The sequence below is a fragment of the Sagittula sp. genome (assembly GCF_052825245.1).
In genome coordinates, this window is sequence record NZ_JBRBWD010000032.1 from 54,106 (window position 1) to 111,055 (window position 56,950).

A 56,950-nucleotide genomic window follows, 5' to 3' on the forward strand; every position below is an offset into this window, starting at 1 on the left:
GTCGCGTTGTCCATGGCCGACATACGGGCACCCTGTTCGGAGGCACCGTTTTCCAGCAGGGCAGCGAAGATCTGCGTTGCCACGCCACGCGGCAGCAGGTCAGCGAGGATCGATTCTTCGTCCGGCTCGTAATCGTAGAGCGTCGTCGCGTCGTTCTGCTCCTCTTCCACGGTCTCGTAGGAGGCCGGGATGATCTGCAGGGCCGTGGGGTCCTGGGAGATCACGGAGTTGAACTTGGCGTAGAAGATCGTCGCCACGTCGAACTCACCATTGTCGAAGCGGCCAAGCACGTCGCGCGCGATGTCCTGCGCGTTGCCGTAGCCGAGACGCTTGACCTGGGAGAGGTCGACATGACCGACGAACAGATCGGCGTAGTCACGCTTCAGCTGTTCCCGGCCCTTCTTGCCGACGGTCAGGATCTTGACCGTTTTTCCCTTGCCACGCAGCTCGGCAATCCGTGCCTTCGCCAGCTTGACGATGTTGGTGTTGAAGCCGCCGCACAGCCCGCGTTCGGCGGTCATGACCACCAGCAGATGTACGTCGTCCTTGCCGGTCCCCGCCAGAAGGCGGGGAGCGCTGTCACTGTCTCCGACCGAAGCGGCCAGCGACGCCATCACCGCGTTGAAGCGTTCCGCATAGGGGCGGGCCGCCTCGGCCGCTTCCTGGGCGCGGCGCAGTTTTGCTGCCGCGACCATCTGCATGGCCTTGGTGATCTTGCGGGTCGATTTGACCGACGCGATCCTGTTTTTGAGATCCTTGAGATTGGGCATCGGATGATCCTCTTACGAGAAGTCCGCTGCGTATTCGTCGAGAACCGCCTTGATTCTGGCTTCTGCGTCACCCTTGATCTTCGGATCTTCGTTGGTGATCCAGTCCAGCAGGTCGGAGTGCTTGCCCCGGACGTGCTGCAGCAGACCCTTCTCGAAGCGGCCCACGTCGGACACGGCAACCTTGTCGAGGTAGCCCAGCGTACCGGCGCAGATGACGACGACGATTTCGGCGTTGGTCAGCGGCGAGTATTGCGGTTGCTTCATCAGTTCGGTCAGACGCGCACCACGGTTCAGCAGGCGCTGGGTCGCGGCGTCGAGGTCGGAACCGAACTGGGCGAAGGCGGCCATTTCACGGTACTGCGCAAGCGACAGCTTGATCGGGCCCGCGACGGACTTCATCGAGTTGGTCTGCGCGGAGGAGCCCACACGCGAAACCGACAGACCGGTGTTCACGGCCGGGCGGATGCCCTGGTAGAACAGTTCGGTCTCGAGGAAGATCTGGCCGTCGGTGATCGAGATCACGTTGGTCGGAATGAAGGCCGACACGTCGCCGCCCTGGGTTTCGATGATCGGCAGCGCAGTCAGCGAGCCGGCACCGTTGTCCTCGTTCAGCTTTGCCGAACGCTCCAGCAGGCGCGAGTGGAGGTAGAAAACGTCGCCCGGGTAAGCTTCGCGGCCCGGCGGGCGGCGCAGCAGCAGGGACATCTGGCGGTAGGACACGGCCTGCTTGGACAGGTCATCGTAGATGATGAGTGCGTGCTTGCCGTTGTCGCGGAAGTATTCGGCCATCGCGGTGGCGGAGTACGGTGCGAGGAACTGCATCGGCGCCGGGTCGGACGCGGTGGCGGCCACGACGATCGTGTAGTCGATCGCGCCGGTTTCCTCGAGCTTCTTCACCAGCTGCGCCACGGTGGAGCGCTTCTGACCGATGGCGACGTAGATGCAGTACAGCTTGTCGGAGTCGTCCTTGGCCGCGTCGTTGTACGACTTCTGGTTCAGGATGGCGTCCAGTGCCACGGCGGTCTTGCCGGTCTGACGGTCGCCGATGATCAGCTCGCGCTGGCCGCGGCCGATCGGGATCATGGCGTCGACGGCCTTCAGGCCGGTCGCCATGGGCTCGTGCACGGATTTGCGCGGGATGATGCCCGGCGCCTTCACGTCGGCGATGCGACGCTCTTCGAACTGGACGGCGCCCTTGCCGTCGAGCGGGTTGCCGAGGCCGTCGACAACGCGGCCCAGCAGGCCTTCACCGGCGGGAACGTCCACAATGGAGTTCGTGCGCTTGACGGTGTCGCCTTCCTTGATGTCCCGGTCGGAGCCGAAGATCACGATACCGACGTTGTCGGTTTCGAGGTTCAGGGCCATGCCCATGATGCCACCCGGGAACTCGACCATCTCGCCGGCCTGCACGTTGTCGAGGCCGTGGACACGGGCGATACCGTCCCCAACGCTCAGCACGCGACCCACTTCGGCAACTTCGGCATCCTGGCCGAAGTTCTTGATCTGGTCCTTCAGGATCGCAGAAATCTCTGCTGCTTGGATACCCATTTATCCGACCTCTTTCATTGCATTCTGGAGGGAGTTGAGCTTCGAGCGGATCGAGGTGTCGATCATCTTCGAGCCCACCTTGACGATAAGACCGCCGATGAGGCTTTCATCCACGGTGGTACTGATCTTGACGTCCTTGCCGACCTTTTCCTTCAGCGTGGCGGCGAGGTTTGCGGACTGCTCGTCGGTCAGCGCCACGGCAGAGGTCACCTCTGCGGTGACTTCGCCTTTGTGCTCCGCGATCATCTCGCGCAGGCGCCTGATCATGGCGGGCACGACGAACAGGCGGCGTTTCCGGGCCATCAGGCCCAAAACGTTCTTCATCGCCGGGATCATGCCCATGGCTTCGGCCACGGCAGAAATCGCATTCTCCTGCTCCTGGCGCGAATACACCGGATTGACCAGCAGTTCACGCAGGTCGGCGCTGTCGTCCAGCGCAGCGGTCAGGTCGTTGAGGTTCTCTTCGAGACGCGGGAGATTGTTGTTCTCCTTCACGATCTCGAAGACGGCGGTGGCATAGCGCTCGGCGATGCCGGAGGAAATCGAGCTGTCAGACACGTCCACCCTTCCGATTTTCGGCCTCCGTCACGCGCCCGCCGTCTGGCGGGGCGTCCGGAGGCTCCTGGAACCCTGATTTTTCGTCAAGGCAAGTAAATCGCGGCGGATGTAGCAGAGCCTCCCCCACCTCGCAACATCCTTAGAGAGATTTAACGTGGGCGCTAAACCCATACTTTTCAGTCGGTTGCCCGAAGTGCGACCTTTCGTGCCCAAACTTCGTGCAGGAAAAGCGCACTTTTTCGTGCATTTGGCGACGATTCCCGGCACTGGCAACAGCTTGGCACGGGACAGGTGCCGTTGCGAACCCTGTTTCTCGGTGACCGATGTTTACGCAATCAGTCGCACGCCGAATGCGTTTTGGGTATCACGCACACCCGATCATGAGACTTTCCGGTATCTGACGCCGCTCCTGTCGAGCACAGCCCACCCCGGCCCGACCGCCCTTTCCCCGGTCAGGACACTCAAACCTCAGACCGGCCCGGCGACCTTGCCCGGCTTCGGCGAAAGGACCTCCAGCGGGTTCGGCACCCGCTTCTTCTGCCCAAGTCCGGCGCGCGTCGGCGGGTGCCGCTTGGAGGCTTCGACGATCATGACGCCCCCGGCGGTGAACGGGATCAGCCGCCCCAGCCGCTCCCAGAACGGGCCGGTCTTCATCCAGAAGCGGCGCGCCGACGGCGGCTGGTACAGCACGGAAACATGCCGCTCGGGAACGAAGTCATGCCGCTTGAGCTGCGTTTCGAGCTGGCCGATGGAATAGGGCCGCCCGTAGCCGAACGGCGTCCAGTCCGCCCGTGCCCAGAGACCGGAGCGGTTGGGCAGGATGAACAGGGCGCGACCGCCGGGGCCGAGCACGCGGTACGCCTCGTCCAGCAGGTCGGACGGCCGTTCCGAGGTCTCGAGCCCGTGCATCAGGATCAGGCGGTCCACATGCCCTGTCTCCAGCGGCCAGGACACCTCTTCCGACAGCACAGACACGTTGGGCAGACCGGCAGGCCAGGGCATCACGCCCTGTGGCGCGGGCATCAGCGCCACGACCCGTCGCGCCTCCTTCAGGTAGGGGCGCAGCATCGGCACGGCAAAACCGTAGCCCGCGACCGTCTGGCCGTGCACGTCCTCGGGGGACCAGCCGCGCAGCACTTCCGCCCGCAGGATCTTCTGCGCCGCGCGCCCCAGCGCACTTCGGTAGTAGAAATCGCGCAACGCCTGCACGTCCAGGTGCATGGTGTCTCCAGTTGAGAAGTCGGGCCGGATGGGTCACTCTGAGGGCATCTTACAAAGCATTCAAGGAAACGCCATGCCACTGGACATTGTGACCGTCCCCTGCCTCAAGGACAATTACGCCTACATCGTCAAGGGTCCGGACGGGATCGCGCTGATCGACGCGCCCGAAGCCAAGCCGCTGATCAATGTCTTGGAGCATCGCGGCTGGAAGCCCGACGTCATCATGATCACGCACCACCACCACGACCATGTCGGCGGCGTGGACGAGTTGCGCGAGAAGTACGGCTGCAAGGTCATGGGCCCCGCGGCAGAGAAGGACAAGCTCCCCGAGCTCGACATGGCGCTGGAGCCGGGGTTTTCCGGCGGCACCGACGACGGACTGTGCGAGGTGATCCCGGTTCCCGGCCATACGCTGGGGCATGTGGCCTACCACTATCCGGAGGCAAAGTGCCTGTTCAGCGCCGACAGCCTCATGGTGATGGGCTGCGGACGGATCTTCGAAGGCACGCCCGAGATGATGTGGGACAGCCTCTCGACGCTTGCCGCGCTCGACCCGCAGACCATCGTCTGTTCCGGCCACGAGTACGGAGAGAGCAACGCCGCCTTCGCCAAGACCATTGAACCGGACAACCCGGGACTTATATCACGAGCACAGATGATCACCGTGGCCCGCGGTCGGGGACAGCCAACCGCTCAGGTGCCGCTTTATGTTGAACTCCAGACAAACCCGTTCCTGCGGGCCGGCCAGGCGTCGGTCAAGAAGGCACTCGGCATGGAGGACGCCTCCGACCTGGAGGTCTTCACCGAGATCCGCGCACGCAAGGACAAGTTCTGACGCGATTTTCGCGGACCCACACCCGTTAACCGGGTTCGCGACGATGAAGGGTTCGGCAGACCTGTTGTCAAGCGTGCCATGTGACAGATGCGTGAAAAGAAAAAACTTGAAGACAGTCACTAATCGACCAAACTTTAACTTAACGGGGCAATGCTGGACCCGAGTACGGACAGCGCAGACAAGAGGAGCACCAAGTGCCTTCATTCTCGAACACCCTTGAGCAGGCCATACACTCCGCGCTGGCGCTGGCGAACTCGCGAAGCCACGAATTCGCCACGCTGGAGCATCTGCTGCTGGCGCTGATCGACGAACCTGACGCATCGCGGGTGATGAAAGCCTGCTCCGTCGATACGGAGGAGTTGCGCACCACTCTGGTGGAGTTCATCGACGACGATCTTTCCAACCTCGTGACCGACATCGAGGGGTCGGAGGCCGTTCCCACGGCCGCCTTCCAGCGCGTCATCCAGCGCGCCGCGATCCACGTCCAGTCGTCCGGCCGGACGGAGGTGACGGGTGCCAACGTGCTGGTCGCGATCTTCGCGGAACGTGAGTCGAATGCCGCCTATTTCCTGCAGGAGCAAGACATGACGCGCTACGACGCGGTGAACTTCATCGCGCATGGCGTGGCGAAGAACCCCGCCTACGGCGAATCGCGTCCCGTGCAGGGCGCAACCGAGGCAGAGGAAGAGGCCGCCCAGACCGAAAGCGCAGCACCCGCCAACGACAAGGAGTCGGCGCTCGGCAAATATTGCGTCGACCTGAACGCCAAGGCGGAGATCGGTGACATCGACCCGCTGATCGGACGCGACCAAGAGGTGGAGCGCTGCATCCAGGTGCTGTGCCGCCGCCGCAAGAACAACCCGCTTCTGGTGGGCGACCCGGGCGTCGGCAAGACCGCCATCGCCGAGGGTCTCGCCCGCAAGATCGTCGCGGGCGAAGTGCCGGAGGTCCTGTCCGAGGCCACGATCTACTCGCTCGACATGGGCGCGTTGCTGGCGGGCACCCGCTACCGAGGCGACTTCGAGGAGCGGCTGAAAGCGGTCGTCCAGGAACTCGAGGATCACCCCGACGCCGTGCTCTTCATCGACGAGATCCACACCGTGATCGGCGCCGGCGCAACGTCCGGCGGCGCCATGGACGCATCTAACCTGCTGAAGCCTGCGCTTCAGGGCGGCAAGCTGCGCACCATGGGATCGACCACCTACAAGGAGTTCCGTCAGCACTTCGAAAAGGACCGCGCCCTGTCGCGCCGGTTCCAGAAGATCGACGTGAACGAACCTTCGGTCGAAGACACGATCAAGATCCTCAAGGGCCTGAAGCCCTACTTCGAGGAGCACCATGCCATCAGGTACACCGGCGACGCGATCAAGACCGCCGTCGAGCTTTCGGCGCGCTATATCAACGACCGCAAGCTGCCGGACAAGGCCATCGACGTGATCGACGAAGCGGGCGCGGCCCAGCACCTCGTCGCCGCGTCGAAGCGCCGGAAGTCCATTGGAACCAAGGAGATCGAGGAAGTCGTGGCAAAGATCGCCCGCATCCCTCCCAAGAACGTGTCGAAGGACGACGCAGAGGTGCTGAAGGATCTCGAAGCGACGCTGAAGCGGGTCGTCTTCGGTCAGGATGCGGCGATTGCCGCCCTGTCCTCCGCGATCAAGCTGGCCCGGGCGGGTCTGCGCGAACCGGAGAAGCCGATCGGCAACTACCTCTTCGCGGGTCCGACCGGCGTCGGCAAGACCGAAGTGGCAAAGCAACTGGCGTCCACGCTGGGTGTCGAACTGCTGCGCTTCGACATGTCGGAGTACATGGAGAAGCACGCGGTCTCCCGCCTGATCGGCGCGCCTCCTGGCTATGTCGGTTTCGATCAGGGTGGCCAGCTGACGGATGGCGTGGACCAGCACCCGCACTGCGTGCTGCTGCTCGACGAGATCGAGAAGGCGCACCCGGATGTGTTCAACATCCTGCTGCAGGTGATGGACCACGGCACGCTGACCGACCACAACGGCCGGTCGGTGGATTTCCGGAACGTGATCCTGATCATGACCTCCAACGCGGGCGCCGCGGAACAGGCCAAGGCGGCCATCGGCTTCGGTCGCGACCGCCGTGAGGGCGAGGACACCGCCGCGATCGAGCGGACTTTCACACCGGAGTTCCGCAACCGTCTGGACGCGGTCATCAGCTTCGCGCCGCTGCCGAAGGAAACCATCCTCGCCGTGGTCGAGAAGTTCGTGCTGCAGCTCGAAGCGCAGCTCATGGACCGCAACGTGACCATCGAACTGACCCGCCCCGCCGCCGAATGGCTGGCGGACAAGGGCTACGACGACAAGATGGGCGCGCGTCCTCTGGGCCGCGTCATCCAGGAGCACATCAAGAAACCGCTGGCCGAGGAGCTGCTGTTCGGCAAGCTCACCAAGGGCGGCATCGTGAAGGTGTCGGTCAAGGACGGCGAACTGGTGCTGAAACTGGACGGGCCGGACAAGCCGCGCCTCGGCTCCAAGAAGCCACCGCTGCTGACCGCGGACTGATCGCAAAGAGGGCGCCTTCGGGCGCCCTTTTCACATGCGCCTGCCAAGCGGCCTCACGGGACGGCGGGCGGGGCGATGTTGCCGAAGGCGACGAGCGCCCGACCCGCCGCACGGACCGACATGCGCTTGTTTTCCCTGATCTTCCTCGCCTGCCACGCCTTCGCCCAGACTGCGGGCGCCCAGACGCAGCTCGCCCTGCCGCTCGACTGCGAGATCGGCACGACCTGCTTCATCGAGGACTACGTCGACAACGCCCCCGAACCGGGCCGGCAGCAGGACTACGCCTGCGGCATCAACAGCCGTGACGGGCACAAGGGCACCGACATCGCCCTGCTCGACTTCGGCGCCATAGACAGCGGTGTCACGGTGCGCGCCGCGGCGCCGGGCACGGTCCTGCGCGTCCGCGACGGCATGGCCGACGACCGGCTGATGCGCGGCGTGACATCCCAGAATGCCTGCGGCAACGCCGTTCTGGTGGATCACGGCGACGACTTCCAGACGATGTACTGCCACCTCAGGGAAGGCTCCGTGCATATCCAGCCGGGAACCCCCGTCGAGACCGGCACAGCCCTGGGCATGGTCGGCCTGTCCGGCCAGACCAACCACCCGCACCTGCATTTCCAGGTCCTGCGCGCGGGCAATGTGATCGACCCCTTCCGCCCAGATGGGACAGGCACCTGCGGCGCGACGGAGGGCAGCCTCTGGGCCGTCGATCTGCCCTACACGAAGACCGGGCTGATCACGGCGGGCTTTTCCGACCGTGTGCCGGAGTTCGACGCCGTGCGCGACGGAAGCGCCCGGCTGGCCCAAGGCACGCCCGGCACACCTCTGGTGGTCTACGCCCACGCCGGTCATGCAGAGCATGGCGACCTTCTCACGCTCTTCGCCACGGGCCCTGACGGCAGAGAGATCTTTCGCCGCGAGAGCGTGCTGAAGGCGCCGCAGGTCAGCATCATGCGCGCTGCCGGCAAGCAGGCCCCGCCCGAAGGCTGGCCGCCGGGCGAATACCTCGGCGAGGCGCTGCTGACCCGCGCAGGCAAGGTCATCGCCCATCGCTTTGCCCATGTGACGGTGCGCTGAGCCTTACTTCTCAGTCAGTTTCAGCTCGATCCGGCGGTTCTGCGCGCGGGCCTCTGCCGTGTCCGCGGGATTGACCGGCTGGTATTCCCCGAAACCGTTCGCGGCAAGGCGGTTGGGCGGGATGCCGTAATTGTCGATCATGTCCTTAACCACGGCGCGCGCCCGGGCCTGGCTCAGGTCCCAGTTGTCCTCGAACTCGGCGCTGCCGCGCACAGGCACGTTGTCGGTGTGTCCGTCGACCCGGATGATCCAGTCGATCTCCTCGGGGATGTCCCGCGCCAGTGTACGCAGGATGTTCGACACCTTGGCGATCTCGCGGCGGCCCAGCGGGGACAGGTCGGCAGAGCCCTGCTCGAACAGCACCTCCGACGAGAAGACAAAGCGGTCGCCTTCGATGCGGATGTCGTCCCGATCCGCCACGACCTGCCGAAGGCGCCCGAAGAACTCGGAGCGGTATGCTTCCAGATCCTTCTTCTCGGCCTCCAGCCGCTTGCGCTCTTCCTCTTCCAGGACCCGCCGCCTTCGTTCTTCCTGCGCGACCCGGGCCAGAGCCGCGTTCAGCTCGGACCCGAGGTTCTGCAGCTGCACCTCCGAGGCCGCGTCACGTGCCTTCGCATCGTCCAGCAGCGCCTGCAGTTCGCCCAGTTGCTTGCGCAGCTCGGCGACGTTGCGGTTCAGCGCCTCGACCTTCAGTTGCGACTGGCTGGCGCGCTCGCGGGTCTGTGCCAGTTCGTCCCGCGCCTGGCTGAGCAGCAACTGACGCTCCTCTGCCTCGTCGAGCTGCGCATCAAGCGCCTGTTCAGCCTCGCGTTGGCGGGCCAGCGCGGCGGCAAGGCGATCCCGGGTTTCCTCGGCGGTGGTCTGGGCCGTCATCCGTTCGGCAAGCGCCGCCGCCAGCTTTTCCTCGAGCGAGCGGGCATCGTCACCCTGCTGGGCGGCGCGGGCCTCGGCCTCTGCCAGCGACTGGCGCAGTTCGGAAATCTCCAGATCGCGCGCTTCGGCACGCGCCAACGCCACCTGCAGATCGTTCTCCAGCCGGGTGCGGCTGGCGCGCAGCGACTCGACTTCCGCGTCGCGTTCCTCGGCCGTGCCGCCGACTTCCGCCAGCCGGGCGACGAGGCTGCGGTTCTCCGCTTCCAGCCCTTCGATCCGCCTTCCGCGGTCTTCGACGCGTTGCAGCGCAGCGTCTAGTTGTGCCTGCGTCTGGGCGACCCGCCCGCGCAGATCCTCGATCCGCGACGTCTGCGTCGTATCCTGCGACTGCATGGCCGCGATGCGGGCATTCAGCCCCTCGGCCTCTGCCCGCAGGCGTTCTAGATCGTCATGCGCCGCCACAAGTTCGCGCCGCACCTCTTCAAGACTGCGGTCCAGTTCGGCGCGCTGCGCCTCTGCCGCGTCGCGTTCGGCGGCACGGTCAGCGGCGGCCCCCTGTGCGGTCGACAGCTGGGACACAAGCGCCGCGTTGCGGTCGCGCAGCGTTGCGATCTCGGCCTCCCGCGCTTCCGCTTCTGACAGCCGGGCCAGCGCCGCAGCGAGTTTCGCCGACAGGTCCGACATCTGCGTCGCGCGCGTGTCGGCATCGGCCTGCAGCCCGGCCAAGTCGCGCTCAGTCTCGTTGCGGCGGCGCTGTTCCTCGGCAAGGCTCTCCTCTGCCGCGCGGCGGGCCTCCTGTTCCGAGATCAGGTCGTCGCGCAGCCGGGCCAGCCGCTCGTCGGTCTGTTCTCCGGCGCTGCGGGCGTCGTCCAGCCGGGCCTCCAGCTCTTCGATCCGGGTCTGAAGCGCGCTTGCCGATTCCTCGCCATCCAGCAGCGCGGCGGCAAGGCGGGCGTTCAGGTCGGCCTCTGCCGAACGGGCGGCAGCCAGCAGGGTCAGCGTCTCTTCCGCCTCGGACCGCGCCTTTTCCAGCGCCAGCGTCATCGAGGTCAGCTCTGCATCGGCGTTCTCGAGCCGGGCGCGCAGGGCCTTGGCGGCCTCCGCCTCCGCAAGCCTCTCGGCCTCTTCCTCTGTCAGCGCCTGCTCAAGGTCTCCGACTTGCGCCGTCAGACTGCCCACCTTGGCTTCCGCCTCGGTATTCCTCGCCCGAAGGTCGGCAATCAGCGCCTCGAGTGCCTCGCGGCGGCGGGCGGCGAGGGCCGCGGCCTCCTGCTGGGCATCCAGTTGCGTGCGGGCGGAGCCAAGCGCGGCGGACAGTTCGTCGCGTTCGCCCGACAGCGCGTCCCGTTCGGCCGTCAGGGCATCCCGCTCCTCCACCAGCGCATCGCGGGCGGCGGTCAGGGCGTTGCGCTCGGCCGTCAGGTCGTCACGCGCCTGAGTCAGGTCGATCACGCGGGACTGGGCGTTGTCGCGTTCCAGGATCAGCGCGGCAACCTGCGCCTCGAAATCGGAAATACGGCTGGAGGCGGTCTCAAGCTGCTCCGCCTGACGGTCCCGCGTTGCGGTCAGCGCGGTGATGATGCTCTGGGCCTCGTCGAGCTGGGTGTCACGACTGGACAGCGTCGCCTCGAGGTCGCCGAGGTTGCTGGTCAGTTCGGCATTCCTGCGTTCTGCCACGCCAAGCGCCTGCGCCAGCGCGGAGAGTTCGGTGGAAAGGTTGTCGAGTTCGCTTTCCTGTCCGCTGATCGTTTCGTTCAGCACGAACTGGATGACCATGAAGATCGACAGGACGAAGGTCAGCACCAGCAGGAGCCCGGTCATGGCATCCACGAAACCGGGCCAGATGTTCGCCTGAAAGCGTGCGCCTGTCCGTCGTGACAGCGACATCTATCCGCTCCTGCTAGGGGCCGGGGACATGGCTATTCCCCCCGGGGCCGGGTGTTGCGCGATGTTCCCATGGCGCGGCCGAGCGCCGCAATGTCGGTGCGCAGTTCGGCCATGCTTTCCTGCCGTCCGGCGCTGATTTCTTCGAGGATGCGCAGCATCTGCACGTCGATCGACCGCAGCCGCATCCGGCTTTCGGCATCCAGACCTTCGCTGCTTTCCTTTGCGCGGATCGCCTCTGCCAGCAGTTCCTGCCCTTCCGCGATACGCGCGAGCGAGGTGGCCGAAGGGGCTGTCGCCTCGATCCGTTCGGTCAGGCGCTCGATGGAATCCGCCAGTTGCGATAGCCGGGTGTCGACCTCCGACCGGCCCCGCTCGGACTCCGCAAAGAGATCCTGCAACTGGCCCATCTGTTCAGCCATGCGGTCCAGCACGATCCCGGCGGCGCCAAGGTCCGGGCCTTCGGTGTCGGAGGAGAAGCCGAGTTTGGTGATGGAGGACAGCCATTCCTCCAGCTCTCGGTAGAAGCGGTTCTGCCCGTGGCCGGCGAAGAGTTCGAGCAGGCCCACGATCAGCGAACAGGCCAGACCCAGGAGCGACGAGGCAAAGGCCACGCCCATGCCGCCCAGCTGCGATTCAAGGCCGCTCATCAGGCGAGAGAAGACGGCGACGCCCTCCTCCCCTTCCTGCGGGGCGAGGCTTCGGATGGTATCGACCAGCGCGGGAACGGTGGTGGCCAGACCGTAGAAGGTACCGAGGAGGCCCAGGAAGATCAGCAGGGAGACGATGTAGCGGGTGATCTCCCGCAGTTCGTCGATCCGTGTGGCGACGGAGTCGAGGATCGACCGTGTCGAAGTGGTGTTGATCTGCATCCGCCGGTCGCGGCGCCCGCCCAGCAGCGCGGCCAGCGGCGCCAGCAGGGTCGGCGGACGGCTTTCCGTGGTGCCGGAGGCGGTGAATTCCTCGATCCAGCGGACAGAGACCATCAGGCTCCAGACCTGCCAGAAGCAGGCGAAGACACCCACGACAAAGACGATCAGGATGAAGCCGTTCAGGTAGGGGTTCGACTCGAAGACCGGCAGCACGCTCGGCGCGGCAAGGACGGCACCTACGCCAGACAAGCCGAGTGCGGCCAGCATGAGGATCACCTGGCGGATTGGCTGGCTGAAATGCGGCTCTGCCTCGCGGTCGGAAATGTCCATCTGGACTGTCGTCACCTTGTGTTACTGCTTCATACTTAAGGGTTTACGCAGGTTTCGCCAAGAAGTCATGAAGCGGGGTATACCGCTGCGCTCCCGACAGCGGGAAAATGTTGCATCCTGACACACCCCTGCGCGGCATCAGCCCGCGGTGAGCGCCTTCACCTGCTCGGTCAGCCAGTGCAGGTCGGCATCGGGCACGCCGATTTCGTCCAGATGCTGCGCGGTGTTGTAAAGGTATTCGGTGTTCGGCCCCCGGCCGCCTGTGGCCCGCGCGATGATGCGGGCCTGCTCCTCGAGCGGCAGGCGGCAGTACTGCACGTGGTGCGGGTCGATGACGTAGGACACCGCCTCGACCCTGCGCCCGTCAGACAGCGCCACCGGCAGGCGTTTTTCCAGGTAGGCGGAGGAGATCAGTTCGCGTTCGCGCAGGTAATCGAGGGTCGCCTCTTCGGTCCCGGGGGCCGCACGCAGGCACATGCCGTCGCAAAACGCGCCCTCCTGCGCGTCCAGCGCAAGGACCAGCCCGGGGTTCTCCTCGGTGCCGCGGTGGTGGATCGAGTACATGCAGAAGCTGCGGGCGTAGCCGTGCAGACGGCCCTGCACCTGCTCGGCGACCTCGAAGCCGGGGTTCCAGAGCAGCGAAGCATAGCCGAAGACCCAGAGCGTCATTGTCCTTCCCTTCCGCCGCGGATGTTCGCGGCCCTTTGCGCGACAGGTCACAGCCTGTAAACGGTGTCTCTGTAAACACGGCTCTCGGGCAATGAAAAGGGGGGCGCGGTGAAACGCTACCTGTTGGTTCTGATCGGCGCGGCTGTCCTTTGGGGCGCGTACTGGGGCGTGCAGGCGCATGGTCTGCGCGGCGAGATACGGGACTGGTTCGACGCCCGCCGCGCCGAAGGCTGGGTGGCGGAGTACGACGCGCTTCGGGTGCGCGGCTTCCCCAGCCGGCTCGACGTGACGATCACGCAGCCGCGCCTCGCCGACCCGGAAAGCGGCCTGTCGTGGGAGGCGCCGTTCCTCCAGATCCTCGGGCTCAGCTACAAGCCCGGCCACGTGATCGTGGCTTTCCCGGACCGGCAGGTTTTCGGCAGCGGCGGCACCACGCACGAGGTGACCTCGGACGGGCTGCGGGCGTCGCTGGTGACGGAAGCGGACGGCACGCTCCTGCGTCTCAACGCCGAGGCGGAGACGTTGAACATCACCCGCGACGGTGCCGACATCGCGCTGGCCGCCGTGCTTGCGAACTTCCACCGGATCGCGGGGCAGGACACCGGCTACAGGCTCGCCCTCGGGGCAGGCGCGGTCGCCACGCCGCAGGGCGCGCTGAGCCGCGGCCGATCCAACGGCCTAGACATCGAGGGGCGGTTTGTCTTCGACCGCCCGTGGACGCTGGGGTCGTTGGCCGGGCCGCGCCCGCAACCCGCATCCATCGACCTCGCGAAGGCCGAGTACCGCCTGAACGATCTCGATCTTCAGCTGGCCGGGCGGGTCGAGATCGACAGCCTCGGGCGGCCGGACGGCAGGATGACGCTCCGGGCGGAGAACTGGCGCAGCCTGCTCGACAGCGCGCGCGACAGCGGCGACCTGCCTGAGGCGCTGGCCGAGACGCTGATCCGCGGCCTGACGCTGGCGGCCGGGCTGAACGGACGACAGGACACCATCGACCTGCCTCTGACACTCTCCGGCGGCGAGGTGTCGCTGGGGATCATTCCGCTGGGAGAGGCACCGCGCATCCGCCTGCCCTGACGCCGATAAGGTGCGGCCTGCGGGACGGTGGGCGGGGCGCCTTTGCCCGGCACGGGCAAACAGCGTCCGCCCCCGTCCCGTCACACCTCGATATTGTCGATCAGGCGGACCCCGTCGAGCCAGGCGGCAGCAAACAGCCGGGCGGGTCCCACTGCGCGCTCCAGCAGTTCGAGGTCCTCGGCCCCGCGCAGTTCGAGGTATTCCACCTTTTCGAACCCTGCGCCTTCCAGACGTTCCACCGCCGCGCCCCGCAGCGCGTCCAGCGGTTCGCCGCGCCGCAGTTGCAGGGCCATTGCCCGCATTTCCCGCGCCAGCGCAGGTGCGGCTGCCCGACCTTCGTCCGTCAGCTTCAGGTTCCGCGACGACATCGCCAGCCCGTCGGTTTCCCGAACCGTCGGGCAACCCACGATCGTCACTTCGAGGTCGAGATCCGTCGCCATGCGGCGCACGACCTGCAACTGCTGGTAGTCTTTCTGCCCGAAGTAGGCGCGGTCCGCCTTCGTCTGCGTGAAGAGCTTTGTCACCACCGTCGCGACGCCGTCGAAGTGTCCGGGCCGGTGCGCGCCGCACAGCACGTCCGTCAGGCCGGTCACCGAAACGGTCGTGCAGAACCCCGCCGGATAGATCTCGTTCACCGACGGGGCATAAAGGGCGTCCACCCCGAACGGTGCCAGTTTCGTCGCGTCGCTTTCTTCCGTGCGCGGGTAGGTCGCAAGGTCCGAGGCGCTGTTGAACTGCCTCGGGTTCACGAACAGCGTGACGATCACCCGGTCGCAGTCGCGCTTTGCCGCCTCGACCAGCGACAGGTGGCCGTCGTGCAGCGCGCCCATGGTCGGCAGGACGCCGACAACGGCGCCGTCCGCGTGCCATGCGTCGACCCGCGCGCGCAGGTCGTCGCGCGCCCTGACGATCTCCGGCCCGTTGACCATGAAGCTCAAGCCGCGGGTTCCACGTCGGAGAAGACGTGCTCTGCCGCCGGAAAGCGACGGGCGCGCACGTCTTCGGCGTAGGCCGCAATCGCCTCGGACCCGTCGGCGCCAAGGGTGGCGTACCGTTTCACGAACTTCGGCTTGAAGGCGGTGAAAAGGCCCAGCATGTCGTCGACCACGAGGATCTGACCGTCGCATCCCGCCGACGCGCCGATGCCAATGGTGGGGATCGACACCTGCGCCGTCACCGCGTCCGCCAGCCGCTGCGGCACCTTTTCGAGCACCACGGCAAACGCACCGGCGTTTTCGACTGCCCGGGCGTCCGCCAGCAGCTTGCCCGCCGCAGCACCCCGGCCCTGCACCTTGTAGCCGCCCAGCGTGTGGATCGACTGCGGCGTCAGGCCGATGTGCGCCATCACCGGGATGCCGCGCGCGGTCAGGAAAGAGATCGTCTCGGCCATGTCCACGCCGCCTTCCAGCTTGACCGCCGGGGCGCCCGTCTCGCGCATGATGCGCGCGGCGTTGCGGAAGGCCTGTTCCTTCGATTCCTCGTAGGATCCGAAGGGCATGTCCACCACCATCATCGCCTTCGACAACCCGCGCCGCACCGCCTGGCCGTGCAGGATCATCATTTCCATGGTCACGCCCAGCGTCGATTCCAGACCGTGCAGGACCATGCCGACGGAATCGCCGACCAGCACGAAATCCACGTGCTCGTCCATCAACTGTGCCATTGGCGTGGTATAGGCCGTGAGGCTCACCAGCGGCGTACCACCTTTCGCCATGCGAATGTCCTCGGGCGTTCTGGCCCGCATGTGTCCCGTCGTGCTCATGGTCCACTCCTCCTTCATGGCCTGACGCTTGGGTCAGGAAATGTCGCAAACACCGCTGATACCGTCACAAAGTTGCGCGCTCGTATCACATGCCGCGCTGCGGCGCTACCTATCACGTAGGGCGAGCCCATACTTATCATTTAGGCATCAGTGCTTGAAGATTTACGGGGAAAATTCCATCAAGAGCGTACTTGCCCCATGGGAGACAGCATGAAACGCCTTGTCCTCGCCGCGCTGCTGGCCGGTACTGCCTCGTTTGCGCAGGCCCAGCAGACCGATCTCACCATCGCCCTGCAACTGGAGCCGCCGCACCTCGATCCGACCTCCGCGGCCGCCGGGGCGATCGATAGCGTGCTGTATACCAACGTCTTCGAAGGATTGACGAAATTCACGGAAACCGGCGCGGTTGTCCCCGGCCTCGCCCGCGAATGGGAGATCTCCGACGACGGGCTGACCTACACCTTTCACCTGGTCGAGGGGGCGACGTTCCATGACGGCACCACCTTCGATGCGGAGGACGTGGTCTTCAGCCTCGACCGCGCGCGCGCAAAGGACTCCACCAATGCGCAGAAGCAGCTTTTCGCCGGCATCGCCTCGGTCGAGGCCGTTGACCCTGCGACGGTGAAGGTCACTCTGTCGCAGCCGGACGGCAACCTTCTGTTCAACCTCGCGTGGGGCGATGCGGTGATCGTCGCGCCCGAATCGATTGACGACATCAAGGCGCGTCCCGTGGGCACCGGGCCCTTCCGGTTCCAGGACTGGCGGCAGGGCGACTCGATTACGCTGGTCCGCAACGATGACTACTGGGGCGACGCACCGGCGCTGACGCAGGCGACCTTCAAGTTCATCTCCGATCCGACGGCGGCCTTCGCCGCGATGATGGCGCAGGACATCGACGCCTTCGCGGGCTTCCCCGCGCCGGAGAACCTGCCGCAGTTCGAGGCCGATCCGCGATTCAAGGTGCTCAGGGGCTCGACCGAGGGCGAGACGATCCTTGCCATGAACAATGCCGTGGCGCCCTTCGACGATGTGCGCGTGCGCGAGGCGGTGGCCCATGCCATCGACCGGCAGGCGGTGATCGACGGCGCGATGTTCGGGCTGGGCACGCCCATCGGAACGCATTTCGCCCCGCACAACCCCGACTACGAGGACCTGACCGCGCTTTCGAATTTCGACCCCGAGAAGTCAAAGGCGCTTCTGGCCGAGGCCGGGCTGGCCGACGGATTCTCCACCACGCTGAAGCTGCCGCCGCCGTCCTACGCCCGCCGCGGCGGCGAGATCATTGCCGCCCAGTTGCGCGAGGTCGGGATCGAGACCGAGATCACCAACCTCGAATGGGCTCAGTGGCTGGAGCAGGTCTTCAATGGCAAGGACTTCGGGCTGACCATCGTGTCCCACACCGAACCCTTCGACATCGGCATCTACGCGCGGCCCGACTACTACTTCCAGTACGGCAAGCCGGAGTTCGTGGCGCTGATGGACAAGCTGACCGCCACGTCCGAGCCCGAGGCACGCACCGAGCTACTGCATCAGGCGCAGGAGATGATCGCGCGGGATTACGTGAACGGCTACCTCTTCCAGCTTGCCTTCCCGACCATCGCGGATGCGCGGCTCGAGGGGATCTGGACCAATGCCCCGACACAGGCCACCGACCTGACCGAGGTGCACTGGACGGAATAGGCCGGGCGGTCTCAGCCCGTCCAGGCGCCGTCGGCTTCTGCCAACTCGATCGCCTGACGCTCCAGCACGGCGCAGGCCTCGTCTTCCGAGGGCTGCAGCCGGAAATCGGTCTTGCGGAAACCGCCGTCCCGTTCGGCACGATAGGTGTAATAGCGGCCCCGGCGCAGTTCGATCCCCGGCACGCCGTCGCCCAACCCGCCGAATGTGAAATGCCGCCCGTAGACCGCGCCGTTCTGCTCCAGCATCTCGTGCAGTTCGAACAGGGTCATCAGTCTTTCCAGATGCGGTAGAGCCGGGCGAGATCTTCGGCGCGGGGCAGCATCCAGGCCACCGCCTCTGCCTCGCTGTCCCAGCGGCGGTAGTTGTTTTTGGAACCGCGTTCGCTGAAGTACGTGTGCCAGGCGCCATCGATGAACTCGATCCCGTCGATCTCTCCCGCACCAAGGCCGCCATGCGTGTAAACCGAGCCGTCCTCGACCCCATGGGCGGCGAGATAGGCCTTCATTTCCTCGACTGTCATTTTCTTTGTCCTCATTGAACTTGCCGGATCTTGCCCTGCCGGATCAGGTCGCCGACCGAGGCACCGGTCTTGTACTGCGTCGCCCCGCCGGGCTGGTCGAACCACGGCGCGGCGCTGCCGGACTGCACCTCGAACGGCTCCACCACTTCGTAGACAGCGTGGCGCTGCATGGATGGTTCGTATGGAAGCGCGCGCGACTCGAAGGAGGCGCCTTCCGGTGACAGGAAACTGCCGGTGTCGGCCTCGCCGGTGCGTCCGCTGAAACGGTCGATCCGCGTGCCCGGTTGCAGCGTTTCCGTGGTGGGCGTCCCCTCGAAACCGTCGTTCGGAGGCCAGCGCAGTTCGCCCGTGTCAGGATCGAACCATTCGTCGGACAGGTCGCTCCGCAGGTGCGGGGCGCGCTTGGGCGGCGCGCGCCGTGCGGCGCAGCTGGCACAGGGCGGAGCGTCGTCTGCGAGCGTGCCGGCCCGGCGCGCGGCGTTCACGGCCTTAGTACCGCGGGCCGCGTTCAGTGCGGCACCGCCGCGGGCCACGCCCTTGGCCGCAAGCCCGCCCACCGGCAGGGTCGCGACGGTGAAGGCTCCGCCTCCCGCCAGCTCTCCCCATTGTTCCGCATCGGCGGTGCGGGCAAAGTTGTCTGCGGCCGCATAGGCGTCCGAAGCGGCATTGCCCAGATCGCGGAACGGTTTCGAAGGGTCGTTCCAGCTGTCGGTCGCGTATTGCCCGGCGCTCTGGCTGGCGGACACGGCGCCTTGCCATGCCGCTTCCCGAGTCGCGCCGTCGGTGGCGAAATCCCATGCGTAGCTGCCCGCGCCCTTCACACCCTCCCAAGTGCCCTTGGCCGCGCCGACAAAGCCCGATTGAACGCCAGACCAGAATCCCATGTCAGACCCGCCGCGCGTGGTCGAGCATGACCCGCGCCCTCAGGGCCGCAAGCCGGACCGGACCGGCCATCGCCGGAGACAGGATGTCGCGCAGCCATGGATGGCGCCTCTCGTCCATCCGGTCGGGGCCGTAAAGATGCACCCAGCCTGCGCAGACGCAGAACGCATCGAGAGAGTTGCCCAGCCCGAAATCCGACATGGCCCGCGCGACATCGCCACGCAGGGCAACGCGGCAATCCTTGGAGGAATCCCAGAGCATCACGTCCAGACACGCATCGGCAGGCGCCCAGCCCGCTGCCCCGTCCAGCGCCGGAGGCAGCCAGGCGAGAACGTCGCTGCGCCGCGCCTCTGCCCGGTTCCAGTCGTCCTGCGACAAGGTGGCGAGCTGGAACTGGAGATCGGAATCACGCGCGGCATGCAGCAGAGGACCGATCCGGGGGTCGGACCACAGGTTCGGTGCGACCGAAAGCACAAGGTCGCCCAGCAGGCCGAAACTGCTTTCCCATTCGAAACCGAAAGCGCGCGCACGCGCGATGATGTTGCGGACGATCACCTTGCGCTGGGGGGCCGGAAAGAGCGGCAGGTAGGCGGGAACAGCCTCACACAGGTATTCCACGAGACGACCAGCGAAGACGTCTTCGGAAAGTCTGTCAAAGGTTTGGGATTGAACAGGATTCAGCCGTAGCATCGGTTCGTTTCTTCAAATTCGCCGGGACGCTACCGGGGTTCGCCGCCTGTGTCAGCAGCCAAATCACCCAAAGTCAGGATTTCCGCCGGTGGCGCGCGGCGCACGCGGCCACTCTTTGCTTAGGGCCTGCGGGCCGTGGCCAGCTTGGTCATCCCGGGGATCAGCGGCCCGACCTCGGCATCGCTGAACCCGGCGGCCTCCAGCGCGCCGGTCAACCAGTCGTCGTCGAGCGACCGCGCCTCCGGCGTGAAGGCGGTGTGCTGAAGCTGCCAGAGCGCGGTGTTCTTCGGCCCCGACAGGTCGGCGTCGACGATGAAGTCGTGGATCAGCACCTGACCGCCGGGGTTGAGGGCGTCGAACGCCTTGCGCAGAAGGCCCGCGTGGCTGTGGTCCGGCACGCCGGAAAACAGGTAGCTCATCAGCACGGCATCCTGCCCGCCGGGCCAATCGGCCTCAAGTGCGTTGCCATGGCGATAGCCGATCTGCGAAGACAACCCCGCATCGGCCACGTAGGCCTCGCCCAGCCGCGCCACGTTGGGGAAGTCCAGCACGGTGATCCGCAGGTTCGGGTTCTTGCGGGCCAGCGTGATGGCAAAGGCGCCCGTTCCGCCGCCCACGTCGAGCAGGCTGCCGATGCCCGACAGGTCAACCTTCTTTGCCAGCCCGCGGGCGGGCCCGAGCGACCCGGCGTGCTGGCTTTCGGAATAAAGCCGAGCCTCCTCCGGATCGGCGAACCACTCCGCGTAGGACCCGGTGTCCCCGTCGTCGAGATCGCCGGTCAGCGCCTTCTCGATCTGGTCCATCAGCGGATACATCTGCCGCCCGACCTGAAGGCGCAGGTAATCGCCAAAGTCGTGACGCGCACCTTTCACGAGGAACGACTCCGCCGCCGGGGAATTCGCAAAACCTGCATCGTCATGCGTGACAAGCCCCAGCCCCACCAGCGCGGACAGCAGCGTCCGGCAGCGCCCTTCCGGGAGCCCCGTGGCCCGGGCGAGGTCGGACAACCCCGTATTGCCCTGCGACAAGGCGGTGAACACGCCGAATTCGAGCGCCGCGAACAGTGCCTTGGAGCCCATGTAGCCAAACGCGATATCCGAAATGTCCTCTGCCTCGGTCAGGACCGTCATGCCGTTCTCCCTTGTCTCGATGCCGACAGCCTAGCGTCCCTTCGCCGGGGCACAACCGGAAGACGGGATCGCGGTCCCGTCTTGACGGCAACCGCCCGCCCGGGGCCAAAATGCGGGCAACGCGGGCCGGGAGGGGATCATGCGCAACGACATTCCGGGGTTCACGCCCGGCCGGGCGGACCTCGACGGGGTGGAGATCGCCTACGAGAAAGGCGGGCGCGGTCCCGCCGTCCTCCTGCTGCACGGCTTTCCCCAGACCCGCGCGATGTGGGCGGAGGTCGCGCCGAGGCTGGCCGAGCGGTTCACGGTGGTCGCCGCGGACCTGCGCGGCTACGGGGAAAGCGGCAAGCCGGCGGGAGTCGAAGCCTACAGTTTCCGCGCCATGGCGGGCGACATGACGGCGTTGATGACGCGCCTCGGGTACGAAGCCTTCCACCTTATCGGCCATGACCGGGGGGCCCGGACGGCCCATCGGCTCGCCCTTGATGCGCCGGGGCGGCTGCTGAGCCTGACCCTGATGGACATCGTGCCCACGCATCTTCTGCTGTCGCGGCTGACACATCCGGTCGCCCGCGCCTATTATCACTGGTTCTTCCTCAGCCAGCCCCACCCCTTCCCGGAGAACATGATCGCCGCCGATCCCGACGCCTATTACGAAAGCTGCCTGCTGGGCTGGGGCGGCGCGAAACTTTCGGACTTCCCGAAGCTGGAGGCCTACCGTGCGGCATGGGCCGATCCCGAGTGCCGCCGCGCCATGTGCGACGACTACCGCGCCGCCATCGACGTGGATTTCGCGCTGGACGAGGCCGATCTCGACCGCCAGGTCGAGGTGCCGTCTCTGGTCCTCTACGGCGCGGACGGAGCAATGGCCCGGGCCTACAACGTGCCCGCCACCTGGGCCGACCGGCTGGCCGACATGCGGGCGGGCACCGTCCCCGGAGGGCATTTCTTCATCGACCAGTCGCCGGGGGAAACGACGCGCGCCTTGCTCGAATTCCTGGGGTGACGTTCAGGCCGGACACCGAGGATGGTTGGACTTGAACGGTTTCGCGGTGACCGGCAGATGGATGACGCGCCACGGGCAGACGGTCGCATCAGCCATGCGAAGCACCAGCCGGTCGTTGGAAACGGAATAACGCGGTTGGGTCCGCGCCCGGTTCTTCCACCCAGGTATCGGGTTCTTAAGGCCGCCGCGGCAGGTGAAGCAGACCGCGATCACGCCTTTGTGCATGCCCGATCGATCCAGACAGCATGAACCTCTCCATCAGGCTGCAGTCGCAGCCGCCGGTCATCTGATCCGCCTGCGACATGATCCAGTGGCAACAAGCGTGGCGCGAACGCAATGTGCGGCAGCCCCTTGCCCCCGCCACCCCCTTCGCCCGATAAGCGGGGGCGGGAGGGTTCGTGCATGGTGCCGAAACGGCTTGTCTTTTACTGGGCGCAGGGTGAAGCGCAGGCGCCCGCCATCGTGCGTCGCTGCTGGGACGCCTGGGCCGCGCTGAACCCGGCGTGGCAGGTGCACATGTTCGACGCCTCCGACGCACGGCAGGCGTTCGCCGACCGTGGCATTCCGCATCCCCCGGCCACTTTCCAGGGGCAGGCCGACATCTTCCGCATGCACGAACTGGAGGCGCGGGGCGGCGTCTACGTCGATGCGGCAACCGTGCCGGTGCGCCCGCTCGACGACTGGCTGCCCGCGCTGACCCGGGAAGGCTTCTTCGCCTTCCACGATCCCTATCGCCGCCGCCCGGTCGAGAACTGGTTTCTTGCCGCCACGCCGGGCCACCCGATCATGACCGCATGGATGGAGGAGACCGTCCGCTTTTGGCAAAGCCCTCGGCGCCAGCAGGTCAGCCGACGCGAACTCGAACCCGGCGCCAAGGGCACGCTGGCCTTCCGCCTGACGTCGCTGAAGCTGGCCCTGACCGGCGGCGCGCCCAAGGCCAAACAGGTGCTGGAGCCGAAGAAACGCGCGTGGTCCGTGGCGCCCGGTGGCGGTGCGGACCGCCCCCTGCATCCGTACTTCTGGCCGCATTACCTCTTCGAGCACATGCTGGACACCCGGCCCGACATCCACGCCACATGGTCCCGGACCGCCAAGCTGGGCTCCTACAAGGACCTGATGCTGCGCCACTGGAAACGCGACTACGCGCGGATGACCGACGACGACATCCGGACCCTGACCGAAGGGTCCCGCATGCAGAAGCTGGCGCTGAACGGTCTTCCCGACGACGGGCAACTCGATCTGCTCTTCGCGCTGGCCGCCGAACCGCAAGCCGTCGCAGACCGGCAATGACCCCGGCACCCGTCCTGCCATGCTGACCTACCTGTCCCGCCGCCTGCTCTCGCTCCTCGTCAGCCTCGCCGCCGCCTCTCTGGTGATCTTCCTCGTGGTGGAGGTCGCGCCGGGCGACCCTGCCGCCTACATGCTGGGCATCAACGCGCAGCCCGAGACGCTGGCGGCGCTGAGAGCGGAGCTGAACCTCGACCTCTCTGCGCCCGAGCGTTACCTCGCGTGGGTCGGCGGCCTTCTGACAGGCGACCTCGGCATCTCCTACACTTACCGGACGCCGGTCGCCGACATGGTCGCGGACAGGCTCTGGATCTCACTGCCTCTGACCCTCTATGCGCTCCTCCTCGCCGTTCTCGTGGCCTTTCCAGCGGGGCTCGTGGCAGCGGTCCGCCGTGGCAGACCCGCGGACATCGCGGTCATGGGCGCCAGCCAGCTGGGCGTTGCCGTGCCGAACTTCTGGTTCGCCATGCTGCTCGTGTCGCTCTTCGCCATCACATGGCGCATCTTCCCGTCCGGCGGCTTCCCCGGCTGGGACGATCCCGGCGCCGCCCTCAAGGCCCTGACCCTGCCCGCCGTGGCGCTCGCCCTGCCGCAGGCGGCAATCCTTGCCCGCATCCTCAGGTCCAGCCTGATCGATGCCCTGCACGAGGACTACATCCGCACCGCACGCGCCAAGGGCCTGTCCCGGGCCCAGGCGCTGCGCCGCCACGGTCTGCGCAACGCGCTGATCCCCGTCCTGACCATTCTCGGGCTGCAGTTCTCCTTCCTGCTGGCCGGTGCGATCATAATCGAACAGGTCTTCTACCTGCCCGGCCTCGGCCGGCTGATCTTCCAGTCGATATCCCAGCGCGACCTGATCACCGTGGAATCGGTGGTCATGCTGTTGGTCTTCGCAGTGATCCTGGTAAATTTCCTCACGGATCTCGCCTACGCCCTGGCCGACCCGAGGCTTCGCCGCCGATGAAACCCGCGCTCCTCATAGGCGGCGCGCTCTCGGCGCTCATGGTCGCGGCGGCCCTCCTGTCGCTCGTCTGGACCCCGTTCGACGTCACGCAGGTGGACATCCCGCAACGGCTCCTGCCGCCGGGAGGCGCACACCTGCTCGGCACCGATCACTTCGGCCGCGACATCCTGTCGATGCTCATGACGGGCGCGCGCACATCCATCGCCGTGGCGCTCGTTGCCGTGGCCATCGGTGCGGGTCTCGGCGTCCCCCTCGGCCTGACCGCCGCCGCATACCGGGGCGGACTGATCGACGAAGCGATCTCCCGCGGGTCAGACCTCGTCTTTGCCTTCCCCAGCCTCGTGATCGCGATCCTCATCACAGCCACCTTCGGGCCTTCCGCCCTCAATGCGATCATCGCCATCGGCATCTTCAACATCCCGGTCTTCGCCCGGCTGACACGCGGCGCGGCACTGTCCCTCTGGACGCGGGAATTCATCCTCGCCGCCCGCACATGCGGCAAGTCACGCACCCGGATCAGCGCCGAGCACATCCTCCCCAACATCCTCAACCTGCTCATCGTACAGGCCACGATCCAGTTCTCGCTGGGCATCCTCGCCGAGGCGGGCCTCGCCTATGTCGGGCTGGGCGCGCAGCCGCCCACGCCCAGCTGGGGCCGCATGCTGGCCGACGCGCAGACCCTCGTGACCATAGCACCACACACCGCGCTGATCCCCGGCCTGACTATCGTTCTGATGGTGCTCGGCCTGAACCTCCTTGGCGACGGCCTGCGCGACGCCCTCGACCCGCGCCTGAAGCCGCTCCGGACCTGATGTCTGCATCCTGGTCCAGATACCCTCGAGAGGACCGGCGGGCAGAGCCCCCCGTGGTTCGGGTCACCGAAAGCGATCCGAACCCGCTTCTCCACGTCGACAGCCTCACCGCGACCATCCATGGCAAACCTGTCCTGCAGGACGTGTCCTTCCACATGAACCACGGCGAAACGCTTGCCCTGACCGGCGAATCCGGCTCAGGCAAGTCGCTCACCGCGCTCGCCGTCATGGGGCTCCTGCCTGCCTCTGCCGTGGCCTCGGGAACGATACGCTTCGGCGATACCGACCTCACCCGCCTTGCCGACCGCGACCTGCGCCGCATCCGCGGGCGCGAGATCGGCATGGTCTTCCAGGAACCGATGACCGCGCTCAACCCGCTCCAGACCATCGGCCACCAGATCGCAGAGGTTTTCCGCATCCATCGCGCCATGCCCCCCGACGTGACCGGACTGCTGCGAAAGGTGGGCCTCGACGTCTCGCCCGGACGCTATCCGCACGAGCTTTCCGGCGGGCAGCGGCAGCGGGTCGTCATCGCCATGGCGATCGCGCTGAAGCCACGCCTCCTGATCGCGGACGAACCGACCACCGCGCTCGACGTCACGACGCAGGCCCAGATCCTCGACCTCCTGAAGGACCTCACCCGGACCGAAGGCATGGCGCTCCTGCTCATCACCCATGACCTCGCCGTGGTGGCGGACATGGCCGACCGCATCGCCGTCATGCAGAAGGGTCGCGTGGTGGAGACGGCTCCGACCGCGCAGCTTCTGCACCAGCCCCAGCACACCTATACTCGCGCGCTCATCGCCGCCTCGTCGCATCGTGCCCACCTGCCCGTCCGCCAGACCGGGGAACCCCTGCTGCAAGCCACCGATGTCAGCGTCACCTACCCCCTGCCCCGTCCACATCCATTCGCGAAGCAGCGCCGCTTCACCGCCGTCGACAATGTCAGCTTCACGATCCGCAAGGGCGAGCGGCTGGGCCTCGTCGGCGAATCCGGCTGCGGCAAGTCCACGCTCACGCGCGCGCTTCTCGGCCTTGAGCCGCTGGCCACCGGCCGGATCGAGATCGATGGCCAGCCGGTTCTGGCAAACGGCCGCCCCAATCGCGACACCCAGCGTCGGATCCAGGTGGTTTTCCAGGACCCCTACGGCAGCTTCAACCCGCGCCACCGGGTTGCGCGCCTGATCTCGGAGCCGTTCCACCTGCTCGACAGGCCGCCGCCGAAGGATGCGGTTGCCGAGGCGCTGACCGCCGTGGGCCTGTCGCCCGACGATGCCACGAAACACATCCACGCCTTCTCCGGCGGGCAGCGTCAGCGACTCGCCATCGCGCGGGCGCTCATCATCCGGCCGGACCTGATCGTCTTTGACGAGGCGGTCTCTGCCTTGGATGTCCGGGTGCGGGCGCAGGTGCTCGACCTGCTGGCCCGCCTGTCGGAGTCGCACGGTCTGACGTGGCTCTTCATCAGCCACGACCTGCATGTCGTCCGCTCCGTCACCGACCGCGTGATGGTCATGCGCCACGGCAGGATCGTGGAGGACGCATCCACCGAACAGCTCTTCACGGCACCGCAGACCGAATATGCCCGCAGCCTGCTGGCCGCCGCGCCTCGTTTGCCGGCGGGACTGCCCGGCTGACCCCTTGCCCTTAAGTCCACTTCGCCGCACTCTCCTCACGTAAAGGGAGGAGCATTCATGCGTTTCAAGAACCGCGCCGCCATCGTCACGGGCGGCGCTTCCGGTATCGGTCTGGCCATCGCAAGTCGCATGGCCGACGAGGGCGCCACAGTTACGGTCTGGGACATCAGCGCCGACAACCTCGCAAAGCTCGAGGGCACACCGCTGAAGACCCGCCAGGTCGACGTCACCGACCCGGATGCGGTTGACGCCGCGATGGCGGAGGACGCGCAGGCCATGGGGCATCTCGACACGCTGGTCTGCTCTGCCGGGATCACCGGGCCCAACGTGCCGGTGATCGACTACCCCACCGAGGACTGGCTGAAGGTCTATGCGCTGAATGTCCACGGGCTGTTCTACTGCAACCGGGCCGCCGCGCGCATCATGCGTCCGAACGGGTTCGGACGGATCGTCAACATGGCCTCTGTCGCGGGCAAGGAGGGCAACCCCAACGCCTCTGCCTATTCGTCGTCCAAGGCGGCGGTCATCGGCCTGACGAAGTCCCTCGGCAAGGAACTGGCCGACACCCGGATCACGGTCAACGCCATCGCCCCCGCGGCCGTGCACACCGCGATCTTCGACCAGATGACCCAGACCTTCATCGACTTCATGAAGTCGAAGATCCCCATGGGCCGCTTCGGCACGGTCGACGAGATCGCCGCCATGGCTTGCTGGCTGGCCTCGGACGAGGCGTCCTTCACCACCGCGTCGGTCTTTGACCAGTCCGGCGGTCGCGCAACCTACTGAGGATACGGGCGATGAGATTGCAGGGAAAACGCGCCATCGTGACCGGGGCCGGCTCGGGATTTGGCGAAGGCATCGCCGCCCGGTTTGCCGCCGAAGGTGCAACGGTGCTTGTGGCCGACATCAACACCGACGCCGCCGTGCGCGTCGCGGCGCGGATCGGCGCGCCGCACACCCATGTCGACGTCTCCGACCCGACCTCGGTCGCGGAGATGATCGACGGCTTCACCGGCGCCCACGGCACGCCCGATATCGTGGTCAACAACGCGGGCATCACGCATCTTCCGACACCGCTGGAGGACGTGAGCGAGGACGACTTCGACCGGGTGTTCGCGGTGAACTGCAAGTCGGTCTACCTGACCGCCCGTGCCGTGGTGCCCGCCTTCAAGGCGCGCGGGTCGGGCGTGATCCTCAACATCGCGTCCACCGCCGGGGTTTCTCCGCGTCCGAAGCTCAACTGGTACAACGCGTCGAAGGGCTGGATGAACACCGCGACCAAGGCGATGGCCGTCGAACTCGCCCCCTTCGGCATCCGGGTGAACGCGCTGAACCCGGTGGCCGGGGACACGCCGCTGTTGCCCAGCTTCCTTGGCGAGGACACGCCCGAGATGCGGGCCAAGTTCCTGTCGACCATCCCGCTGGGCCGGTTCTCCACTCCGGAGGACCTGGCGAACGCGGCGCTCTACCTGTGCTCGGACGAGGCCAGCATGATCACCGGCGTCTGCATGGAGGTCGACGGCGGGCGCTGCATCTGACGCGTTGAAGGGCGGCCGTTCCGGTCCTAGCTACGAAGGATGACCGATCTTTCCGCCCTGATCGAAGACGTGCGCAGCTGCCGCATCTGCGAGGACCGCTTTGCGGCGACCGAAACCGGGCATGCGCCGCGCCCCGTGCTGCGCGCCAAGCCCACCGCGCGCCTGCTGATTGCCGGACAGGCGCCGGGGATGAAGGTGCACCATTCCGGGCGGCCCTTCACCGATCCGTCGGGAGACCGGCTGCGCGACTGGCTCGGCCTCGACGCGGACACGTTCTATGACGAGGCACGCGTGGCGATCCTGCCGATGGGGTTCTGCTTTCCCGGCTATCGCAAGGGATCGGACCTGCCGCCCCCTGCGATCTGCGCAAGGACATGGCGCGCGCCGCTGGTCGACCGCCTGCCCGAGGTCCGCCTGACCCTGCCCATCGGCGGCATAGCGCAGCGCTGGCACCTGGGCGTCACGACGAATGTCACCGAGACGGTGAGCAACTGGCGCGACTTTCTGCCCGACGCCCTGCCCTTGCCGCATCCGTCGTGGCGCAATACGGGTTGGCTGAAACGCAACCCGTGGTTCGCGGCAGACCTGCTGCCCGTGCTGCGCGCCCGCGTCAGAGAGGTTCTGGATGCCTGACATGCCCGAGACCGCGCTGGACCGCGCCTTTGCCGAAATGGAAGCCGCCCCGGACGACGACGCCGCAAGGATGCGGTTCTACGACCGGCTGGCGTCGAGCGAGCTGTTCCTGATGCTGGAACGGGAGCCCGCAGGCGACACCATCGAACCGGAGATCTTCGATGTGGCCGACGCGCGCTTCGTCCTCGTCTTCGACCGGGAGGCGCGGATGTCGGGCTTTGCCGGACGCGCGGTGCCCTATGTCGCCATGTCGGGCCGTGCGCTAGCGGGCATGCTGGCCGGTCAGGGCATCGGCCTGGCGCTGAACCCCGAAAGCGGCCCCTCGCAGATCCTGCTGCCGCCGGAGGCACTGGCCTGGCTGGCAGAGACCCTGTCGCAGGCCCCCGCCATGGCCGAGGCGCGCGCCGAAACCCTCTCCGCACCCCGCGCCCTGCCCGAAGTCCTGCTGACCGCGCTCGACGCCAAGCTGGCCACGGCGGCGGGTCTGGCGGACTGCGCGTGGCTGGCGGAGGTCGGCTATGAGGGCGGCGGGCGCGGTCACCTGCTGGGGATCGTCGGCGCTCCGGAACGGGCCGAACCGGCTCTGGCCGGAGCGGTGCAGGAGGCGCTGGTGTTCTCCGGTCTCGAAGCGGGCGCGCTGGACGTGGTCTTCCTCAAGGCCGACGATCCGATCTGCGCGCGTCTGGCTCGTGTCGGTCTGCGCTTCGATCTGCCGGAGCCGGATAAACCGCGGGTGGAATTCGAACGCGACGCCCCGGGCTCCGACCCCGACAAGCCGCCGATCCTGCGCTGACAAACCTGCCTCAGACGAGCCCAAGCTCCCGCCGGATCGCCGGCAGGGTATCGTAGGGCTCGGGCTCTGCCTCCCAAACCGCGCGTGCGATGGCTCGGCTGAGGCACAGGCTGGCGGCGTGGCCGATCATGGCGAGCTGCGCCCCCGGTTCAATCAGCGGGCGGTCCCCCATCGCGGCGGCGAACACAAGGTCCCCGTCCATAGGCGAATGCGCCGGCAGGATGGCCCGGGCGATGCCGTCATGCGCCGCAACGGCAAGACGGTTGCACTGTGCCTTGTCGAGCGCGGCATCGGTGGCGACGATCGCGATGGTGGTGTTGCCCTGCTGGGCCATGGCGCCGACCTTGCGGCTGGGCAGCAACGCCAGCGACGGCTGGGGGTCCGGGCCGAGGCCACCAAACTCGGCGTTTACCTCGTAGGGCGCCGCATGGAAGTGCCGGCCCGAGGAAGTCGTCACGCTTCCCATCGGGTTCACCGCGACAAGCGCGCCCACCGTGGTGCCGTCCGCCAGCACCAGCGAGGCCGACCCAAGCCCGCCCTTGTGCTGCGCCGTCTGCCCGCCAGCGCCCGCCCCCTGCGTCCCGATGGCAAAGGTCGTGTCGGCGGCGGCGAGCGCGCGAGCGCCCAGGTCCGGATAGGGGTTCACGGTCCAACGCTTCTCGCCGCCGTTCAAGAGGTCGAAGATGATCGCCGCGGGCACGATGGGCACGCGGGCCGAGAAGACCTCGAACCCCCTGCCCTGTACGTGCAGCGCATCCATGACTCCCTGCGCCGCGGCGAGGCCGAAGGCGCTGCCGCCCGACAGCACCAGCGCATCCACGCCCGGCGCCGATTTGTCGGGGGCGAGAAGCGCGGTCTCTCGCGTGCCGGGCGCCCCGCCGTGTATCGCGACGGAAGCGGTGAAGGGCCGGTCGGCGGTCAGGACGGTTGTGCCCGATTTCAATGCGGGGTCCGAAGCGTTCCCGACCCGCAGACCAGCCACGTCGGTGATGAGGTTCAGGGGGCCGGGCTGCATCTGGAAACTCCGCTGTCTGTGTGCGGGGACTGTCGCCCGGGCGGCGCCTGCTGGCAAGCGGATCGGCCGTTGGATCCGGCCAGTCCGCGCATGAACCCAACATTTCGAAGATTGTTGAAATAACACTTGCGCGACGGATTCATTTCGATAACGTTAGAAGTATGGAAATGACGATTCACAGCGGGCTGACGCCCGAAACCGCCGCGTCGAAGTTCGCGGCCCTCGGTTCGGAACAGCGCCTTGCGGTACTGGATGTCCTGGTGCGTGCCGGGTCGGAGGGGCTGTCCATCGGCGTTCTTGGCGAACGGTGCGGGATCAGCGGATCGACCCTGACCCATCACCTGAAAATTCTTGCCGCGGCCGGTCTGGTGACCCAGTCGCGTCAGGGAAGAAGCATCATCTGTGCCGGGGCGGACTACGCGGAAGTCCGGGCGCTGTCGGATTACCTTTTGCGGCACTGCTGCGCCGATGCGAGCTGTGCAACGGAGCATTCCCATGGCTGACACCTCTTCGAACACGCCGTTCTGGCCGCAGGTCCGGGCGCGGATCTCCTGGGCCTGGATGGCGTCTGCGGCGATCCTTCTTGCCGTGGCGGTGCTGGACACGCCGCAGTTCTGGCCCAGCGTGACCTTCGCTGCCCGGGCGCTGCTGAACACCGCACCGTTCATCCTGTTCGCGGTCCTCGCCGTCGCCTACCTGAAGGCGACAGGGGCGGAGACGCTGCTTGCCAAGGCCTTCGAGGGCCGGGAAACCCGGATGATCGTCTTTGCCGCGCTTCTGGGCGGACTGTCCCCCTTCTGCTCGTGCGAGGTGATCCCCTTCATCGCCGCACTGCTGGCCGTCGGCGCGCCGCTGTCCGCCGTCATGGCCTTCTGGCTGGCCTCTCCGTTGATGGACCCGGCGATGTTCTCGATCACAGCGGGCGTTCTGGGCATGGAGTTCGCGACCGCCAAATTGCTGGCCGCGGTTGGCATCGGCCTGATGGGTGGCTTGGGCACGATGATGCTGAAGTCCTCTCCGGTCTTTGCCGACCCGCTGCGTGCAAAGCCCAAGGTCGGCGGCTGTTGCGGCGTGAAGAAGCCGTTCCAGGGCAAGCCGGTCTGGCGCTTCTGGCAGGAGCCGGAACGTCGCGAGGTCTTTCGTTCGGCCGCCACCGACAATGCCCTGTTCCTGCTGAAATGGCTCACGCTGGCCTACATCATCGAGGCGGTGATGATCCACTACGTCCCTGCCGACGCGGTCGCCTCGGTGCTGGGCGGCAGCGGACTGATGCCGATCCTGCTGGGGGCGCTGGTCGGGATGCCCGCCTACCTGAACGGTTACGCGGCCGTACCGCTGGTCAGCGAGCTTCTGAACATGGGCATGGCGGACGGCGCGGCGATGAGCTTCATGCTCGCCGGGGGCGTCAGCTGCATCCCCGCCGCCATCGCGGTCTGGGCGCTGGTCAAGCCGCGCGTCTTCGCCGCCTACCTTGCCTTTGCACTGGCGGGGTCCATCGTCGCCGGACTGGCCTGGGGCGCCATCGCCTGAGGCCCTGACAACCCGGCCACCAAGGCCCCCTGCAGGTCCGGAATCGCGCCGGTTTCTGCAGGGGGCCTTTTCCGTTCAGCGGTCTGGAATCGCCCGATTTCCAGCCAACCGCGGCCCCGCCGCCGCGCCATTCGCGCAGGGAAGTGTCAAAGCCACCGCAACTCATGACGCTCGGGCAATTTTGGCTGCGGCCTGCGTTGCCCCGCCGCGCGCAATCGGATAACCCCGATTACCAACGCAGGAACGGGAGAGGGGCCTCATGTATCGCGTCTGGAATTTTCTGGCGAGCTATTCGCTGCTGCTGATCATCGGCGCTGTCATAGCGCTGATCTGGGCCAACCTCGACGTGATCGCTCCGGTCGCGGGGCAGCCGCACTACTGGGCGGACACGTATCACCACTTCGTCGAATTCGTGATATGGGACCACGCGCCCATCGGCCATCCGCATGACGGCCACCGGACGCTGACCCTGCACTACCTCGTCAACGACGTGCTCATGGCCCTGTTCTTCGCCATCGCGGCAAAGGAAGTCTGGGAGGCGGTGATCCTCGAACAGGGGTCCTTGCGGGGCAAGAAGGCCGCGACGCCGCTGTTCGCCACCGCGGGCGGCATGTTCGGTCCGATTGCCGTCTACCTCGGCCTTGCCATGGTCATGGGGTCCGAGACCTACAGCGCCGTCGCCAACGGCTGGGCCATCCCGACCGCGACCGACATCGCCTTCAGCTACCTCGTCGGGCGCCTGGTCTTCGGTGCGGGCCACCCGGCGGTGCGTTTCCTGCTGCTTCTGGCCATCGCCGACGATGCCGCGGGTCTCATCATCCTCGCGATCTTCTACCCGTCGGGCGACCTTGCCCCGGCCTGGCTGCTGCTGTCGGTGGGCGCGTCGCTCGTGGCGTTCTTCGCCTTCAACTCGCTCCCGCGGAAGCTGGACATCGGCAAGCAGGACCGCCCGAATTCGACCTGGGTCCGCAAGACGCTGTCGTTCTGGCCCTACGCCATCGCGGGCTGCATTTCCTGGTACGGCTTCATGATGTCCGGCCTGCACCCGGCGCTTGGCCTGCTGCCCATCGTGCCGGCGATCCCGCACGCTGACCGCGCCTTCGGGCTGTTCGCCGCCGCCGAGGAACACCTGCACGATCTGCTGAACGCCATGGAACACGCGCTTAAATACCCGGTGGAGGTCATCCTGTTCTTCTTCGGCCTGTTGAACGCGGGTGTGGAGTTCTCCTCCATGGGGGCTGCGACCTGGCTGGTTCTCGCGGGGCTGCTGATCGGCAAGCCGGTGGGTATCTTCATCTTCGGCTGGATCGCTGCACGGCCGCTTGGCCTGGGCATCCCCGAAGGCATGAGGATCATCGACCTCGTGGTGATCGGCTGCGTTGCGGCCATCGGCTTTACCGTGTCGCTTTTCGTGGCGTCCGTCGCTTTCGATGCCGGCCCGGTGCAGGATGCGGCAAAGATGGGCGCGCTCTTCAGCTTCTTTGCCGCCGTGGTGTCGATCATCGTCGGCAAGGTAACGAAGGTGGAGAAGCAGGAACTCTGACAAGCCTGATCGTGCGAAATCTGGACGGCCGCCGGCACCCCCGGCGGCCGTTCTTCGTTTTGTACGAACGCCCCAGTTCCTCTTGAGCGCCGAACACTCAGGGCAATGCCGCCGAATTGTCCGAAACCCGCCGCAGACCTGACGCACGCGTTTACCACGATTGCCGGACAAAACTACGGAGTCCGGCATGGGAGCAAGCAATACGCCGCTCTACGACCTGATCGAGCTGTCAGGCATAGGTGCCTTCACCACCTACACCACCGCGCCGGGGGGCGGCGGTGATATCATCGGCTTTGTCGACAACGCCACCTACTCCGATCAGGAATCCAGCAACACCGCCACTGAGATCAACGAGATCAATGAAACGGCGGACGCCGACAATGGCATCCTCGTCATCGACGGCGTTTCATACAACATCCAGATCTACACACCGACGAACACATCGAACCCGGTTACGGTGACCTACGACGGCGGCAGCACGGTCGATCTCGTCGGCGATGACTTCTCGTCCCAAGTGTCATGGATCGTCGCCAGCCCCATCGGCGGCGGCTCTGACCGTTACTTCATGGCCATCGACGACGGTGTCGGTGACCTGCCGGACATCACCTCGATCCAGACAAGCGGCATCGACTTCAACCCGAGCGGGGATGACGTCAAGATCAACCTCGATCAGGACAATCTCGTCACCGCCTGCTTCACCACCGGAACACGGATCGCCACACCTTACGGCTCGCGTGCGGTAGAGACGCTGAAACCCGGCGACATCGTATGGACGCTGGACGCAGGCCCGCAGCCGCTGATCTGGGTCGGAGCGCGGGGCCACGGGCCACGCACGCTGCAACTGAACCCGCATCTGAAGCCGATCCGCATCCCACCGGGCGTGCTGGGCGCGCGAAAGGAAGTGCTGGTCTCGCCGCAGCATTGTCTGCTCTGGCCCGCGCCATCGGTGGCCGAACAGCGGCTTGTGCGCGCCCGCCACCTGGCCGAGGCGGACGGCCCGGTGAAAGCCGCGGCGGGCACGCGTCACGTCCGCTATCACCACCTCATGCTGGCGAAACATCACATCCTGCTGGTCGAGGGCGTCCTGTCGGAAAGCTTCTATCCCGGCCCCATCGGCATCGCCGGTCTGGGCCAACCCGAACGCCTGTCCCTGCTGACTCTTCTGCCGGCCCTTGCGGACCGCACCGCGCTTGTGGCCTATGGTCCCACGGCTCGCCCCGTGCTGAAGCGGAAAGAGGCCCTCGCCCTCCCGAAACTGCGCCGGACTGTTTCAAACCCGGGCGAGTGAACCGCCCTGTCCGTTGTCTTTGTTTCGGCCCGGGGTCATAATGTAGCCAAATTCCTTTTTTAATAAAATCCAAACTCCACACGGGGATAACGGGCAGAAACGGGGAGCATCCCTGAATGCTAGAATTCGACATGGTTTCGAAGTCCTTCTGGACCGGCACCCAGCGCAAGGTGATCCTTGACCGGGCGTCCTTCCGTGTCGAACTCGGGGAATCCCTGGGCATTCTCGCGCCCAACGGGACGGGCAAGACGACGATCATCCGCATGATGGCCGGTCTCGAAAAGCCCGACGAGGGAGAGATACGGCGCGGCTGCCGGATATCCTTTCCGCTGGGCTTCATGGGCGGCGTGGTTTCGAAGATCTCTGCCAAGGAAAACGCCCGTTTCATCGCGAAGATGTACGGGCTCGACCCGGACTACGTCGAAAGCTTCTGCCGGTGGCTGTGCGGACTGGACGAGTACTTCGACCAGCCCATCGGCACCTATTCATCGGGCATGCGGGCGCGGTTTACGTTCGCCCTGATGCTGGCGCTGGACTTCGACATGTACCTGATCGACGAAGGGATGCCGAACTCCACCGATGCGGAGTTCAACCAGAAGGCCGGCGATCTCCTTGCGGAACGGCTGCGCACGACGACGATCATCATCGTGTCGCACCAGCCGAAGGTCCTGGAAAAGTTTGCGAAGAAAGCGGCGGTCCTGATGGACGGTCAGCTCCACATGTTCGATTCCTTGGAAGAAGCGAAGCAATTGTATGACTACGAAACCCAAGGCTAAGAAGTTCAGGATCCGCAGGTCGCCGACGACCTCGGCAGAGGCCGCATCCGGCGCGGACCATATCGTGTCCGAGTCTTCGGTGCACCCGGTCCCCGCCGCGCAACAGCCGCCCGCCCAGCCCACGGCCAGCCTGTCGCGCCGTCCTCCGGAGGACAACGAGGCAGCGCGGCCTGCGCCCCGCCCTGCCGCCTCGCCGGCGGAGGCCGCCGCACGCCTCTCGGACCGCTCGGCATCGCAACAGCCCCGGGCGCAGGCCCCCGTGACCGGTCAGGCGCGGGCACGGGCCATGTCGCAGCCCCCCACGCAGGGTGAGACATCGGTTCGGACCACCACTGCCCATTCGCGGCCGATGTTCTCGCAGACGGGGTCCGCCCCCTCCGCCGCGCAGACGGCCCACATGCAGCCGCAATCGCAGCCCCCGCAGACACAAGCCCAGCCCTCTGACGCCCCCCGCAGCGGCGACGTCGCCTCGGCCGCGCAGGTCGCCGGCGAAACCGACATGGACGCGATCCGCCACGAGGGTCTGACCGGGCGCCAGTTGCGCATGGCGCGTCGCGTGGCACAGAAACACGGCCTTGCGCCGACCTCCGATTTCGACGCGGTGCGGCTGTTGCGCGCACGCGGCATCGATCCCTTCCAGCGCACCAACATGCTGGAACTGGTGAAGCCCGCCGAGGCCCAGAACGAGACACAGCAGTTCAAGGTCCAGCTGCCCCAGACCGTCGAGGTGGAGAAGCACAAGCTCCCGTCGACGGAAACGATCAGCCCCGCCGAACGGCGCGCGGTCGAGATCAAGCGCATCCAGAAGGACCTGGCCCAGCGTCGGCGCAAGAAGACGCTGTTGCTGATGGTCCGGCTGGCCGTCTTCGTACTGCTGCCGACGGTGGTGATGGGCTACTACTATTACAACGTCGCGACCCCGATGTACGCCACCAAGTCGGAGTTCCTGATCCTCAAGAACGACGGCGCGGGCTCTGCCGTGCCCAGTCTGCTGAGCGGCTCCGCTTTCGACACGTCGCAAGACGCGATTGCCACGCAAAGCTTCCTGCAGTCGAAGGAGGTGATGATGCGCCTAGACCGCGACGAGGGCTTCAAGGACCACTTCTCGCAGCCCTCCATCGACCCCATCCAGCGGCTCGATCCCGAGGCCTCCAACGAAGACGCCTACAAGCTCTACAAGAAGAGCGTGCAGATCAGCTTCGACCCGACGGAGGGCGTCATCAAGATGGAGGTGACGGCCGCCGACCCCGAACTCGCGGCAGAGTTCAGCCGGGCCCTCATCGGCTACGCCGAGGAACGCATCGACAATCTGACCGCCCGCAAGCGAAACGACTCCGTGGACTCGGCGCTCGTGAACCTCGAAAAGGCGGAGACCGACCGGCGCGACGCGCAGGAAAAGCTGGTGCGCATGCAGCAGGAGGGCAATATCGTCGACCCCGAGGGCCGGATCGGCGCCCTGCGCGCCCAGATCAACACGCGGGAACTGGAGCTGCAGGAGAAGAGGCTGCAATTGCAGGCGCTGCTCGACAACTCCCGCCCGAACCAGGCCAAGGTGGATGGCACACGGGGCGACATCCGGCGGCTCGAAGCGCTACTAGCGACCCTGAACGCCGAGATGACGACCGCCACCACGGGCGAGCAGTCGCTGGCAGAGCTGGCCGTCCAGATCAAGCTGGCCGAAGCCGACCTCGCCACCCGCGACCTGATGCTTCAGTCCGCGCTGGAACGCCTGGAAACTGCGCGGCGCGAGGCTGACAGCCAGGCGCGCTACATGACCACATCGGTGACGCCGGTCGCGTCCGAGGATCCCAGCTATCCGCGCAAGTTCGAGAACACGATCCTCGCCTTCCTGATCTTCGCGGGCGCCTACCTTATGGTCTCTCTGACCGCCTCCATCCTGCGCGAACAGGTCTCGAGCTGAACCTGCCCGGTGCGCCAGGCGAGCACCGGCACTTCACAGCCCCAGGTCATTTCGGGCAGGTTTTGCCCCCATAGGCCGCGCCCGCGCCCGTCCGGCCGCGACGGCAGCCAAAAATCTGCAGAAACCGATGGATAAATGTTGAAAAACGCCTTGCAGCCGCCTGTCGCCCTTTGATAGACGCGACGGCGGAGAGGTGGCCGAGTGGTCGAAGGCGCACGCCTGGAAAGTGTGTAGGCGGGAGACCGTCTCGAGGGTTCGAATCCCTTCCTCTCCGCCACCATCAAGCGAATGACGCGCGCGGGTCAGGCACTGGGTCTCCATGGCGCGATGATGCCCGTCCCGCGAAGAGCGGCCCTTATGGCATTGACCGCGGCCTGGCTCGAAACTCCCGAGGCTTCGTCGGCGACCGCAGCTTGCTGAGCCTCCTATTGAGCATTGTGACGCCCACGACCTAGTGTGTCCGTCCTCATCGTGCCCGATCCAGGCGCGCTTGGTGCACCGGTGGTTTGACCTCCCGTATCCAACAGGCATCGGTGCGCGCGATGCGGTCAGTGAGGATGGAGGCCCGCGCTGCCGGTCGCTCATCGATGGTGAGTGTGCCGAGAGCGCTCGCTTCGCTTTCGGCACACTAAGGTGACAAAGGACCTACCCAAACGCAGGTGATGATCCGTTTTTGTCGGCACAGCCTTGCTCTGCACCCATGCGTGCCGGAAAGCCTTGCTTCCCCCCGGAGCTGGATTGCCAAACGGCCAGCGATCCAGGAACTCCCAACCTTCATTTTCCGACCTGTTTTTTGCGCAGAAAAGGTTAAAGACTGTTCGAGCGGACCTTGGGTTCGGATTGTTTTTGTATTGGGGCCGCTGGCGGCTGATCGTGACGGGTGACGGGTGACGGGTGACGGGACGTGTATTTGCCCCGGTTCGGGTAGCGAGGATTGAGTGATGACGAATTATTACGCGGATCGAGGCGAGTTCCTCGTCAACAGTGAAACGAGGCTTACCCAGGACGAACCGGCGATCGCGGGTCTAAGCAACGGCGGCTTCGTGGCGACCTGGCGCACCAGCGACACCTCGCAGGACGGCAGCGGGTCGGCGATCAAAGCACAGGTCTTCGACGCGGCGGGCGCGGCCGTGGGGCCGGAATTCCTCGTGAACAGCGAGACGGTGCAGAACCAGACCGTTCCTGCGGTCACGGGCCTGAATGACGGCCGGTTCGTCGTCACGTGGCAGACCGACGACACCGCTCAGGATGGCAGCAGCAACGCGATCAAGGCGCAGGTCTTCGACGCGGCCGGCACGCCGGTGGGCGGGGAATTCCTGGTCAACAGCGAGACGTACGACAGACAGGCCGCGCCCGAGATCAGCGCGCTGGCCACCGGCGGCTTCGCCGTGACGTGGTATACCCACGACGGCACGCAGGACGGCAGCACCAGCGCGATCAAGGCCCGCACCTTCGACGCGGCGGCCCAGCCAGTGGGGGCGGAGTTTCTCGTCAACACCGCCGCTCAGGGGTCTCAGATCGAACCCAGGGTCGCCGGGCTGACCAACGGTGGGCTGGTGGTGACATGGCGCACCAATTACAGGCCGGACGACGGCAGCACGTCCGCGATCAAGGCCCAGATCATCAGTGCCGCGGGTTTCCCGGTGGGCGGCGAGTTCCTGGTCAACACCGAAACGGCCGGCGGTCAGTACCGTCCTGCGGTCACAGGCCTGACCGGTGGCAGATTCGTGGTGACATGGGACACCAAGAACGTCTGGCAGGACGGCGACGGGTTCGCGATCAAGGCCCAGATCTACGAGGCCTCGGGGGCACCGGTCGGCGGCGAATTCCTGGTCAACACCGAAAGCGTGGAGCACCAGTACGAACCGGAGATCACCGCCCTGGGCGACGGCGGTTTCGTGATCACGTGGTACACCGAGGACTACAAACAGGACGGCAGCGGTTCGGCGATCAAGGCGCAGGTCTTCGACGCCGACGGCGCGCCTGTGGGCGAAGAGTTCCTCGTCAACAGCGAAGGTTCAGGCGGCCAGTACGACCCTGAAATCTCTGCCTTGTCCGGCGGCGGTTTCGTGGTGACGTGGCGCACCACAAGCAGTCCTGAGGACGGCAGCGGCTCTGCCATCAAGGCGAAGGTCTACGAGGCGCGCAACGATATCCCCGAGCTGACGCTGTCGACCACGGGTGTGAGCGAGACGCACATCTCGAACACGTCTTTCGCCGATGTTCAGTTCCCGCTCGGCGCAGGGTTCCAGATCGAGATCGCCGATGACGCCAACGGCGCCTTCGGTCTGAAGGGGAACACGCTTGTCGTCCTGGACAACACCCTGCTCGATCACGAGACGACACCGGAGGTATCGCTCACCCTGAGGATCACCGACCCGCAGGGCAACTCCGGGGAGCAGGTGTTCCGGATCGCCGTCGAAGACGAGGTCACCGAGACTCGGTACACCGCGAGTGACGAGTTCCTGGTCAACAGCGAGACGGAGGGTTGGCAGTTCTCCCCGACAATCACGGGCCTGACGAAGGGCGGGTTCGTCGTGTCTTGGCACACGAGCGACACCACGCAGGACGGCAGCAGCTACGCCATCAAGGCCCAGGTCTTCGGCGCCGCGGGCGATCCGGTCGGCGCGGAATTTCTGGTCAACAGTGAGGCAAATAGCGGCCAGGTCTTTCCCGAGATCACAGCCCTTGCCAACGGCGGATTCGTGATAACTTGGCGCACTCAAGACAGCGCGCAAGACCGCAGTTATGACGCGATCAAGGCGCAGGTCTTCAACGCCACAGGCGCACCCGTGGGCGGCGAGTTCCTCGTCAACACCGAGACCGCTCAGGAACAGCTCAACCCCAGGATCACGAGCCTGACCGACGGCGGGTTCGTCGTCACGTGGTACACGAAGGATTACTCACAGGACGGCTACGGCGCTGCGGTCAAGGCGCAGGTATTTGACGCCTCGGGCACGCCTGTGGGGGTGGAATTCCTCGTGAACAGCGTGACCTCGAGGGATCAGGTCGACCCTGCGGTGGCGGGACTGACCAACGGCGGTTTCGTGGTGACGTGGCGGACCGACGAGATCAAGGAGAACCGCAGCGACTTCGAGATAAAGGCCCAGATCTTCGACGCCGCGGGCACGCCCGTGGGCGGCGAGTTTCTGGTGAATAGCGAGTCGGCGGGTGACCAGTACAACCCCGGCATCACTGGCCTCGCAAACGGCAGGTTCATTGTGACTTGGCGCGGCTATGATCCTTCCGTGCCAAGCAGCTACTCCACCGAAGTCAAGGCGCGGATCTTCGACGCGTCAGGCGCGCCGGTGAGGGACGAGTTCCGCCTCAACAGCCAAGCGGCGGGCGGACAGGACTACCCTTCGATCACCGGCCTGCCCGACGGCGGCTTCGTGGCGACCTGGCAGACCGCCGACTACAGGCAGGACGGCAGCGGCAGTGCGATCAAGGCGCAGGTCTTCGATGCCGAGGGCGCCCCTGTCGGGGACGAATTCCTCGTCAACGACGAAGGGCAGTTTGACCAGCAATTTCCCGAGGTCACGAACCTGCCCGGCGGCGGGTTCGTGGTGTCCTGGCACAGCCGCGACATCATGCAGGACGGCAGTGGCGCAGCGATCAAGGCACGGATGTACCTGCCATCCGGCACGGGACCGAACACGGAGCCGTCGGCAGGGGATGCTTCAGGGCGTGGACACGAGGACACGGTCATCACCGGCGACCTCGCGGCGCTTGTCTCCGACGCCGACGGGGACGTACTGACCTTCACGATCGGCACGGATGCCACGAGCGGCACCCTGATCCTCGACCCTTCGGGGAGCTACAGTTACGTCCCGGACGCCGACTTCAACGGGACCGACAGCTTCTCCTACGTGGTCCACGACGGTAATGGCGGTACCGCCACCGCGACCGTCTCGCTGACCGTCGATCCGGTCAACGACGCACCCCGGATCGACACGGCGACCTCGATCCTCGCCGGTGAGTTCGAGGGCCCGCCCGCCCCGCTCGACCCCGCCGCAGACTACGACGGCGACGGCGTTGCGAACGGCGCCGACAACGCGCCCTTCGTCGCGAACCCCGGGCAGGAGGACGGCGACGGGGACGGTGTCGGAGACAGCGCCGACCTGGATCCCTTCGATCCGTCCCTGGGCCGCGACCCGTCGCTTGTGAACGGTGTCTTGCTGTTCTCCGACCCCGAGGCGGTGGATACCCAGACGGCATCCTTCAGCCTGCTGGGCACGACCGGCAACCCGGGCAGCCTTGACGCGGCAGCGCTGGAGGCGATGTTCAGCCTGTCGGTTGTCACCTCCGGCAGCTCTCCGGACGGCAGCGCGATCTGGACCTTCGACGCCGATCCCGCCCAGTTCCAGCACCTGGGCAGCGGGGACGCGCTGGTGATCGAATACCGGGTGGAGATCCGGGACAACCATGGCGCGGCGCAGGCCACCGCCGTCCGGGTGATCGTCATCGGCACCGCCGATGGCACGGTTCCGAGGATCATCGGGACCGGGGGCGCCGACAGCCTCGTGGGCACCGTCGGCAGCGACGTCATCGAGGGCTTCGACGGCGACGACACGATGCTCGGCGGAGCGGGCGACGACATCATGGCCGGCGGAGGCGGCACGAACCTGATGCGCGGCCAGACCGGCCGCGACCTCATCGACGGTGGCGAGCAGACCGACATCATCCATGGCGGCAGGCAGGACGATGCGCTCTACGGCCACGGCGGAGACGATTTCGTCTACGGCGAGGCGGGCAACGACCTCATATGGGGCGGCGCGGGCCATGACGTCCTGCACGGAATCTTCGGCAACGACGAGATCTACGGCGAGGACGGCAACGACAGTATCTACGGCGGCGGCGGGACCGATTTCCTCTATGGGGGTTCAGGCAACGACACAATCGATGGCGGCGCTGGCGACAACGTGATGCGCGGCCACAGGGGCAACGACCTGATCATCGGCGGCGACAAAACCGACATCGTCTTTGGCGACAAGCACAGCGACGAGGTGCATGGCAACGGCGGCGACGATTTCATATTCGGCCAGGCGGGCAAGGACACCCTGTGGGGCGGTGATGGAAACGATGTGCTGAACGGCATAATCGGCGACGATGAACTCTACGGCGAGGCCGGCAACGACGTTCTTTACGGGGGTGGCGGCAGCGACAGCCTGTACGGCGGAGACGGCGACGACACTCTCGACGGCCAGTGGCGGAACGACGTGCTGACCGGCGGGGCGGGAGCGGACTGCTTCAAGTTCACCACCGCGGGTGACATGGATACCATCACCGACTTCCAGGATGGCATCGACGTGCTCGACTTCTCCGCCGACGGGCTGGGTTTCGCCGACTTCACCGTGGCGGAGTACGGCGGTGGTGCAGGCACTGTGCTGACCGGCGGCGGCTACACCGTATTGCTGGCAGGCGTCGACACCATCGATATCGGTACGGGCGACTTCGCGTGAGGTTCGGCGGGATGAGCAAGAGCACGCTGTACCAGTGACTGGATCGGTGCGGCGGCATGCGACCGCCGCCAGCTTATTGCTGTCCTGCCGGATCAGGCGGCCTTGATGATTGCCGCCTCATCGGGCGCAAGCTGCAAGGTATCTACCGCACCGCCCTCGGACCCATGGCGGGAGGATAGGACGACCTCGCCCTTGACCGGGCAGAGCCTGGTTTCCGCGGTAAAGTTCAGGCAGACGTGAAAGACCGCACCATCAAGGCGGCGGGTGAAGACGAAGACCCCGTCTTGCGCCACTATTGTCTCGCAAGTGCCAAGCGTCAGCGCGGGCGTCTCACGGCGCAACGCGATCAATGCGCGGACATAGTTGAGCAGGGAAGTGGCATCGGCCCGCTGAGCCGCCACGTCTCCGCCCGCCGGAACGAAGACTGGAAGCCAAGGATCGCCGTCGCTGAAGCCATGGGTCGGGCCCCGCTCCCACGGCATGGGCGTGCGGGCCGGATCGCGACCCAGCCCGCGGCCCGGCACCTGCTTTTCCCACGGGTCACGAACGGCGTGGGGCGGAATCTCGGCGCTTTCCATACCCAGTTCGTCACCCTGGTACATCGTCGGAGTGCCCCTGAGCGTCAGCAGGAGCGTGGCGGCCACCGCAGCCTGTGCAGGACCGGCGCGGCTGGCGATGCGCCGGCAGTCGTGGTTGCCGAGCACCCAGTTGCCCCAGCCCCCGTCCGGCAGGGCGGCTTCGTACGTTTCGACCCGGCGCACGATTTCCGCCATCTTCCATGGCGCGTTCAGAAGCGTGAAGTTGAACGGCAGCTGGAAGGCGTCGAATGCCTCGCCGTAGTAGGTCATGACGGCCTTCAGTTCGCCGTCCGTCTCGCCGATCAGCACCCGGTCCGGATACGAGTCGGTGACCCGGCGCATCATCCGGACGAAGTCGAGCCCCTCCGGCTGATGCTTGGAGTGCACCTTTAGGTAGCGGTAGGAGGGGTCCATGTGCTCCTGCCATTTCGGATCGGGCGGGTGATCGCCCTTGTCGGGATCGGGCGCGATATGGGTGATGGCGTCCACCCGGAACCCGTCCACCCCGCGGTCGTACCAGAAGCGCAGCGTGTCGAGCATTTCGGCCTGCACTTCGGGATTGCGCCAGTTGAGCGCCGGCTGCTCGGACAGGAAAATGTTGAGGTAGTACTGGCCGCTGCCCTCGTCCCAGGTCCATGCGGGACGGCCGAATTCGCTGATCCAGTTGGTCGGCGGGCTGCCGTCGGGCTTGGCGTCGCGCCAGACATACCAGTCCCGTTTGGGGCTGCTTCGCGAAGACCGGGCGTCGACGAACCACGGATGCTGCTCGGACGTGTGGCTGGGCACGAAGTCGAGGATCAGCTTCATCCCGCGCCGGTGGGTGGCCGCGACGAGCCGGTCGAAATCCGCGAGCGTGCCGAACATCGGATCGATGTCGCGGTAGTCCGAGACGTCATAGCCGAAATCGGCCATCGGCGACGGGAAGATCGGAGAGATCCAGATGGCATCGACACCAAGGTCCGCGAGATAGTCGAGGCGGCTTTCGATCCCGGCAAGATCGCCCACACCGTCGCCGTCGCTGTCCTGAAAGGAGCGCGGATAGATCTGGTAGATGATACCGGTCTTCCACCATTCGGGGGTGGTCTGCGCGGTGGTCCGGACGGTTTCCTGTTGCATCGCGTCGCTGTCCTTCAGGTGACTATCGCCTCTCACAAGGCGGATCTGGTGGTGGTGGCATGTTGAGACGCTCAGTCCGAAACCGATGGCGAATCCAACCACACCGCAATCCTTAACGTTCAGATCACATATCTTAACGTTAAGGACAACAAATATTCCCGAAATTGGCGGATCGCGCATTGACCGCGCTCACGATTGCCGCTTGGTGAGGGTACCGGGACAGCGGCCCCTCTTTGCACCGACCTCGTAAATCTCGGACGGCATTCCGAAGGACATCCCAGACGTGGCAACCCTGAAGGACATCGCGAAGATAACCGGATTGACGGCGACGACGGTCAGCCGGGCCTTGCGCGGTTTCGACGATGTGTCTCCGGCGACCCGCACCCGGGTCAGGGAGGTTGCCCGCGAACTGAACTACCGTCCGAACCACAGCGCCCGAAAACTGGTCTCCGGACGGTCGGGGATTGTCGGTCTTGTCCTCGACACTGCGCCCGCCGACTTCGAGTCTCCCCACTTCTTCGAGATCGCCCATTCGATCACGCAGGCGATGGCAGCCCGGGGCCTCGATCTCATCCTGCACATCTCGACCGACGCGGACCCGCTGCAGACCTACGACCGCCTGATCGGCCAGGGCGTATTCGACGGTTTCGTGTTGCTTTTTCCACGCGCAGACGATGCGAGGATGGCGTTCCTGAGCAGCCGGGATGTGCCCTTCGTGGTGCATGGCAAACATGTCCCCGACCCGGATTATCCGTTCTTCGACCTCGACACGGCTGATATCGTCCGCAGGGCCGTCGCCCACCTGGCCGCGTTCGGCCACCGGAGGATCGCACTTCTGAACGGCGAGGCAGGCTGGCAGGTTTCAAGGGAACGGGCCGAAGTCTTTGCGGATGCATTGATGAGGGCCGGGCTGCACCCCGTCCCCGAGCTGATCCGCTACGGCGACACGTCGCGCGCCTACGGTCGGGACGCCACGCGCGCGCTGATCGCCCTTCCCGATCGCCCGACCGGGATCGTCTGCTGCAATTCGCTGGTGGCGGGCGGCGTGCTCGACGCCGCGGCCGAGGCGGGCCTCAGCATTCCCGGCGACCTCTCTGTCGTCGCGCATGACGATGTCCTGCCGGGCATTGAGACCGGCGACCTGAACCCGCCTCTGACCGTCACCCGCCGTGCGCTCCGAGACGCCGGAACCCCGCTTGCCGACCTGATGCAGAGGCGCCTGAACGGCGAACCGGGGCGGGAACTGCAAATCCTCGAAACGGCAGAGTGGATCGGCCGCGCCTCCGTTGCCCCCGCGCCCGCAGGGGGCTGAGGGTACTCAAGAGCAACGTAGGGATGGTCCCGACGCGGCACGCAAGGAGCGCCGGCACCGTCAGACTTCCGTGATTCCCTGACAACCACCGCTTGAAGGTCGGTGCATCGCAAAGCGGCACCGGCAGCGATTATTTCCGTAAAGCCTTCGGCACGAGCCCATCAAAAATTGAACATCGTTCAATTGAATGCTACCGCCAGCGCATTCCCTGAACGACGTAGCGCGCCCCGTGTTCGATCCCTCCCTGCTTCCCATCCTTCTGCTTCTGTTGGCCACCGGCGCCTTCGCCGGGCTGTTGTCGGGCCTGCTGGGCATCGGTGGAGGCATCTTCCTCGTTCCCGTCCTTCTGTTCATCTTTCGCGGGCTGGGCGCGTCGGACGGGATCGTCATGCAGCTCTGCGTCGGCACGTCCACGGCCACAATCGTGGCCACGTCGATCCGGTCGGTCTGGGCGCACCACGGGCGCGGCGCCGTGGAGGTCGGGATCCTGCGGGCCTGGGCGCCGTGGCTGGCGGTAGGCGCGATCCTTGGCGTGCTGACGGCGACCACGCTGAAATCGGACACGCTGATGCTGATCTTCGGCGGTCTTGCGACGGTCATGGGGATCTACATGCTGGCCGGCAACCCCAACTGGCGGCTGGGTGACAGCCACCCCGGGCTTCGGGTCTATGCCCCTTATTCCGGCGTGATGGGCTTTGTCTGCGCCATGATCGGCATTGGCGGCGGGACCTTCGGGGTGCCCGCCCTGACCGCCTACGGCACACCGATCAACCGGGCCATTGCCACCTCGGCGGGCTTCGGGCTGCTGATCTCGCTCCCCGCCAGCGTGACCTACCTGCTGGCATCGCCGGATGACGTCACCCTGCCGCCGTTCACGCTGGGCCTCGTCAGCCTTCCCGCCTTTCTCGCCATCACGGCGATGACCTTCGTGACCGTGCCCATCGGCGCCCGGCTGACCCACGTTCTTCCCACGGGCCGGCTGCGAAAGGTCTTTGCCCTGTTCATCATCCTTGCGGCCCTGAATATGCTCCGCAAGGCCCTCTTCTGAAGGAAACGCATCCCATGGACCGGACTTCCACTCCCACCGATCCCGCAGACCTAGGCGCCGCCGAAGCGCGCCGCCTGATCGCCCGCAAGGCGCTGTCCGCATCCGAACTGGCCGACGCCTGCATCACCCGTGTGGAGGCCGTGGACCACGCGGTGAACGCGCTGGTGGCGCGGGACTTCGACGGGCTTAGGGCGGGGGCTTGGGCGGCGGACAAGGCACTGTCCTCCGGCGCCGAACTCGGGCCGCTCCACGGCCTGCCATTCGGGGTGAAGGACATGATCGACGTGACCGGCCTGCCAACCACCTTCGGGTCTGAACTGTTCCGCGACAACATCGCCAAGAAGGACGATGCCATGGTCGCCGCGATGCGCGGCGCGGGCGCGATCCCCATGGGTAAGACCAACAACCCGGAATGGAGCGCGGGCGGCAACACCCGCAACCGCGTCTACGGTGCCACAGCCAACCCGTATGACCTGACACGCACCTGCGCCGGGTCCTCGGGCGGGTCGGCGGCGGGATTGGCAGCCGGGTACTTCCCCTTGGCCACCGGATCGGACACGGGCGGGTCGCTGCGCAACCCGGCGGCTTTCTGCGGCGTCGTGGGGTATCGCCCGTCGCCGGGTGTGGTGCCGGGCAACACCCGCGGCATCGGGTACTTCCCGCTGTCCACCTCCGGCCCCATGGGCCGCAACGTGGAGGACACGGCGCTGATGCTGTCGGTGCTGGCACGGCCCGACATGCGCGACCCCTACACGGCGGTCGTGGATGGCCGCACCGCATGGAATCCGGCGCGCTTTGCCACCCTGCCGCGCCGCGATCTGTCCTCGCTGCGCGTGGCGTTCACCGAGGACTACGGCTTTGCGCCGACCGAAGGCATCGTGCGCGACCACTTCCGGCGCGTTGTCCCGCAGCTTGCACCGCTGTTCGGCGCCGCCGATGAAGGGACACCCGATTGCGCCGATGCCGATCGTATCTTCTCGGTGCTGCGCGGCATCCTGTTCGTGGCCACGCACGGCAAGCGCCTGGATGATCACCCCGAGCAGGTCGGCCCGAACGTGACGGAGAACGTCCGCGAAGGCCGCAGCTTCACCCCCGACGACATCGCCGAGGCGCTGTCGATGCAGGGCGCCTATCACCAGCGCTGGCAGATCTGGTTCGAAAACCATGATTTCGTGATCTCTCCGGCGGTAACGATCAGCCCGCGCGACTGGCACGAGCTCTACCCGACCGAGATCGATGGCGTGGCGACGAAGAGCTACTACCACTGGCTGGCGATGGCCTATGCCTCCACCGTTGCGGGGCATCCGTCGATCACCATTCCCTGCGGGACCGACGCAAACAGCATGCCCTTCGGCCTGCAGATTGTCGGACGGCGCTATGACGACCTGGGCGTACTGGCGGTGGCCGCCGAGCTGGAGGCGATCATCGCGGGGATTTCTGACCTCGCGCCAAAAGGCCCCGACATCGCCGCGTTGAAATCCGCCGGACGGCTGTCGGACGTCGAGGGGGTCCTCAGCCTCTGATCAGGCCTCCGGAGCAGGACGGTGCCGGGCCGCAGCGCGCGCCCGGCATCATTTCCGAAGTGCCGGCAGCCACGGAAAAAGGGGCGCCCGGCAGGACGCCCCCGATCATGCAAAGCGGCGAAGTTTACTCCGGCGCGTATTCGGCGACGAAGGCGCGCAGTTCCTCGATCCGCTCGGCCGGCACTTCGGTCAGCACGTCGGCCATCGGCAGGGTCGCCTCGCGGAAGGTTGCAAGCTCTTCCTCCGTCGGCTCGTAAACGGCGATGCCGGCTTCTTCGAGGTTCTTCTTGTGCACGACCTCGGAGGCGTCGACCCATTCGAAAACCTCGGCCAGCGCGTCTATGGAGGCTTTCTCGAAGGTGGCCTGCTCGTCTTCCGACAGACCGTCCCACCACGTGGTGGAGGCCAGCGCGAGGCGGGCGGACATGATCACCTTGGCGTCGGTGAAGTTGGTGAACAGGTCGCCCTGCCCGAAGGTCAGCGGCACGAGCGACGCGTTGACGTAACCGTTGGCGATGCCAGTCTGGATCGCATTCGGCACTTCGGAGAACGGGATGACAACGCCGCTGGCGCCCATCATCTGGAACATTTCCAACTGGTTGGGATCCAGCGCGCGCATCCGCAGGCCTTCCATGTCGGATACGGTGCGGACTTCCTTCTCGTTGTTGAAGATGCCCAGGAAGCCCCCGGTGGGCACGATCGCCAGGATGCGCATCCCTTCGGCCGCCAGCTCTTCGTTCACCTGATCGAGGTAGTCGGATTCGGTGAAGAACTTGAACTCGTGCGCCGGATTTTCGAAGGTGTAGGGCAGTTGCAGCGCGCGCATCTCCTCGACGAACTGGGTTGCCACGGCGTAGTTCGACATCGAGATATCGAGGATACCGGCGCGGATCTGGTCAAGGCGCTCGTCCTCGCCGCCGATTGTGTCGCGCGGGAAGGTCTCGGTGTCCCAGCCTGCTTCTTCGAGCGTTGTGAAGAGGTTTTCCACATAGCGATAGGTGCCGGACTGCTCCCGATCGGGGTTGGAATCGAGAGCGACGTTGACCGACTGCGCCGAGGCGGCCGAGGCCAGGAACAGCGCGGTGAGGGTGGCGGTGGACGTTAAGTTCATCAGTTACTCCAGCATGTTGGATTCAGTGGATTTTGCGAAGGCGATCTCCTCCTCGAGAACCTTCGGCGAGATGAGCGCGCCAAGACCGGCAAGCCCGTGGAAAAGGATCAGGATCAATGCGACCGGCAGGGCCGAGGCCATCCAGGCGGTGGATATTTCGAGCCCTTCGGAGGTCCGCCCGATCTGGCGTTCGAGATACGGCCAGGTGAACCACAGCACGGGCGCGAAGAAGGTCCAGGACGCGAGGAACCGCGCCACGACCTGCACCTTCTGGCGCCAGATCACGTGGCTGGGCGGATGCACCATCGCCGGGTCGGCATGGGTGTGGAACGCTGCCGAGGCGCCCAGCAACCCGCCCCAGACCATGAGCCAGCGGGCCAGTTCCTCGGTCCAGAACGGCGGCGAGGCAAAGGCGTAGCGCGCCACCACCTGAAGCATCATGACACAGAGCATCGCTCCGAAGCACAGCGCGGCGATCCGGGTGGCGAAGAAATTCAGCCGTTGCGACGTGGCATAGGTGAGATTGGCGATACGGATCATCTGTCTCTCCTCACTCGACGAAACCGGCCAGGCGCGGCAGGAACAGTGTCAATTCAGGGGTGAAGGTCAGGATCAGCAGGACACCAAGCTGGACCACCAGGAAGGGCGCGGCGGCCTTGGCGATGCCCCAGTAGGGCGCACCCGATACAGCCGAGACGACCAGCAACGCCGCACCGAAGGGCGGAGTGACGATGCCCAGCATCAGGTTCACCACGATGACGATGCCCAGGTGGATCGGATCGGCGCCCATCGAGATGCCCGTGGGCACGAGCAGCGGCACCAGCAGGGCCAGCGCCACCGGCACCTCGAGGAACATGCCCGCCACGAGGAAGACCGCGTTGAGCAGCAACAAGTATTTCCAGCCCTCGAACCCCAGCCCGATCAGCGCATCGGCCAGAAGCGTCGGCAGTTTCTCCAGACCGGCGAGATAGCCGAAGATCGCCACGCCCGAGAGCAGGATGAAGATCGAACCGGACAGGATTGCCGTGCGTTCGAGGCTCTTGATGATCGTGCCCCAGGACATCTGGCGGTAGATGATCCCGGCGAGGATGGCGCAGCAGACCGCGACACCGGCGGCCTCGGTCGGGGTCATGACTCCGAAGACGATACCCGAGAGGATGATGACGGGGATCACGGTGGCGGGGAGCGCATAGATCGCGCGGCGCAGCACTTCGCGTGCAGGGACACGCTCCCCCGTCGGGTGGTCGTGGCGATGCGCCAGCCACGCGTTCGCACCAAACAGCGCAACCGCCATGATGAGACCCGGCACGATGCCCGCGATGAACAGCGCTGCCACCGAGGTGTTCATCAGCGCCCCGTAGAAGATCATGATGATCGACGGCGGAATGATCGGCCCGATCACCGAAGACGCGGCGGTGACGGCACCGGCATATTGCACCGTGTAGCCGGACTTCCGCATCGCCGGGACCAGCGTGTTGGACACCGCCGCCGCATCCGCCATCGCCGACCCGGAAATCCCGGCGAAGAACACCGACGTCAGGATGTTCACATGCCCCAGCCCGCCCTTCAGACGCGCCATCAGCGCCATGGCCAGATCGATCAGCGCTTTCGTGACGCCGGCACGGTTCATGATTTCACCCGCCAGAATGAACAACGGCATCGACATGATCGAGAACAGGTCGATATGAGCGATGATCCGTTGGGGCGCCGCAGCAAGGAAGCGCGCCCTGTCGGCGGCGATGAAGGACAGGATGGAGGCCGCCCCGATCAGGTGCGCAAGCACGGCGCCACCCAGAAGCAGGGCGACGGAAAAGATGAGGATCGGCAGTGCTGTCATTTGTACCCCAGTCGTCAGGTTCGAGAGTGTTCGGCCGGTTGTGTTGGTTTTTAATTGAACGATGTTCTATAACTGTTAAACCAAACTCGTCGAGTCCGTCACGCAAAATGAAACACGCCTATTTTTTGAACGGGAATCGTACCGGTGACCACTGAGAATGATGAAAAAAAGGGCAAGATGCTGCGTGGACGGGCCGCGGCGGTCGGGTTGAGCAAGAATCAGGTGGTCGCCGCAGCCGTCGCGCAGATCGACGAAAAGGGGCTGGCGGCCTTCTCCCTCCGAGAGCTGGCCCGCAATCTGGGCGTCTCTCCGGCAGTGATCTACTGGCATGTCGGTGGCGCGAAGGAAGACCTCTTCGCCGAGATTTCCGCCTCGATCACCGGGACCCTGTCCGACACTCTCGACGCCGACATGCCTTGGGACGACCGGCTCCGGCAGGTGTTTCTCAACTACCGCAAGCTGGTGCATCGTCATCCCGCCGTCGCGCCACTGCTGGGCGCGCAGATGAAGTCCAACGGTGTCGCGAACCTCGACTGGGTCGAGACGATCCTTTCGGCGCTGCACGACGGCGGCTACCGCGGCGACGCGCTGCGCCCGGCCTTCAACGTGCTGGTCGGCGGACTCGCCGGGTTCGTCACCATGGAACTGGCGCCGCCCCCCGTCAGCAAGCCGGGCAGCGAAGGCGAAACCTGGCAGGACCTTTTCGCAAAGCGGGTCGCGCAGACCGATCCGGAGCTCTACCCGCTGACGGCGGCCGCGCTGCCCGACATCTCCAACCGCATCTTCGTCCTGCGCTGGCAGAACGGTGCCGTGAATCCCTACAACGACAGTTTCGAATTGCTGCTCGACCTCCTGGTCGAGGGGCTGAAGGCCCGGGCCCCGGCCCAACCTTTCTGACCGCCACACTTCAACTCCCTTCAGACGACAAGGAAACACCGATGAACCTCCCCTTCTCCAAGACCCGCCGTGTCGGCAACACCGTCTACCTTGCAGGCGAGATCGGCTTTGACGCGGACGGCAAGGTCCCGGCGGGTATCGAGGCGCAGACGCGCAACATCTTCGAGCGGCTCAATGCGACGCTCGAGACCGAGGGCCTGACGCTGGCCAACGTGGTCTCGGCCACCTGCTACCTGACCGACACCAGCGACTTTGCAGAGTTCAACCGTGTCTATGCCGAGTACTTCTCCGATCCGCTGCCCGTCCGCACCACCGTGCAAAGCGGCCTGATGATCGACGCGAAGGTCGAGATCACCGTCATCGCCGAAGCCTGACCCGGGCCTGCGGAGGCAGGGCGCCGCGATGCGCGTCTGCCCCGCCCCAACTCTCCGGACCGGCGGTCCCGCCGGTTCGCTTCCCACTACCGGAACTTCTCATGGCCGATTTTCTCGTTCTCGGTGCCGGCATGGTCGGCGTTTCCACCGCATTGGCACTGCAGGAGCAGGGCCTGTCGGTCACCCTCATCGACCGCAAGGCGCCCGGGCGCGAAACCTCTTTCGGCAACGCCGGAATCATCCAGGCCGAAGCCGCGGAACCCTATGGCCTGCCCCGCGACCCGATGACCTTGCTGCGCTTTGCGCTTGGCCGGACCAACGATGTGACATGGTCCGTGGCCGGCGTCGCCGAGATGCTTCCGGCGCTGTGGAAATACTACCGGAACTCCTCGCCCGCCCGTCATGCCGAGATCTCGCGCACTCATGTCAGGCTGACCGAACGCTCGACCCGCGACCACGCTCCGCTGATCGCCGAGGCCGGGATGGAGAACCTGATCACCCGCGACGGCATCGCCCTCCTCTACCGCAACCCTGCCGAATACGCCGCTGCGGTGGCCGACGCCGAACGGGTCCACGCCACCTACGGCACGCGCTTCCGGGCGGTCGACGGCACGGACTATGCGAATGAGGATCCTGCGCTGCTGAAGGCGCCTGCAGGTGTGATCCACTGGCAGGACTCCTGGAGCTGCGCGTCGCCCGGCACGCTGACGGCGGGCTATGCCGATCTCTTTGCCCGGCGCGGCGGCCAGGTGGTGACCGGCAACGCGAGCACCCTGCGGCAGAAGGGCACCGGCTGGCAGATCGAGACCGATGAAGGCACCGCTGGCGCCACGCAGGCCGTCATAGCCCTTGGCCCATGGTCGCCGCGCCTGTTGGCCCGGTTCGGCTATCGCGTCCCGATGATCTACAAGCGCGGCTATCACGGCCATTTTGCCGCGCCGCGCGCTCCTGTCCGGCCTTTCCTCGACGTGGCGCACGGGATCGTCGCCGCGCCGATGACCGACGGTCTGCGGCTTGCCACAGGGGCTGCGCTGGTGACCAGGGACAGCCCCGCCGACCCGCGCCAGCTCGACCGTGGCCGGACCGGGATTTCCGACCTGATCGAGGTCGGCGCCCGCATCGAGGAACCACAATGGTCCGGCGCCCGGCCCTGCCTCCCGGACATGCTGCCGCTGGTGGGTGCCGCCCCCCGGCACAAGGGCCTCTGGATGAACTTCGGCCACGGCCACCAGGGCTTCACCCTTGGTCCGACGACCGGCGCCCTGCTCGCGCAGATGGTTGCGGGCCATCCGGCCGAGGGCTTCGACGCCCTCCTGCCCTCACATCGGATATAAGACATGACCTTTCACGCAGACACCCTGACAGCCGACCTTACCCGCGCCGAAGAGGACTTCCGCAATCGCACGCCCAAAAGCGCGGAGGCGCTGGCCCGCGCGTCCCGCGTCCTGCCGGGCGGCAACACCCGCAGCTCGCTCTGGGCGGCGCCCTACCCGCTGTCGATCACCGGCGGCGCGGGCTGCCGCATCACCGATGTCGACGGCAACACCTACACCGATTTCCTGGGCGAGTTCACCGCCGGCATCTTCGGACACACCTGCCCGTCGCTTGAAAAGGCCGTGACAGCTGCGCACCGTGGCGGGTTCGGACTGTCCTCGCACACGCCTTACGAGGTCGCGCTGGCCGAGGAACTGGCGGCGCGTTTCCCCTCCATCGACCAGCTGAGGTTCACCAATTCGGGGACGGAAGCCAACGTGATGGCTCTGACCGCCGCGCGTCTGGTGACGGGTCGTGAGCGCGTCATGGTCTTTGCCGGGGGCTATCACGGCGGGGTCCTGACATTTGGCAACGGCAATGCGCCGGTCAACGTGCCTTTCGACTTCGCCATCCTGCCCTACAACGACCCGCAGGCGGCGGCGCAGGAATTTGCCAAGTCGGGCGATCGCATCGCCGCCGTCCTGGTGGAGCCGATGCAGGGCGCGGGCGGCTGCAACGTCGGCACGTCCGAGTTCCTGCAGGCCCTGCGCGATCTCTGCGACGAAAGCGGCGCGCTGCTGATCTTCGACGAGGTGCAGACCGCGCGCATGGCGCCGGGCGGCGCACAGGAACGTCTGGGCATCACGCCGGACATGACGACACTTGGCAAGATCTTCGGCGGCGGCCTCGCGTTCGGAGCATTCGGGGGCAAGAAGGCCGTGATGGCGCGCTTCGATCCGTCCCACCCCGATGCAATCCCCCACGCGGGCACCTTCAACAACAACCGGCTGACCATGGCCGCCGGGCTGGAAGCGATCCGCAACCACCTGACACCGGACGCACTGGCCGCCCTCTACGAGCGCGGAGAAGCATTCCGCGCCGCGTTGAACGACCGTTTCGCGGCACAGGGCGGATGGTTTCATGTGACCGGGATGGGATCGATCATGAACATCCACGCCACGGCGGACGACTCCACGCTTCGCCGCGACCGCCTGCGCCTCCTGCATTTCCGGATGATGGAACGGGGCTACTACTTTGCCTCGCGCGGCCTGATCGCGCTGTCCTTCGCGGTGGGCGAGGAAGAGATGGGCGGGTTCCTGGATGCGCTCGACGCCGTGCTCAGGGAGAGGCAGGCCGAACGAGCCACCTAACGCGGCACGCCCGGCGCGACTTGTGTCTGCGGCGATGCGAAGTTTGATGCCACGCGCGTCCGCCCACAGGATCAAGCCAGCCTTCGCCCGGCTAGGCGTGCCACTCGGCGAACCGGGGGTCCGGCGCGTATAGCTGGATGGTGTGAAAGAAAATGTCGATCTCAAGCGCCACCCCCACCTCGAAGTCATTGAGTTCGGCGCCGCTCCAGCGATGCCGTTCGAGTCGGGCGAGGAAGTCGCGGCGCGCCTGCTCGTCGCGTGGCTTCAGCGGCAGGGTCTCGGCGGCGCGGAGCAGGTCGATGCGCTTGTGCACCTCCCGCATGCCTGCGAACGCCTCCATCATCGGGCGTGTCAGGCGCGGCTCGGCCTGCCATGACCTGCCGCCGAACACCTCCTGCACGACACGGTTGCCGGCCCCCAGGCAATCGTAAGCGACGCAGCCGGGAAAGCCCTCCTGCGTCAGCCGGTCGTGGATGGAACAGCTGTGGCCCGAGAGGTTCCGGCACGGCTCGCCGGGGTTCTTGTCGAAGGCGAAATCCTTGCCCTTGTCAAAAGCCAGCGCGAGGCAGCACAGCGCGGCGCACTTCGAACAATCGGTCTTGAGGTGGTCGGTCTGAGGCATCGCGGCTGTGGCCTTTCATCGGTCCGTCGGACGGGGGCTCGCCCTCGCCGCCGTATCCCGCAGAACGGCCCCGCAATGCAAGGCGGGCACCGACAAAGGGCAGGTCCGACGCGGCGTCCGGCCCGTTGTCAGGCGCCTTCGCTCTCGTCCTCCGGTTGCCTGTCGGCGGCCCAGCTGGCGATGGCCTGCTCGCGCACCCTGGCGATGACATCGGCGGGAATGTCCTGACCATGCGCGCTGCGCAGCGGCTCGTCGTGAAAGAGGTAGACACGGGACAGGAACGGGTCGAACTCCAGAGAGCCTTCGCCGTAGCGTTCGCCATGCCCCGAGGTCGACACCACGACGCCGTTGCCCCAGTCCTGACCGCTGTCGTTGTTCGGGTTGTAGAAGTAGATCCGCATCCGCCCGGCCTGATCCTCTGCCACCCGCAGGATGGCGATGGCGTGCCAGCCCACGAACCGCTGCTGCGCATCCGTCACAGCGATACCGGCCGGTTGCGGGTGACCAAGCGGCCGGCCGCCGTTGTGGTCGGGATGATAGGTCGCGAAGAAACGGCGCAGGAAGTCGTCGTAGGCCGCCAGCTTCCCGGTGGTGACATCGACCGCGACGGCGCAATCGCGCGACACCCACCAGCCGTGAAACTGCGGGTTGATCCACTTGTGCGGATCGCCGGAGCGTCCCGCGCAAAGCCGGCCCATCTCGGCATAGATGCGGTCGAGATGCCCGACCAGAAGGACCGACACCGGGTCGGCGTCGATCGGCCCCATACCCGCAAGCCCTGCCGGAAGGTCGGCGGA

49 protein-coding genes and 1 tRNA gene (2 of these 50 running past the window's edge) are annotated in these 56,950 nt (G+C 66.1%); 29 read left to right on the forward strand and 21 right to left on the reverse strand.

What is annotated here, in order from left to right; translation table 11 throughout:
• The 4 genes from ACU0DV_RS11280 to ACU0DV_RS11295 all read right to left on the reverse strand — a co-directional run.
• Window positions 1-770, reverse strand: partial view of a F0F1 ATP synthase subunit gamma gene (locus ACU0DV_RS11280; protein ID WP_100929144.1) — the 5' portion only. The gene continues 112 nt to the left of window position 1, outside the view; only the first 770 of its 882 coding nucleotides appear in the window; the start codon lies at window positions 768-770; its stop codon lies beyond the left edge, outside the window.
• 12 nt (window positions 771-782) lie between these two features.
• Window positions 783-2,318, reverse strand: a complete 1,536-nt coding sequence (gene atpA / locus ACU0DV_RS11285; RefSeq protein ID WP_100929143.1) for a F0F1 ATP synthase subunit alpha — start codon at window positions 2,316-2,318, stop codon at window positions 783-785.
• Window positions 2,319-2,882 (reverse strand): F0F1 ATP synthase subunit delta, encoded by a 564-nt coding sequence (locus ACU0DV_RS11290; RefSeq protein WP_283981282.1) that lies wholly within the window; start codon window positions 2,880-2,882, stop codon window positions 2,319-2,321.
• Between the two features lie 462 nt (window positions 2,883-3,344).
• On the reverse strand, window positions 3,345-4,097 hold the full coding sequence (locus ACU0DV_RS11295; protein WP_100929141.1) for a class I SAM-dependent methyltransferase: 753 nt from the start codon (window positions 4,095-4,097) through the stop codon (window positions 3,345-3,347).
• 73 nt (window positions 4,098-4,170) lie between these two features.
• Here ACU0DV_RS11295 and gloB point away from each other — a divergent pair, with 73 nt between their 5' ends.
• From gloB to ACU0DV_RS11310, 3 genes are all read left to right on the forward strand, one after another.
• The gene (gloB, locus tag ACU0DV_RS11300) at window positions 4,171-4,932 is read left to right on the forward strand and encodes a hydroxyacylglutathione hydrolase (RefSeq protein WP_100929140.1); all 762 of its coding nucleotides are present in this window, start codon (window positions 4,171-4,173) and stop codon (window positions 4,930-4,932) included.
• Between the two features lie 194 nt (window positions 4,933-5,126).
• Entirely contained in the window at window positions 5,127-7,457 is a 2,331-nt protein-coding gene (gene clpA, locus ACU0DV_RS11305; RefSeq protein ID WP_100929139.1) for an ATP-dependent Clp protease ATP-binding subunit ClpA, read from the forward strand.
• Window positions 7,458-7,577: 120 nt separating this feature from the next.
• Window positions 7,578-8,537 (forward strand): M23 family metallopeptidase, encoded by a 960-nt coding sequence (locus tag ACU0DV_RS11310; protein ID WP_446242711.1) that lies wholly within the window; start codon window positions 7,578-7,580, stop codon window positions 8,535-8,537.
• 3 nt (window positions 8,538-8,540) lie between these two features.
• Here ACU0DV_RS11310 and ACU0DV_RS11315 read toward each other — a convergent pair whose 3' ends face one another.
• The 3 genes from ACU0DV_RS11315 to ACU0DV_RS11325 form a co-directional block, all read right to left on the reverse strand.
• Complete coding sequence (locus ACU0DV_RS11315; protein WP_446242710.1) at window positions 8,541-11,297, reverse strand: peptidoglycan -binding protein; 2,757 nt, start codon at window positions 11,295-11,297, stop codon at window positions 8,541-8,543.
• 32 nt (window positions 11,298-11,329) lie between these two features.
• Window positions 11,330-12,496, reverse strand: coding sequence for a biopolymer transporter ExbB (locus tag ACU0DV_RS11320; protein WP_446242810.1), 1,167 nt, complete (start codon window positions 12,494-12,496; stop codon window positions 11,330-11,332).
• 138 nt (window positions 12,497-12,634) lie between these two features.
• Window positions 12,635-13,165 carry a gamma-glutamylcyclotransferase gene (locus ACU0DV_RS11325; protein WP_446242709.1) on the reverse strand — a complete coding sequence of 177 codons (531 nt, stop codon included), beginning with the start codon at window positions 13,163-13,165 and terminating at the stop codon, window positions 12,635-12,637.
• A gap of 108 nt (window positions 13,166-13,273) precedes the next feature.
• Here ACU0DV_RS11325 and ACU0DV_RS11330 point away from each other — a divergent pair, with 108 nt between their 5' ends.
• Window positions 13,274-14,242, forward strand: coding sequence for a DUF2125 domain-containing protein (locus ACU0DV_RS11330; protein WP_446242708.1), 969 nt, complete (start codon window positions 13,274-13,276; stop codon window positions 14,240-14,242).
• 80 nt (window positions 14,243-14,322) lie between these two features.
• On the opposite strand, the gene panC is transcribed toward ACU0DV_RS11330, so the two are convergent.
• Both panC and panB read right to left on the reverse strand, forming a co-directional pair.
• Window positions 14,323-15,171 carry a pantoate--beta-alanine ligase gene (gene panC / locus ACU0DV_RS11335; RefSeq protein ID WP_446242809.1) on the reverse strand — a complete coding sequence of 283 codons (849 nt, stop codon included), beginning with the start codon at window positions 15,169-15,171 and terminating at the stop codon, window positions 14,323-14,325.
• Between the two features lie 5 nt (window positions 15,172-15,176).
• A complete protein-coding gene (gene panB, locus ACU0DV_RS11340; protein ID WP_446242707.1) occupies window positions 15,177-16,004 on the reverse strand; it encodes a 3-methyl-2-oxobutanoate hydroxymethyltransferase in 828 nt (275 codons plus the stop codon).
• Between the two features lie 210 nt (window positions 16,005-16,214).
• On the opposite strand from panB, the gene ACU0DV_RS11345 reads away from it, so the two are divergent.
• Window positions 16,215-17,684 (forward strand): ABC transporter substrate-binding protein, encoded by a 1,470-nt coding sequence (locus ACU0DV_RS11345; RefSeq protein ID WP_446242706.1) that lies wholly within the window; start codon window positions 16,215-16,217, stop codon window positions 17,682-17,684.
• Between the two features lie 11 nt (window positions 17,685-17,695).
• Here ACU0DV_RS11345 and ACU0DV_RS11350 read toward each other — a convergent pair whose 3' ends face one another.
• From ACU0DV_RS11350 to ACU0DV_RS11370, 5 genes are all read right to left on the reverse strand, one after another.
• Window positions 17,696-17,953 (reverse strand): hypothetical protein, encoded by a 258-nt coding sequence (locus tag ACU0DV_RS11350; RefSeq protein ID WP_446242705.1) that lies wholly within the window; start codon window positions 17,951-17,953, stop codon window positions 17,696-17,698.
• Complete coding sequence (locus ACU0DV_RS11355) at window positions 17,953-18,204, reverse strand: hypothetical protein (protein ID WP_100929130.1); 252 nt, start codon at window positions 18,202-18,204, stop codon at window positions 17,953-17,955. The genes ACU0DV_RS11350 and ACU0DV_RS11355 overlap by 1 nt, the downstream gene beginning before the upstream one ends.
• A gap of 11 nt (window positions 18,205-18,215) precedes the next feature.
• On the reverse strand, window positions 18,216-19,088 hold the full coding sequence (locus ACU0DV_RS11360) for a TNT domain-containing protein (protein ID WP_446242704.1): 873 nt from the start codon (window positions 19,086-19,088) through the stop codon (window positions 18,216-18,218).
• 1 nt (window position 19,089) lies between these two features.
• On the reverse strand, window positions 19,090-19,704 hold the full coding sequence (locus ACU0DV_RS11365) for a hypothetical protein (protein ID WP_446242703.1): 615 nt from the start codon (window positions 19,702-19,704) through the stop codon (window positions 19,090-19,092).
• Between the two features lie 191 nt (window positions 19,705-19,895).
• Window positions 19,896-20,906 (reverse strand): methyltransferase, encoded by a 1,011-nt coding sequence (locus ACU0DV_RS11370; protein ID WP_446242702.1) that lies wholly within the window; start codon window positions 20,904-20,906, stop codon window positions 19,896-19,898.
• A 139-nt stretch (window positions 20,907-21,045) separates the two neighbouring features.
• Between ACU0DV_RS11370 and ACU0DV_RS11375 the strand changes: the two genes are divergently transcribed.
• The 9 genes from ACU0DV_RS11375 to ACU0DV_RS11415 all read left to right on the forward strand — a co-directional run bounded on the left by ACU0DV_RS11375 (window position 21,046) and on the right by ACU0DV_RS11415 (window position 29,576).
• Window positions 21,046-21,912 carry an alpha/beta fold hydrolase gene (locus ACU0DV_RS11375; RefSeq protein ID WP_446242701.1) on the forward strand — a complete coding sequence of 289 codons (867 nt, stop codon included), beginning with the start codon at window positions 21,046-21,048 and terminating at the stop codon, window positions 21,910-21,912.
• A 402-nt stretch (window positions 21,913-22,314) separates the two neighbouring features.
• On the forward strand, window positions 22,315-23,202 hold the full coding sequence (locus ACU0DV_RS11380; protein WP_446242700.1) for a glycosyltransferase family 32 protein: 888 nt from the start codon (window positions 22,315-22,317) through the stop codon (window positions 23,200-23,202).
• Window positions 23,203-23,221: 19 nt separating this feature from the next.
• Window positions 23,222-24,163, forward strand: a complete 942-nt coding sequence (locus ACU0DV_RS11385; RefSeq protein WP_446242699.1) for an ABC transporter permease — start codon at window positions 23,222-23,224, stop codon at window positions 24,161-24,163.
• Entirely contained in the window at window positions 24,160-24,975 is an 816-nt protein-coding gene (locus ACU0DV_RS11390) for an ABC transporter permease (RefSeq protein WP_370313044.1), read from the forward strand. Before ACU0DV_RS11385 ends, ACU0DV_RS11390 begins: the two co-directional genes overlap by 4 nt.
• Window positions 24,975-26,612, forward strand: coding sequence for an ABC transporter ATP-binding protein (locus tag ACU0DV_RS11395; protein ID WP_446242698.1), 1,638 nt, complete (start codon window positions 24,975-24,977; stop codon window positions 26,610-26,612). Before ACU0DV_RS11390 ends, ACU0DV_RS11395 begins: the two co-directional genes overlap by 1 nt.
• Before the next feature lie 57 nt (window positions 26,613-26,669).
• On the forward strand, window positions 26,670-27,398 hold the full coding sequence (locus ACU0DV_RS11400; protein WP_446242697.1) for an SDR family NAD(P)-dependent oxidoreductase: 729 nt from the start codon (window positions 26,670-26,672) through the stop codon (window positions 27,396-27,398).
• A gap of 11 nt (window positions 27,399-27,409) precedes the next feature.
• Window positions 27,410-28,150 carry an SDR family oxidoreductase gene (locus tag ACU0DV_RS11405; RefSeq protein WP_370313046.1) on the forward strand — a complete coding sequence of 247 codons (741 nt, stop codon included), beginning with the start codon at window positions 27,410-27,412 and terminating at the stop codon, window positions 28,148-28,150.
• 39 nt (window positions 28,151-28,189) lie between these two features.
• A complete protein-coding gene (locus ACU0DV_RS11410; RefSeq protein WP_446242696.1) occupies window positions 28,190-28,783 on the forward strand; it encodes a uracil-DNA glycosylase family protein in 594 nt (197 codons plus the stop codon).
• Window positions 28,776-29,576, forward strand: a complete 801-nt coding sequence (locus tag ACU0DV_RS11415; protein WP_446242695.1) for an SseB family protein — start codon at window positions 28,776-28,778, stop codon at window positions 29,574-29,576. Before ACU0DV_RS11410 ends, ACU0DV_RS11415 begins: the two co-directional genes overlap by 8 nt.
• 10 nt (window positions 29,577-29,586) lie before the next feature.
• Here the strand turns inward: ACU0DV_RS11415 and ACU0DV_RS11420 are convergent, their stop codons facing one another.
• Window positions 29,587-30,591 carry a P1 family peptidase gene (locus tag ACU0DV_RS11420; protein ID WP_446242694.1) on the reverse strand — a complete coding sequence of 335 codons (1,005 nt, stop codon included), beginning with the start codon at window positions 30,589-30,591 and terminating at the stop codon, window positions 29,587-29,589.
• Between the two features lie 161 nt (window positions 30,592-30,752).
• Between ACU0DV_RS11420 and ACU0DV_RS11425 the strand changes: the two genes are divergently transcribed.
• From ACU0DV_RS11425 to ACU0DV_RS11460, 8 genes are all read left to right on the forward strand, one after another.
• Entirely contained in the window at window positions 30,753-31,094 is a 342-nt protein-coding gene (locus ACU0DV_RS11425; RefSeq protein ID WP_370313049.1) for an ArsR/SmtB family transcription factor, read from the forward strand.
• Complete coding sequence (locus ACU0DV_RS11430; RefSeq protein ID WP_100929115.1) at window positions 31,087-32,121, forward strand: permease; 1,035 nt, start codon at window positions 31,087-31,089, stop codon at window positions 32,119-32,121. The genes ACU0DV_RS11425 and ACU0DV_RS11430 overlap by 8 nt, the downstream gene beginning before the upstream one ends.
• A 259-nt stretch (window positions 32,122-32,380) precedes the next feature.
• Window positions 32,381-33,664, forward strand: a complete 1,284-nt coding sequence (locus ACU0DV_RS11435; RefSeq protein WP_283981305.1) for a Na+/H+ antiporter NhaA — start codon at window positions 32,381-32,383, stop codon at window positions 33,662-33,664.
• A gap of 187 nt (window positions 33,665-33,851) precedes the next feature.
• Window positions 33,852-34,952 (forward strand): Hint domain-containing protein, encoded by a 1,101-nt coding sequence (locus ACU0DV_RS11440; RefSeq protein ID WP_446242693.1) that lies wholly within the window; start codon window positions 33,852-33,854, stop codon window positions 34,950-34,952.
• Window positions 34,953-35,068: 116 nt separating this feature from the next.
• Window positions 35,069-35,728, forward strand: coding sequence for an ABC transporter ATP-binding protein (locus ACU0DV_RS11445; RefSeq protein ID WP_100929112.1), 660 nt, complete (start codon window positions 35,069-35,071; stop codon window positions 35,726-35,728).
• Complete coding sequence (locus ACU0DV_RS11450; protein ID WP_446242692.1) at window positions 35,706-37,649, forward strand: capsule biosynthesis protein; 1,944 nt, start codon at window positions 35,706-35,708, stop codon at window positions 37,647-37,649. Before ACU0DV_RS11445 ends, ACU0DV_RS11450 begins: the two co-directional genes overlap by 23 nt.
• Window positions 37,650-37,836: 187 nt before the next feature.
• Window positions 37,837-37,926, forward strand: a tRNA-Ser gene (locus ACU0DV_RS11455).
• Between the two features lie 664 nt (window positions 37,927-38,590).
• Window positions 38,591-43,111, forward strand: coding sequence for an Ig-like domain-containing protein (locus ACU0DV_RS11460; protein WP_446242691.1), 4,521 nt, complete (start codon window positions 38,591-38,593; stop codon window positions 43,109-43,111).
• 92 nt (window positions 43,112-43,203) lie between these two features.
• On the opposite strand, the gene ACU0DV_RS11465 is transcribed toward ACU0DV_RS11460, so the two are convergent.
• The gene (locus ACU0DV_RS11465; protein ID WP_446242690.1) at window positions 43,204-44,805 is read right to left on the reverse strand and encodes an alpha-amylase family glycosyl hydrolase; all 1,602 of its coding nucleotides are present in this window, start codon (window positions 44,803-44,805) and stop codon (window positions 43,204-43,206) included.
• 283 nt (window positions 44,806-45,088) lie between these two features.
• Here ACU0DV_RS11465 and ACU0DV_RS11470 point away from each other — a divergent pair, with 283 nt between their 5' ends.
• The 3 genes from ACU0DV_RS11470 to ACU0DV_RS11480 all read left to right on the forward strand — a co-directional run bounded on the left by ACU0DV_RS11470 (window position 45,089) and on the right by ACU0DV_RS11480 (window position 48,688).
• Complete coding sequence (locus ACU0DV_RS11470; protein WP_446242689.1) at window positions 45,089-46,117, forward strand: LacI family DNA-binding transcriptional regulator; 1,029 nt, start codon at window positions 45,089-45,091, stop codon at window positions 46,115-46,117.
• Between the two features lie 229 nt (window positions 46,118-46,346).
• Entirely contained in the window at window positions 46,347-47,165 is an 819-nt protein-coding gene (locus ACU0DV_RS11475; RefSeq protein ID WP_100929071.1) for a sulfite exporter TauE/SafE family protein, read from the forward strand.
• Between the two features lie 14 nt (window positions 47,166-47,179).
• Window positions 47,180-48,688 carry an amidase gene (locus ACU0DV_RS11480; protein ID WP_446242688.1) on the forward strand — a complete coding sequence of 503 codons (1,509 nt, stop codon included), beginning with the start codon at window positions 47,180-47,182 and terminating at the stop codon, window positions 48,686-48,688.
• A gap of 124 nt (window positions 48,689-48,812) precedes the next feature.
• On the opposite strand, the gene ACU0DV_RS11485 is transcribed toward ACU0DV_RS11480, so the two are convergent.
• Genes ACU0DV_RS11485 through ACU0DV_RS11495 form a run of 3 tightly spaced genes read right to left on the reverse strand, consistent with a single transcriptional unit; the run spans window position 48,813 to window position 51,636 of the window.
• Window positions 48,813-49,799 (reverse strand): TRAP transporter substrate-binding protein, encoded by a 987-nt coding sequence (locus ACU0DV_RS11485; protein WP_446242687.1) that lies wholly within the window; start codon window positions 49,797-49,799, stop codon window positions 48,813-48,815.
• A 3-nt stretch (window positions 49,800-49,802) separates the two neighbouring features.
• A complete protein-coding gene (locus tag ACU0DV_RS11490; RefSeq protein ID WP_283981314.1) occupies window positions 49,803-50,339 on the reverse strand; it encodes a TRAP transporter small permease in 537 nt (178 codons plus the stop codon).
• Between the two features lie 10 nt (window positions 50,340-50,349).
• Window positions 50,350-51,636: a TRAP transporter large permease gene (locus tag ACU0DV_RS11495; protein WP_100929067.1), complete on the reverse strand. Its 1,287-nt coding sequence runs from the start codon at window positions 51,634-51,636 to the stop codon at window positions 50,350-50,352.
• A 207-nt stretch (window positions 51,637-51,843) separates the two neighbouring features.
• Here ACU0DV_RS11495 and ACU0DV_RS11500 point away from each other — a divergent pair, with 207 nt between their 5' ends.
• The 4 genes from ACU0DV_RS11500 (at window position 51,844) to ACU0DV_RS11515 (ending at window position 55,531) form a co-directional block, all read left to right on the forward strand.
• Window positions 51,844-52,533 carry a TetR/AcrR family transcriptional regulator gene (locus tag ACU0DV_RS11500; protein WP_446242686.1) on the forward strand — a complete coding sequence of 230 codons (690 nt, stop codon included), beginning with the start codon at window positions 51,844-51,846 and terminating at the stop codon, window positions 52,531-52,533.
• Window positions 52,534-52,574: 41 nt separating this feature from the next.
• Window positions 52,575-52,907, forward strand: coding sequence for a RidA family protein (locus tag ACU0DV_RS11505; protein WP_100929065.1), 333 nt, complete (start codon window positions 52,575-52,577; stop codon window positions 52,905-52,907).
• 101 nt (window positions 52,908-53,008) lie between these two features.
• Window positions 53,009-54,241 carry an NAD(P)/FAD-dependent oxidoreductase gene (locus ACU0DV_RS11510; protein WP_446242685.1) on the forward strand — a complete coding sequence of 411 codons (1,233 nt, stop codon included), beginning with the start codon at window positions 53,009-53,011 and terminating at the stop codon, window positions 54,239-54,241.
• Window positions 54,242-54,244: 3 nt separating this feature from the next.
• Window positions 54,245-55,531 carry an aspartate aminotransferase family protein gene (locus tag ACU0DV_RS11515; protein WP_446242684.1) on the forward strand — a complete coding sequence of 429 codons (1,287 nt, stop codon included), beginning with the start codon at window positions 54,245-54,247 and terminating at the stop codon, window positions 55,529-55,531.
• Between the two features lie 91 nt (window positions 55,532-55,622).
• Here the strand turns inward: ACU0DV_RS11515 and ACU0DV_RS11520 are convergent, their stop codons facing one another.
• Together ACU0DV_RS11520 and ACU0DV_RS11525 are read right to left on the reverse strand one after the other, a co-directional pair.
• Window positions 55,623-56,153 carry a hypothetical protein gene (locus ACU0DV_RS11520; protein ID WP_446242683.1) on the reverse strand — a complete coding sequence of 177 codons (531 nt, stop codon included), beginning with the start codon at window positions 56,151-56,153 and terminating at the stop codon, window positions 55,623-55,625.
• Window positions 56,154-56,281: 128 nt separating this feature from the next.
• A protein-coding gene (locus ACU0DV_RS11525; RefSeq protein ID WP_446242682.1) for a hypothetical protein crosses the window boundary here: on the reverse strand, window positions 56,282-56,950 show its end. 1,359 nt of this gene lie beyond the right edge of the window; 669 of the gene's 2,028 nt are visible here — the last part of the coding sequence; the start codon falls outside the window, past its right edge; the stop codon is at window positions 56,282-56,284.

What these genes read in the sequence shown, in the direction of transcription:
- ACU0DV_RS11440 (WP_446242693.1), top strand. Translation starts at nt 33,852, where the DNA reads ATGGGAGCAAGCAATACGCCGCTCTACGACCTGATCGAGCTGTCAGGC.
- atpA (WP_100929143.1), bottom strand. Translation starts at nt 2,318, where the DNA reads ATGGGTATCCAAGCAGCAGAGATTTCTGCGATCCTGAAGGACCAGATC.
- ACU0DV_RS11465 (WP_446242690.1), bottom strand. Translation starts at nt 44,805, where the DNA reads ATGCAACAGGAAACCGTCCGGACCACCGCGCAGACCACCCCCGAATGG.
- ACU0DV_RS11370 (WP_446242702.1), bottom strand. Translation starts at nt 20,906, where the DNA reads ATGACGGTCCTGACCGAGGCAGAGGACATTTCGGATATCGCGTTTGGC.
- ACU0DV_RS11420 (WP_446242694.1), bottom strand. Translation starts at nt 30,591, where the DNA reads ATGCAGCCCGGCCCCCTGAACCTCATCACCGACGTGGCTGGTCTGCGG.
- ACU0DV_RS11400 (WP_446242697.1), top strand. Translation starts at nt 26,670, where the DNA reads ATGCGTTTCAAGAACCGCGCCGCCATCGTCACGGGCGGCGCTTCCGGT.
- ACU0DV_RS11395 (WP_446242698.1), top strand. Translation starts at nt 24,975, where the DNA reads ATGTCTGCATCCTGGTCCAGATACCCTCGAGAGGACCGGCGGGCAGAG.
- ACU0DV_RS11405 (WP_370313046.1), top strand. Translation starts at nt 27,410, where the DNA reads ATGAGATTGCAGGGAAAACGCGCCATCGTGACCGGGGCCGGCTCGGGA.
- ACU0DV_RS11450 (WP_446242692.1), top strand. Translation starts at nt 35,706, where the DNA reads ATGACTACGAAACCCAAGGCTAAGAAGTTCAGGATCCGCAGGTCGCCG.
- ACU0DV_RS11320 (WP_446242810.1), bottom strand. Translation starts at nt 12,496, where the DNA reads ATGGACATTTCCGACCGCGAGGCAGAGCCGCATTTCAGCCAGCCAATC.
- ACU0DV_RS11460 (WP_446242691.1), top strand. Translation starts at nt 38,591, where the DNA reads ATGACGAATTATTACGCGGATCGAGGCGAGTTCCTCGTCAACAGTGAA.
- ACU0DV_RS11505 (WP_100929065.1), top strand. Translation starts at nt 52,575, where the DNA reads ATGAACCTCCCCTTCTCCAAGACCCGCCGTGTCGGCAACACCGTCTAC.
- ACU0DV_RS11410 (WP_446242696.1), top strand. Translation starts at nt 28,190, where the DNA reads ATGACCGATCTTTCCGCCCTGATCGAAGACGTGCGCAGCTGCCGCATC.
- ACU0DV_RS11490 (WP_283981314.1), bottom strand. Translation starts at nt 50,339, where the DNA reads ATGATCCGTATCGCCAATCTCACCTATGCCACGTCGCAACGGCTGAAT.
- ACU0DV_RS11295 (WP_100929141.1), bottom strand. Translation starts at nt 4,097, where the DNA reads ATGCACCTGGACGTGCAGGCGTTGCGCGATTTCTACTACCGAAGTGCG.
- ACU0DV_RS11350 (WP_446242705.1), bottom strand. Translation starts at nt 17,953, where the DNA reads ATGACCCTGTTCGAACTGCACGAGATGCTGGAGCAGAACGGCGCGGTC.
- ACU0DV_RS11435 (WP_283981305.1), top strand. Translation starts at nt 32,381, where the DNA reads ATGTATCGCGTCTGGAATTTTCTGGCGAGCTATTCGCTGCTGCTGATC.
- ACU0DV_RS11315 (WP_446242710.1), bottom strand. Translation starts at nt 11,297, where the DNA reads ATGTCGCTGTCACGACGGACAGGCGCACGCTTTCAGGCGAACATCTGG.
- ACU0DV_RS11355 (WP_100929130.1), bottom strand. Translation starts at nt 18,204, where the DNA reads ATGACAGTCGAGGAAATGAAGGCCTATCTCGCCGCCCATGGGGTCGAG.
- ACU0DV_RS11425 (WP_370313049.1), top strand. Translation starts at nt 30,753, where the DNA reads ATGGAAATGACGATTCACAGCGGGCTGACGCCCGAAACCGCCGCGTCG.
- ACU0DV_RS11345 (WP_446242706.1), top strand. Translation starts at nt 16,215, where the DNA reads ATGAAACGCCTTGTCCTCGCCGCGCTGCTGGCCGGTACTGCCTCGTTT.
- ACU0DV_RS11430 (WP_100929115.1), top strand. Translation starts at nt 31,087, where the DNA reads ATGGCTGACACCTCTTCGAACACGCCGTTCTGGCCGCAGGTCCGGGCG.
- ACU0DV_RS11415 (WP_446242695.1), top strand. Translation starts at nt 28,776, where the DNA reads ATGCCTGACATGCCCGAGACCGCGCTGGACCGCGCCTTTGCCGAAATG.
- ACU0DV_RS11495 (WP_100929067.1), bottom strand. Translation starts at nt 51,636, where the DNA reads ATGACAGCACTGCCGATCCTCATCTTTTCCGTCGCCCTGCTTCTGGGT.
- ACU0DV_RS11385 (WP_446242699.1), top strand. Translation starts at nt 23,222, where the DNA reads ATGCTGACCTACCTGTCCCGCCGCCTGCTCTCGCTCCTCGTCAGCCTC.
- ACU0DV_RS11310 (WP_446242711.1), top strand. Translation starts at nt 7,578, where the DNA reads ATGCGCTTGTTTTCCCTGATCTTCCTCGCCTGCCACGCCTTCGCCCAG.
- ACU0DV_RS11390 (WP_370313044.1), top strand. Translation starts at nt 24,160, where the DNA reads ATGAAACCCGCGCTCCTCATAGGCGGCGCGCTCTCGGCGCTCATGGTC.
- ACU0DV_RS11380 (WP_446242700.1), top strand. Translation starts at nt 22,315, where the DNA reads ATGGTGCCGAAACGGCTTGTCTTTTACTGGGCGCAGGGTGAAGCGCAG.
- ACU0DV_RS11520 (WP_446242683.1), bottom strand. Translation starts at nt 56,153, where the DNA reads ATGCCTCAGACCGACCACCTCAAGACCGATTGTTCGAAGTGCGCCGCG.
- ACU0DV_RS11480 (WP_446242688.1), top strand. Translation starts at nt 47,180, where the DNA reads ATGGACCGGACTTCCACTCCCACCGATCCCGCAGACCTAGGCGCCGCC.
- panB (WP_446242707.1), bottom strand. Translation starts at nt 16,004, where the DNA reads ATGAGCACGACGGGACACATGCGGGCCAGAACGCCCGAGGACATTCGC.
- ACU0DV_RS11445 (WP_100929112.1), top strand. Translation starts at nt 35,069, where the DNA reads ATGCTAGAATTCGACATGGTTTCGAAGTCCTTCTGGACCGGCACCCAG.
- ACU0DV_RS11360 (WP_446242704.1), bottom strand. Translation starts at nt 19,088, where the DNA reads ATGGGATTCTGGTCTGGCGTTCAATCGGGCTTTGTCGGCGCGGCCAAG.
- ACU0DV_RS11325 (WP_446242709.1), bottom strand. Translation starts at nt 13,165, where the DNA reads ATGACGCTCTGGGTCTTCGGCTATGCTTCGCTGCTCTGGAACCCCGGC.
- ACU0DV_RS11510 (WP_446242685.1), top strand. Translation starts at nt 53,009, where the DNA reads ATGGCCGATTTTCTCGTTCTCGGTGCCGGCATGGTCGGCGTTTCCACC.
- panC (WP_446242809.1), bottom strand. Translation starts at nt 15,171, where the DNA reads ATGGTCAACGGGCCGGAGATCGTCAGGGCGCGCGACGACCTGCGCGCG.
- ACU0DV_RS11515 (WP_446242684.1), top strand. Translation starts at nt 54,245, where the DNA reads ATGACCTTTCACGCAGACACCCTGACAGCCGACCTTACCCGCGCCGAA.
- gloB (WP_100929140.1), top strand. Translation starts at nt 4,171, where the DNA reads ATGCCACTGGACATTGTGACCGTCCCCTGCCTCAAGGACAATTACGCC.
- ACU0DV_RS11375 (WP_446242701.1), top strand. Translation starts at nt 21,046, where the DNA reads ATGCGCAACGACATTCCGGGGTTCACGCCCGGCCGGGCGGACCTCGAC.
- ACU0DV_RS11485 (WP_446242687.1), bottom strand. Translation starts at nt 49,799, where the DNA reads ATGAACTTAACGTCCACCGCCACCCTCACCGCGCTGTTCCTGGCCTCG.